Source organism: Mycobacterium sp., assembly GCF_002863225.1.
Lineage (GTDB): Bacteria > Actinomycetota > Actinomycetes > Mycobacteriales > Mycobacteriaceae > Mycobacterium.
On record NZ_PKEK01000036.1, the window covers coordinates 1 to 57671 of the forward strand.

A 57671-nucleotide genomic window follows, 5' to 3' on the forward strand; every position below is an offset into this window, starting at 1 on the left:
TAGGTCTAGGCAGATTCATGGCCGCCAGCGGGCACTTTCGTGCCCGCCAGTGGGCAGAACTTATTGACCGCTAATGGGCACTTTCGTGTCCGCCAGTGGGCATTTTTTCATGTCCGCCGACACACCGCGGCAATGTCTCTTCCAAAGCCTAGCCATGGGTGCTCCGCAACTAACCGCCACACAGGCTTCATTCCAGAGAACTGCCGCTCCATCTCGTCCAGCTTCGACAACTCCTTAAAACTATCGAGGGCCTCATGGAACATCGATTGGCCCTCAATACCTTTCTTCAGCCCGTCCGCACCAAGCAAGCCCTCCAGAGTCAGGATCCACTCATCTAGTGACGGAGGTTTGTGCCTGGCTTCATCGACGTCCTCGACAGAACTAGCCAAGGGCCAAAACCACAGTGCACACCAGGCATCCATTACGAGACGCAGACGCATGTAAGGGCCCTCGGGATCGAACAACTCTGACTCGACGGCTTCACGGCTGACCGCCTCAGCGACTGGCTCGATTCCAGCGCCCCACACGTCGATCTGCCGCGCGATTTCGCGCTCGCTAATCGTTAGCCGTCGAAGACTAAGTTCCCACAATCGCTCCACTCGGCGGGCGAGAGCACGAAGTCGGTCGATCTGCTTCGAGGAGGGCTTCTTAACTATCTCGGATCGCCACTTTTTCATCGCCGCAGCGGACTCGGGGGCAAGCTCTTTTGCCTGCTTCGCATCGGCAACCGCGCCCCAGCCGCCGGCTGGTAGTAGGAAATGGTGAATCTCGCCGTCACCGACCGCTCCATGGGACAACGGGCGATCCGTTGGTGGCGTCTTAAGCCAACTTTTTTTGGCTCGTCCGAGTGACGTAAAGTCGTACGTCGATCGTCGTGCGCCAACAAGAGAGTTGCCGCGTCGTAAGTGTAAACCGAACCACGGCGCCTGCAGGCCCCGATGCATGACGTTGAGCCACAGACTAACCTCCGCCAATTCGACAGCCGTCGAATTAAGGTCTACACCGTAGGCGCGGTGCAGGGCGATGTAAGCCTTCACCTTCTGAAGCTCAGTCGCGTACTTCTCGGGATCGATCCGGTGACCCAACTCGTCCTGTCGGCGCGTCAAGTATTCCGCCGCAAGTTGGTTGATCGCCTCGTTGAGGAACGCCCCACTCCCGAGCGCCGGCTCACAGATGCGATATTCCAAAATATCCTGCGCCGTAGTGTCTCTCGTGATCAGCTCTGCCAACGCGTGCTTGACGACTGTCTTCGTGAGCACCTCAGGCGTGTAGTAAGAGGCGCTGCGTTGACGATCGCGACCGCTTAGGCGAAAAACGAAGTTACCCTTGGCATGCCGGACAATGTCTTTACGCCCAGTGAGGCGATCTTCCCGCCAAACCAGGTCTTTCTCGTCGTAGTCGCCAGACTTGGTTGACGGCACGAGCCATGAGCCCTTATCCGCATTTCCATCCTTCGCGACCTCAATCACGTCGTCTTGGGCTATCAGCCCGGAATACGACATCAAGCCCTCGTAGACTGCTCCCAGCTGATTAATGCCTAGCTGCGCGTACGAGATGTAGCCACGCTGCTTGTTCTTGTTCTTTGACGGCTTCGACAGCAGGAGCAGCGTGAGTACCTCTTGCAGGACGTGGTTGCTGAGCTTCGAGTCGTCGATCAACGGGGTCCGCTCAGGGTCGAACAGATCGGACCGTAGGGGTTCGAACACGAGTCCATCGCTGTCCGAAACGTGAAAGTTGTGACCCTCGTTGACGAGTCGAAACAGCAAGTTGAGGGAGTCGTGGAGGTGGTGGCCGTTCGCCGACGCGCCGGTGAGCGATCCTTGGATGATTTCGCGCAGTCGGTCCAGACCGTAGCCCGAGCCGTACTCCGGCGCGCCCACGGGAAGGATTCCGAGCTCAGGTCTGGCTTCCGCGAAGAGCAGGAAGAGAATTCGATAGAGGAAACGCAACGATTGGGTGGTGAGGTCGCGAGGCAGTTCTGGAATGCCTTCCACGGGTGAGCCGTGCGCCCTTCGCTGATCCAGAACCTCGTTCGCAATCTTCTCGATCGAAATGCGCAAGCCTTCGCGCAGATCCTCGCTGACGCCTACGGCGTGTTTTTCGGAATCCTCAGTGAAGGCGTCGAGAGTCGCCTTGCCGTCGTCGTTTGGGAGCAGAACATCAGCCGACCAAAGGCCAGCGTGGAACGCGAGCTCGCCAATCGCCCTATCGTCTCGGCGGTCGAGCGCGGTAGCAACGTCGAACCCGAGGTATCGACCCTCGGACCACCGCGCGGCATCGGTGACCAAGACGGCTGAACCCGCGACGACCAATAAATAGCGGGGTGGGTCGTCACTCACGAAGATCTGAGTGATCGCTTTCGACACCGCTGTCAGCGTCTCCGCCTTCTCGCTTGAGACGGCCAGGGTAATGGGAGTCAAAAGGTGCGCATCGTCGCCGAGCATTGCGTCTACCGAGTCGACTGGCAACACCTGCAGAATATGGAGTGCGTCGGCCGACGTGGGGCTCGAGAACCTCCCCAGGAGAGGAACATCCATCGGTGTCTCGGCCTGAGTGGTTTCGAGAATTACGGGACTGGCATCGAAACCGACTGCGCGCAGAAGCGTTTGATGTGTTTGCGTGACGAGCTCGATGAACTCCGGGTCCGAGCGTTCTGGCAGAGACGCGAGCTCTGTCAGATAGGCGCCGTTGAGGGCCGCCAGACCGCGAACAGGCGTCTCTTTGCCCTTGGCAGCGAGTTCCTTCCACGAAACGGATAGGTCCTTCAGCTTCGATGGGAACACCTCCGCCAGCCAATGCTCGGATAGATAATCGTTCACATTCGCAATCGAGTCGAACATGGTCATGCACTCACTCTCGGAACAATGACGGCGACGACGCGTACGAAGGGATCTGCGACTGCCGCCTGCGAATCGATAAGGGCTGTCGATTGATCCGTGGTCTCGGCGATGGTGAGCTTCGTTCCGGTTCGCCGTTTCGAATCGTCGACGATGGTCAAAGCGGCCTGTTCCCATCGCTTCAAGCTCTGCCGATAGTTATCGACCCGTCGTGATAGGTCAGCCTCGAACTCGTCGCGCTTGTCGCGTAGGTGCTCCGCGGCCGCATCAACCGCTGCCGCGACGTGGTACTGCGCGTCTGAGTAATCATTCGCATCGAGTCCAGGGTTGGTCGCTCCTTCGGTGATCCCTGCCGCGTCGAGCGCCCCGTCGAAGTCACCGACTTCCGGATGTTCCGGTATGCCACGGACTGCGCCCCAATGGGCGATCGCCGGCTTGCCGAGTTCGTTCGCCCACACTGCCTGAGTCAAGTAGACGGGCGAGTCGACATGGCCGCTCAGTACGGGGATCGCGTTGCGGCCGAAGCGTGCCACGGCCCGCTCGCCCGCCCAGTCGAGAACAGGATGAATGGGCGCGAGGAAGTGAACGTCGGGCCAAGCTTTATCTTCCACGGCCTGCGCTCGGTCGAGCCTGGACTGCGCGTACTTCGAACTGCCGGTAAGCCTGAGCCGCTTGTCGATGCCTTGCTCGGATATGTACTCGCTTGGAAGGTCTCTGAAGCGGGTGACCAAGTCGGGAGGCGGATCGAAGGCAATCAGATCCGTGTCGGCGTCACGGTGAACGTCCAGCTTCTGCTCGCCGATCTCTCCTGCGACATCGGCCAATTCGTCGATGAGGAAGTTGTCGTCGTCTTCGAAAAGTGAATGTTGATCCACTGTTTCCGGAGTGGAGTCCGCTTCGTGCTGACCGCCGACCGCCATGATCGCGGCGAAGGGGTTGATGGCCTTCGGGGTTGGATCGGGAACGACGTCGTCCAGGTCTTTGCCGTCACGGATCGCCTTCAAGACCGCCTCTTCTTCTAGCTCCGCGTCGTGGAGATCGAGCAAGACGCCGGCATCGCCGAGAGCGCGGTTGGCCTCGTACTCCTTCTCGAGCAGTTTCGTCACGACCTTCAGGTCACTGGTGACGTCGTCCTTACCGGCGAGCGCAAGCGCGCTGATCTCGGGCGCGTGCAGTTGCCCATATCTGTCGATGCGTCCGTTGCGTTGTTGGATCCGAATGAAGGACCACGGCAGGTCGTAGTGGACGAGGTGATGGCACTCATGATGAAGGTTGAGGCCTTCTGACGCCATGTCGGACGCCAGCAGGACCCGGATTTCAGAAGATGCTTGACCGAAACCGTTCACGACGTCTTGAACCGTGTCGTCGGGCAACGTCGCATATAGGGTGCGGACGGCGGCTGCCGGTAGCTTCAGTCTTCGCGGTAGCTCCTGCTGTAGCCACGTCAGGGTATCGATGCGTTCGGAAAATACCACGACTCTCGTCACGGAGTCCTTCGAGATCCCGATGCCCTTCAGACCTTCGACCAGTTTCGCGAGCTTGGACGGCGTGCTCACGTCCGCGGCCTCCGCGAGTTCGTCTAGCCGCTGCAAAGCCCTGGTCTCGGGCATTGACGACTCTCCGACTGTGGTAAGTCGGCGAGCGATACTCGAGCGCAACGCTTTCGGTGAAGACAGGAACGCCTTGAAGAGCGTCCACGGAAACAGTTGCCTGCCTTGGCCCGTCACCACTGATGCGCCTTTGGGATGCAGCCAGTTGTCTTCGAGCTCGCGGAGGACGTCGGCCTCGGCGGAGGACGGAACGACTTCGATCACTTTCGGCTGAAGTCGCTCTTTCCACTTGTGGGCGACGTCGATCTTCACGTCCGGAGAGTTGCGATGCCGGCGCACATACAAGTGCTCGATGTCTTTGGCTGAGTAGTCCATGCGGTCGACGATCGCGGTCGGGTCCAGTAGGTGCACCAACTCGGCGAAAGACTCTGGCTTGCCGTTGTGCGGCGTGGCGCTGGCAAGGATGAGCGCATCCGTTTGCGCTGCAAGAAGTTTGGCGAGCTCGTTGTTTTGGGTTCCGCGGTTGATCAGGTTGTGGCACTCGTCGATGACGACGGCGTCCCACTTTTGGTTCTTCAGATGGTGCTTGTACCGGGCGGGGTTCTTCAGGGTGTCGATCGAGACGATGACCCGCCTGTAATAGCTAAGGGGGTTGCGCGAACTCGGCAGAGTCTGGCGGACCTTCTGAATGCCACTGGAGTCGAGGCGGATCAGGGGGATCGCGAACCTCGTCCAAAGTTCACGCTGAAATTGTTCGAGGACCGCACGCGGAGTGACGACGAGAATGCGTTCTCCGCGCCCGCGGCGGATCAACTCGGAGAGCAGGATTCCGATCTCCAAAGTCTTGCCAAGCCCGACTGCGTCGCCAATAAGGATCCGCGGCCTAAGGTTCTGCAACGCCTGGGACGCCGGCCGCAATTGATAGTCCATGCGATCGAGCAAGCCGCGGTGCCCAACCGTGATCCGCGTTTCGCTCGAAGGTACGGGGCTGCCACGCCGGATCGATTCAAGCCACAGTCGTGAGCTTCTGAAGCCCGCGGAGTCGTCGGCAACGAGCTTGCCTTCGCGTGGATCGAGACGGTCGATTTTGTCGAGCTCCCCGAAGAACACCGCGTCTTGATCGCGTACAAGGGGCGTTACACCGGTGACCTCTACCCGGACGCCGTCGTACTCGGTATTGCGTACGGCGCGAACGAGCCACTCTTCATCCCTGACGACGATCCGTTCGCCGGCAGCTACTTCAGCCATTTAGCAACACTTTCCGATCTCGAGTCACCGGGCATCATCTACCTGCTGGCAAGAAGAGTTCATGGAAGAGCCCTTGATCCTCGTCACCCTCGTCGTGAGTTCCGAACAGCAACGCCCGGTCGAGGAATGAGTTGTTCATCTCGCACGATGTCTCGGGGGCAAGCACGCACGCGTGGCAGGCTGCAAGGTTCAATCCATCGGACCCCGTACCACTAGCCTCGATGCACACCGGATCTGACGAGCACCATGACATCCGCTGCAGTCCGTCAGTGAGAGCAGCATGCAGATGTTCGCTCTCCGCCATCGCAGCGACACCGCCCAAGCTGCCCGCGGAGTCCGAACTCGCGGTATAGACGAGGAGCCCCGCAACCTTGTCGTCAACGAATAGCCTTTCGCGAAGCGCCGCTTCGGGATAACCCGCGTCGAGGGACAACTGATCGATGATTACGTGCGCCAGTGTGTGGATGGCTACCTTGATAATGTCGACCTTTGCCGGTTCTCGGCCGTACTCGGCGGCGGCACGGTCCGCCGCCTTCTGCAACACCCGCTGCCGCTTACGCGCGAATTCTCGGGTTGCCCATTCGTCGAGGACAGGCTTGCGGAATGCCAAGAATATGCCTTCACCGATCACCTGGATGGCCGGGAGCCAGTACATGTGAGTGGGAGCGAGAGGGCAGAGCTTCTGAACGGGACCCGACGGGTCGGGTGCGCCGTCTAACCGCGTAAAGCCCTGCAAAGCCCGAACTTCGCGGAGTCGCGTTACCTTGCGCACTTCGGTGATCAGCGACTCGAATCCAGCGGGCACGTCACGACGCAGGCACACGAAATCAGAGTCCAAGCCCTCCTCTTGCCGTCCCTCGACGAGCGCCTTGTACTCGTCGGCGCGGAGCTTGGCCTCGGTGACTGCCTCGTCGTCCTCCTCTTCGCCGCGACGCCGATCGATCTCCTGCTTGATCTGTTCCGCGCTGTAACGCCCTTTGGACATCGCAGACAATCCAGCGAGCACCGGAGGAATGGCCGCCGCCGGATCTTTGACCATCTCCCAGTTCTTGTCGATGAACTTCGCCAACGCCTCAGAGTAGGGCGGGATGGATATCGTCGAGCGGACTGCTGGAAACCACACGTTCGACGCGCCACGTTGAACCGCCCGCGGATAGAGATCGCAGTCTTCATGGGTGTCAAGGCCGAGCCAGGGGCGCAGACCACGGCACTTACCGAATTCGGCGAGCGATCCCGCTCCGATCGCACCCTCCAGGCTTCTGTGGTCAACGCCGCAGGTGCATGTCAGCGTGAGGTCTCCGAGAGACGAGGTACGTCCTAGGACATTCAGCTTCATCTCGTGTTCGTCGCTCCGGATCTTGCTCTGCTGGTCTTTGTGCAGCCACGAGTAAACCGGGAACTCGCTCATGTGGCCCCTGCTGCACGCTCCGATAAGCCGGAATGGGCTCAGATCGACACCGTCGTCTTTGCAGACTGCGTTCTGCTTGTCCCTGGACAGGTCCGAGAGCGCACCGATGCGTCGGCACTTCGGACAGACCTGCGTGTACGGGTAGCGGATGACCGGGACATCTCGCTTCCCACCTGCGGGCGGGGCCATCAATCTCTTCACACCCAACGCACGTGCCAAGCGCGGTTCTGAAATCGGTTCGGCGCGTTCAACATCCCATTCATGGAGGCCCGCGATCATGAAACTTGTTGACTCAGAGGGAAACAAGCTTCCCACTCCGTAGGTGCTCAGCAATTGGCTGCGACGAGCTTTCGCGGCGTTCACCGGGGAACCTTTCGTGCAGGTATCTGGTAGAGAGTGCTCTCTGCGTCGACGTCACGCATGCTTCGGAGCGTCGGCCAGGGTGTCTCACTGGTCGAGTACTCGACCAGGTCGTGCGTCATTGCCACGTCGGGTGGAACCAAGAGAGAGTCTTCGTAGTTACTGCTGTCTTGGTAGCGCATGTCTGGATGTGAATCCGCGCCTTCGGTCCAGACTTTCACTAGCTCATCGAGCTGCCTGACGGTATCGGCCGCGTCTTCCTGGTTTGCCACTTCTTTTGCCCTGCGAGCCAAGAGATCCGCCATCAGAACGACGTTGTCGTACTCACTGTTGATCCTGTGCGCGGCACGCTCGTCGGACATCTCGTCAACCAGCAACCGTATCAAGGAGACGAGTACGCCATGAAGGGCTCGATCGCGGGCGCGTGCCGCGAAGGGTGTTGCACTCGTCGCCTCCACGGCGCGGTAGAGCGCCTGATGGAACGGAATGAAGTTCTCGTAGTGCGACCGGTCGCGCGACCGTGCGGAGTTAAAAATCGTCACGACAAGGCCGGGGTGCTTACGGCCCACGCGGCTGGTGGCTTGAATATATTCGGCACTCGACTGTGGCTGGCCCATCACCGCCATCAAACCCAGCCGGTCGATGTCGACACCCACCGAAATCATGTTCGTCGCCAACACCACGTCGTTGGCGTAGCCCGACGTTACTTTGTTCTCAAGGCTTTTCAGCGTGCGAGGGATATCGGCGGAAGGTACGCGGCTGGTGAGCTCGACCGGTGGTCGGATGTCGCGCGGAGAGGACGCCTTTCGCCTGGCCACCAGTTGCAGGCGGTCCCGGACGTCGCCCTCGACCTGGAGGTTGGCGCTGCCCAGTACACGAAGGCTGTTGAAGTAGCCAAGCAAGGTCCAATAGGGGTCTCGCGTCTCTGGTGCGCCCGAGATGTCATGCGCCGCTTGAAGCAAGGCGGCATAAACCCGCACCATTAGCGTCGCGTGGCTTGCCCCTGCCGCCATCACCCCGATGTACTCGCGGGTTCCATACCCCTCTCGCGGCGCCGGTTCGGCGAAGAAAGACTGGTCCGGGTCAACACCAGGTGGCGGGAACTGCGCAGCACGCCGGTTGAAGACCGCCTTGATCTGATTGTCGGCACGGCGGATGGTCGCCGTGGACGCGATGACCTTCGGCTTCCCGCGGGTCGGGCCCTCGGGTCCCATTTCGATTCCGCAGGCAGCATCGATTGCGGTCTCGTATAGTCCGACCACCGAACCCAACGGCCCTGAGATCAGGTGCAGCTCGTCCTGGATGATCAACGACGGCGGCGATCCGGTTCCGTCTCGCGCGAACAGCTTTCGCACATGCTCACGCCAAGCCATTTGCGCGAACTTGTCGACGGTACCGAGGATCAGTTCGGGGCGGAATTGATAGATATCCTGGTCAACGACGTAGGCAGGGAGCCCGTCGCAGAAGTCGCACTCGTGATTTCCGCATGCAATTTTCAAACGCTCGACGGGCGACTTCACGATTGAGTAATGCGCCTCGTTCAGAGACTGCCCGCACCAAGGACACTGGGTCAGTTGGATCGGATTTCTTTCTTGGAGCTCCTTGCCATCGGCTATGGCGTTCAGAGACTTGTTTGCCTCCGCCAAAGTATTCGGTGTCGCGGCCTGACCCACCCACAGACCGATCGAGAAGGCACGATCGCCTAGGTCGTTTTCTCGCTTCCGAAGACGTTCGAGCGAGCAAAGCAACATAGTCGCACGCTCGAATTGCTGAATTGTCAACAGGCGCAGGGTGTATCGCATGATGACCGCAACGCCCATCGCATCGGAGTCTTTGAGCCTGCGGTGAAGTATCGAGAATGCGACCAGACCGAGGTAAGCCTCGGTCTTTCCGCCGCCAGTCGGGAACCACAAAAGGTCGGCAATGTCTCGATCTTCGTGATCGGGAATGGCCAACCCCGGAAGATTCAACAATATGTACGCGATCTGGAATGGATACCAGCGCTGCTCGGCTCCGTCTCCGACAGCCCCGGATGCTCCCGCCCGAACCCAGTCCTGACGGACTCGTTGCAACTGCATGGCTGTGTTCGCCAAGCGAAATGCTCTGCCGACATCGGGATCGCTGAACACGAGATTGATGCCGCGTTGTATTCGATCCGCTGCGTTGAGTGCTCTCGCGACGTGCGCGTCCGCGACCTCCCGAAGTCCGTTCTCGATATCCGCGTCTCCGTTATGGATGGCCTCGCTCAGCTTTCCGATCCACTCGCGGTACTCGGCGACCAAGCCACCGAGGTTCGCCGCCAGCGATTCATCGGAAGCAGCGCTGAGAGTGGACATCCGCAGATCAACCTTCGAGCTCGCGCCGCCGGGCCGAGCGCGCGAAACCTCCTGCCTAGGAACAAAAGTTGTTGCAACCCTTCCTATCGTCGGCGACGTTGCAGCTCGGTCCCAGGTCGCGGCACAGCCATGACCCACAGCGAACACGCGCGCGTTGCGATAAAGCAGTGCCGCGGAACGGAGGTCTTCGTCCTTTTCGCTGAGCACTCCATAGGACGAGCGGTCCGCAATTGCTTGCTTGTCGGAGATGATCTCGAGCCCGACCTGGAACCACGCGTAGGCATCTCGCAGCTCACCTTTGGTAGGTGCTTGTGTGTTTCGCAGGGCAGCCGATACCGCGACCCTGCCGTTACGTGGCACACGAGAAAACACGTAAAGCTGCAATCCCTGTGCGACGTCGACCTTCTTCACACCCGGTGTCGATACGTCCCATTCGATGGGATCGATGGACTGCGGAGTGCGCAACCACGAGTCCGGTTTGGCGATTTTCTGCCGCCACGACGGCCTCTCGTTGCGAGCGCCGTCCCCGCTCGCTCCGTCGGCTGACGGAAGATACCTTGCCGCTTCGATCGCGATCTTCACGGACTTCGCGTGGGCGAGATCGACAGAGAAGGTGATGCCCATTGACGTCGGGTACCTCATCAAGGCCTGTGAGATTGGACTGTCATCGACTCCGTTCTCCTCTGCCTCTCCACTATCCGGCTCAGTCTCTGCCTCCTCCTGCAACCGATCTTCAGCCGGCCATAGGACGCCGGCGATGTAGCGGTCCAGCGGGAGGTCGGTGATCAGCTCGTTCGGGCCTTCCGCTGGCCCGACGAGGTCCTTGATCAACTCATCGACGACGTCATCTCGAAACGCGTATTGCTCTGCGATTTCAGCCATTTGGGAACTTTCTAGGTGGTTGAGAGGTCAGGTCTTGCCAAACCGGTCACGCGAGGAACAAGCCAAAATCCGGAGCTTCCTAAACCAGCCTTCTCAGATTCGTTGGGTTCCCCGGCGACGGTCTCGACAGACACGAGAGACAAGCCATCCACAATTCCCGGCCAACTTCCCAACCATCCGAACGCCTTGGCGAAGGTGTCATCAAAGGTCCCGCTCGTTCGCCCCACGATGTGCCCGGTTTCAGTAACCAAGAGGTAGGAGGGCGAATCTTCCGTGGATTCTTCCTCGTCTAGCTCCGCCTGAATTGCCATGCCCACAAGGTCATCGGAAGCCAGCGTTTTCTGCACCATCTCTGCGGTTACTTGTGTTGAAGCTGTCGGATAAGCGGATTCCACGTCGTTGTAGTTGAATTCGAATGCCTTGGTCCACTTGACGCCGCGCCTCTTTTTGCTCCACGCCTCTTCTTTGAATCGTCCCCACAGCCTGGGATCGGCTTTGATGAACGACTTGGGCTGCGGGAGCCGACAGACGAAGATGTCGTCGCGCGCTCGACTCAACGCCACGTATTGGCGGCGGACTCTTGTCCAGCTGTTTTCGTGGTCAGGAACCCACGTCGGTTCGACTACGAAGACAGAGTCGAATTCGAGCCCCTTCGCACGGTGGATCGTGGACACGATCACCGAACTGTGATCAGGCTCGGTCAGTGTTAGTGGCAGAGCTCGGGCTTTCACAAGCCGCGCAACCGTGAGGAGATTCAATGAATCGAATTCGCTTCTTCGGCCTTCGGCAGCCTTGAGCTCTGTCCAGCGTTGCGCGACTTCTTTCTTCTCCAGCAGCCGCTCGAGGGCAGCCTCGACCTCCGATCTGCGTTCCTTCGGACCTGGTAAGGGTCCCAAAGCACTCGCGATCCACTTAGCAGCACCGAAATCCTGTGCTTGGCGGCGGACGGCGTGCGCTACACCCTGTTCGTTGAGGTATCTCGAAACTCGAAGTACATCGGCGTTAGTCGTGCATAGAACAGCCGTCGTCTTGCCGCTGCGCGGCGTCAACAGGTCGTACCACGCGTCGATATCGCCACGATCCGGTAGATCGAGTACGAGATCGTCGAGTAGTTCCTCTGCGGTGTCACCGTCATCTGAGTCGCGGATCGCGTCGCCGAGACGGACCACCTCTTTGGGGAATTTGCCCCTGGCTCTGTAGTTTTGGCCTAAACCTACCGCCTCGCAGCCGAAACGTTTGGTGAGCGAACCGAAGACGTCAACTGAAGAAGTCGTGCTCAGAGAGTCTTCTAGTTGGAAGTCATACACCCCCTGCAAAGGGTCGCCGAGTGCAGTGATGCCAGCCTCCTTATCGAGCAACTCAAGGATTCCGATCACGAAGTCCGCACGGTCTCCAACGAGATCCTGAACTTCGTCAATCACGACGTGCCGAATTGACGAGATAACCTGCGGGGCTTTCTCGGCTTCCCTGAGGGAGCGGGTCGCACGCCGTATGCGGGCCTCGAAGTTGCCGTCTAACTGGATACCGGCTTCGAAAAGAAGAAAGCTCGCAAAGGAATCGAACGTACGCACGTTTGCCGCGGCCACATCTCGTAGATCCAGGCGAGTCCTTACAGCCGATACGGCCGCACGGGAAAAACTCAGAACGAGAATCTCTTCCGCGTCAAGGCCCTCATCCTGCACGAGATTGTCGATACGGCTTACGACGACCTCTGTCTTGCCTTGACCCGCACCGGCAATCACGAGCAGACGTGCGACGGCCGGCGCTTTCACGACCTCGAGCTGCTCGTCGTTTAGATTAACGTTTTCAGCTGACATCTCGGGTTCCTGCAAACCGAGCGCTTGCGAGATGAACGAGAGAATATCCCGAACCGAATACATCTAATTCACCCCAGATCTCTCCTACGAAGCATTTCGCCGGGCCCAACTCACCGGCGATGATTACTCGTCGGAGCACGTCAACCAACATTGGCAATTTCCTCCGGTTCGTTACCGTGCTCATCCATATCTTTGGTCGGCTGGAAAACGATACTGTCACCGAATTCGATGATGTTATCGAGCATGTTGACGATCAAAACTTCTTCAGTGCCACCGTTTTTCGGTCCTCGCAGTCCGCGTCCAACCATCTGCTGATAGCGGACTTCGCTGCTGGTTGGACGAGTTATGTAGACGGCATCAGTTTTAGGTGCGTCAAAACCTTGCGACAGCACCGCGTAGTTCGTCAGAACTTTCAACTCTCCCGATTTGAACCGCTCGATCGCAGCGCGCCGATCTTCGGGGCTTGTGTCCTGGTCAATCGAGGAGGCGGGGCGTCCCTGAATCGTGAGCAACGTAGCAAGTGTCTGAGCGCTCTCAACTGAGGCGGCGAAGACCACGATTTGCCAATCTGCAGGCTTGCTCATCACAGAGCGCACGATCGTGCGGGTCCGGTCTCCATCGCGACCGAGTCGCGCTTCGGCGGCCTTGGAAAGCCATCCCTTGGACGTGAACTCTTCGAGCTCGCTCTCCGACAGATCGATCGAGATGCCACCAAGGATCTCCAGACGAGCATGAGCCAGAACGCGATCACGCTGCAGTCTCAGTTGCGGTAGCTCATCACCGAAAACTCCTTCGTCCAAACGGTTGTCGTCGAACCGACGAAGGAGGCGTTCAGTCTCAGCGCTGTCGCGACGCCCGCGAAAGGGCGTAGCGGTTAATCCGATCAGCGGCTTCTCTCGTTCGTGTGTTCCACGACCGAGCCACTCGAGAATCGTTGTGTAGGAGGGGGTGTATGCGCCATGGGCCTCGTCGATGATCACGATGGGCGCCTCTGCCAACCACGCGAACGATTCTTTACCGACTGCACGTGCCAAGATCTTCTGCCAGGTAGCCACTACGACTTGTACGCCGGCGGCTTCTTCTTCCATTTCGTAGCTCGACCAGAAACGGCTGAGAATCAGTTGGGTGTCTTGCCGACCTACAGCTCGCCATAGATAGGACCAAGCATCTATTGCTTGCTCACACAATTCTTCGCCATCTGCCAACCACAAGATCGGTCCGGATAACGTTCTCTCACTTGCATCCAGTCGGTCGTCTCGAATCGCTTCAATGACCGTCTGCACGGCAACACGGGTTTTCCCCGCGCCCGTCGGTAGCGAGATGATTCCTCGTCGATGACCATGGCCGCTCAAGAGCTTGAGAAGGCGCGCCGACACGACCTGCTGGTAGTCATGCAAGTCGTCGAGCTGGGTAGGACCGTCAACATATTCTGTCGGTTTGTTGCGCCGTCGTGCCTTCTCGCCTGCCCATTCTTCACCGAAACCCAGGCTTTTAACCCACTTTCGGGTATTGAACGAACCCGCCCAGGTCGACGGGGCCGAATCCGGCAGCCCCTGCGGATCAACCTTGCAGGCGCGTTCGAGCGCGCGGACACCCAGCATCGTCACGCAAAGCTCCGCCAAATCCAGCCCGTGTGGCTCCCCCGATCCGTCTTTCGCCAGGTAAGTGAGAGCGTCCCTTGGGATCAGGGTTTTTAGCCGCTCTTCGCCGGCGAGCATGAGGAGCCGGTCCGCGTCGGACGACGCACTTCTGATCTCCCGTACTCGCTTGGAGTTCCTACGCCTCTCCATATCATTGAGAAGTAAATTGACCTGCCGGTCGGAGTCGTCAAGCAATAGACATCCAAGCACCTGCTTCAGTACATGACTGTCCGTAGATCCTGTCACGAGGATTCGGTTGGCCTCGCGCGCAGCTGTGCATTCGACTCGCACTTCAGGCTGCCCTGGTACCGCAGCCACCTTGCTGATCGAAAGGCACTTCTGAAGAACGAGGTCCTCCAGTTCATCAGCGCCGGGAAGTGCGTCCAGGATCGGAAAGACGTCGGAGACCAACTCCGGTTCCGCGCTCGTCTCGTAAGAGTAGGTGACCGGAAGGTCTCGGCCCTCAAGGCAATCCCAGAGCTCGCTGAGCGTGTGTACATCGTCGATGCTGTCGACCACCACACAGGGAATTCCGAAGTCATCCAGCACGGCAAATGCTTCTTCACCGTGGACAACGGCGACGCTCGTGCGGTCCTCCTCCGACCACTGGCCGTTGTGGCGCACCCAGAGTCGTTCGGGCGGGTCAATCTCTTTGTGCGTCCAGCACCACCATGCGTAGCTCTGACCGACGCGCAGCAGGTCATCGCGCTCGACGTGTGTATGTACGAGCCAGTTGAAATCGGAGGGGCCGAGTTCGCCGATCTGTCTTTTCAGGCGAAGGACGCGTTCGGTGTCTGAGCTCAGCGCCACGTTGGTGAGGCACGGAAGTAATCCCTCAGGGGCACCGTCGACTTCAGCGACGAAAGCTTCCGTGACGGGGACCGGGCCCAAAGTTGTTGGCAGGAGGCCTTCCTCCCGTACCCACCAGAGTTCGGGCGCAATGTAGCGAGCTGTCTTGGTGACGTTCGGATGGCTCACTCGGACGCGCGGAATGTCGATGTCGGTGACCACGGCGACACTCAAGGCCAATCTGTTTGTCAGACTGAGATCAGGCAGGCATTCGAGAGGTCCCAGCACCGCGTCGAGGGTTTCAATATCGATCGCTTGGCGTGCCTGGACGCCCAACCCCAGCTCATCGCCGATGGTGTCTCGGACTGCCTTCCGATACCGCGACACCCACACTTCGCTGGAATGCGCAGCGGAGCGGGATGGCCTGGCTCTGATTCCGAGCAGGTACAAAATTTCGTGGTCTGCGGCGTGGTAATTCCCATCGACTAAATGTGATCCGTCCTCTCGCAGCTGCTTGAGGCAGTCGCCGGGAAAATACAGCCCTTGCGGAATAACCCAACGCTCGTCACCGTTCCGCACTTGAATCAGCTTCGCTGCATGGCCACCCAATACTTCTTCAAACGCCTCGCGGACCAGCTGAACCCCCGAGCCGCGCATGGCAATCCACAGCTCCTCCCAGTCAACCCGGCCTGTGGCCCTGAGCTGCGTGAGCAGCTCAAGCATCTCACCGCCGTCTTCGAACGGAGTTATTCCGAGGTGTTTCAATGCCTCCGCGGTTGACGGCCGACATGAGACGGCTTCGGCAACGAACGAAGTGCCAGTTTGGCCAGCACCTGTCCGGATGAAACAACGTCCCCTTACCGGCTGTGCCAAATTGCCATTCTCCAACAACACGATTCGTGCATCTCGCACGTCCGCCTCAGTGTTGCTGCCCTTACCGACCAATTTAGCAGCGAGATCGATCGCAGCAGCCGATTTCTCCGGCAGCAGATCGGCGACAATGGACTGGAGCCAGTGGAGCACGCGCCCAGCGGGTTTCGGCCGTTCGCCGTCCTGCATCAGACGGTCAACTTTGGAGCGCCGTTCGACGGTTTTGGTGCAGTCAGGGTGAACCCAGCTGCCGCGGTTGCCAGCTACCGCCAACCACTCGGAGGCAAATTCAGCCACATCGTCGGGTATGCGTTGGAGGGAACTGGGTGCACGCAACTGACCATCAAGATCTGGCAGGCATCGGGCGTCTCTGAGGGCTTCGAAAACCGGCTCGTTCAAGACCGCGTCAGCCCAGCTGCGAGCTTCTTTACCGCGGGCAGGCAGTACATCGATGTATCTGCCATACGCGCCGTCTGAGGTCAGGTCTCTGCGCGCCGATACAATAAGTTGTGGCAGCACATCCGCGAGGATCTCCCGGTTGAACTCGCAAGCAATCACGTTGATGCGATCGTCGGAGAGCTTCCATGGAGCGTTGACTCGACCACTGAGGGTTAGATCCGATTTCACTGGGAAGAATGCCGACAGCTGTCCGAGCCCCACCCCGCCGGTCAGCGGCACGGCCCAACTGACGGTGATCGACTCCCGCTTTGCGGCATATCCAGCCGAATCAAGGGCCTTGATTGATGGCTCGTGGCCAGTTGAAACCACAAGCCAGTCCTTGTTTCCGTCATCTGTTGTCAACGTGACGAAATTGGCCTTCTTTGCAGCTTTAAAATGAGGCTCGCGATCGGCCAACTCGTCGACCAGTTCGAGGGACCGGACGTGTGGAGCGAACAAATTGAACGACTCGTCGAACTCGCTGATTTCCTCCGACAGCTGCTCGGCTGCACCGCTTTTGAGCGGCACCTTGACGACGGTGGTGGCCCACGCTGCAAGCTTCGCCAATGTAGGGTCCGCACGAAATTCGCTCAAGGGCTCAAGCGTCCACGCAAGCCGCAGCGCTGGAACCTCTACTGGTGCGTAGAGCGTGCCGACTTCGGCGGAAAGCTGATCGGCCGTCTGCTGACGGTTGAATTCAAATGATACTGAGCGACTGAAAATCTGTGGGCGGTCAGAGATGCCGCTGATTGATTTGAACCCAAGTCCAAACCGACCAATTTCGGCACCCGTCTTGTTAGACAGGTGCGTGTAAAGCAGCGCTCTGACACCCAACTTTTCAAACGGGATGCCTTCGTTGGCAACGTACAAAGCCTCAGACGTCAGACTGACATGGATGCGGCCGGGCGAGCGGTGCAGGGCGTCCGCGGCATTTTGAATGAGTTCCTGGATTTGCTTGCGTCCATAACCACCCTCGGCGATCCCGCGCTCCTTGCCGGCATCTTCCTCGACCCGGTTGGGATCTTGCTTGTACACCCCGATGCAATTGTCGCGGCATTCGTCTACGAAACCGCCCAATGCGAGGTCTGGGTCAGACCAGCCTCTGATCGTCACTTCACACCCTCCCTTCCGCCACTGATACCACGAAGAAGCTCCTGGCAGGAGCGCTTTCAAGTCGCCGGAGTTCTACCACTGCGCGCCGACAGAAGCGGGAAATCTTGCCTGCTGCCGTGCGAATCGGTCGCACCGGAGTCGCCTGCGACATGCCCGGAGGAGAAAAAAGTCTCGGGGATTCGTCGGCTTCGCAACCACCGTCGTCCGAAGAGCCGGCTAACATCACTGCCATGCCGCGCACAGTTCCGCTGCCGGTCCGCCAGCAGCGGATCATCGATCTTTTTGCCGGCCCTGGGGGCCTCGACGTCGGCGCGACCTGGTTGGGCATTCCGGTCAGAGGAATCGAACTGGACCCGGACGCGTGCGCAACGCGCGCCGCTGCTGAGCTCGATACTGTCCAGGGGGACGTGCGTGCCTACGCTCCGAGTGACTTCCCGGACGCGACGATCCTCACGGGCGGGCCGCCATGTCAGACGTTCACCGTCGCTGGTAAGGGCGCTGGCAGGCGAGCTCTGGACCAGGTTACGGAACGTCTGATGGACATGGTCGACAGTCCAGAAGCCGACTCGGCCCGTGGTTGGTCGACGGACGAACGGACTGAACTCATCCTCGAACCGATGCGTTGGGCGCTGCTTGCACTTAGAGCGGGTTCCCCATTCGAGGCCATTGTCTTGGAGCAGGTTCCCGCCGTTATCCCGGTTTGGGACGCCTTTCGCGAGGTGCTGCAAGACTGCGGTTACAACTGCGCCATCGGAATACTTCGTTCCGAAGAATTCGGTGTCCCGCAGACGCGTCGCCGCGCGATTCTGATCGCCCAGCTCGGAGACGCCGGCGTAGCTCTCCCAGCTCCCACCCACGAAGCGTTTCGAAAGGGAGCTCCGAGCCAAGGTGCGCTCGGGCGTGATCCATGGGTTTCCATGGCTCAGGCCCTTACGAGAAACCTGGAGTTCACGGTGATCTCCAACTATGGGAGCGGGGGAGACCCGCGCAACAGGGGACAGCGTCACTCTGGCGAGCCAGCTGCCACGGTCACAGGAAAAGTGATGCGCAACCGACTGCGCCTCAGTAACGGCGACTCGAGTCGCCTGTCCCATCATGAAGCAGGTCTCCTTCAAACTTTCCCGCATGACTTTCCCTGGTCTGGGTCCGACATAGGCCAGCAAATCGGCAATGCGATCCCCCCGCGTTTGGCCGCACATGTTCTGGCGTCAGCGCTCGACATCCAGTTGCCTAAGGCGGAGCTCGACCGCGTTGTCAGGTCATCGTGGGGTGAAGCTCGGCTTGCGCCAATCCGGCAGGAGGGAACAGGAATTGAACGCCCACCACTTGTGGCTGCGGCCGAATGACTCATTTCGAGTCCCTTGCCTCGCGGAGCTCTCTGAGCTGAGAACAGATGGCATCCGCGACCGTCGCGGGCTCTTCGTGTTCCCAGAACCTCAACACGGTCCATCCGCGAGTCGCGAGGACGGTATCGACCCGTCGATCCCTTTCGATGTTTGTATCAAGCTTTTGCGCCCACCATTCGCCGTTCGCCCGCGGCCGTGTCGCGTGGTCAGGGCAGCCGTGCCAAAAACACCCGTCGATGAAAACCGCTAGATGCAATGTCTTCCAAACGATGTCAGCCTTACACCGGAAATCGGGTTCCGGCCGGGCGTCGACGCGGAATCGGATGCCGCGAGCGTGAAGGAGGCCGCGGACGAGTAGCTCGGCCTGAGTATCACGCCGGCGCTGCCTACTCATCCGGGAACGGACTGAGTCTGACGAGGCGGCAGGCCTCCCGCTAGTCGACGTCGAGTTCGCACTAACGGTCATTGCTGCAACCTCAGTCCCAACCCCGTCGCCCGAACCGCCCGTCGTTCGATCGCCGCCCGCACAGAATCCTCCAACCCAACTACTAATACTTTCTTCTTCGCCCGAGTCACCGCCGTATAGAACAACTCCCGCGTCAACAGCCGCGAATCCTCGCCTGGCATCAGCACTGTCACTTCGTCGGCCTGGCTGCCCTGCGACTTGTGAATCGTCATCGCATGCGTGGTCTCGACATCGGACAGCCGGCTGGTCGCGAAGTCCAACGGCCCACTGGCACCTGCGATCACAGCCCGAAGACCGTCGGCGCGGACGACGACCACGCCGGTATCGCCGTTGTAGATGTGTAGCCCGTGGTCGTTGGCTGTCACGAGTAGCGGTCGCCCCGGATACCACTCCGTCCACGGCGGCTGGCCCGTCGACTCGGAAAGCCATTGCTCGACTAGCCGATTCCAGTGCCGCACTCCATACGGACCTTCCCGGTGCGCACACAGAAGCCGGTGCTCATCGAGCGTCGTCAGCGCGACAGCGTCCGCACCGAACTGCGCCGCCTCGCGCAGGCGCAACGCATGCGGCAACAACACTGGGCGCAAAGCGTCCGACGCATCGTCGGTCTCGACGAACTCGATGTGCTCGCCGCCGGCATGCAGCAGCTTTAACGCACGGTCGGCGTCTCCGACCCGGATCGCCTTGGCAAGAAGCCCGATCGACTCGCCGTAGCGGTGCGAGGTCTTCAGTGTCGCCACCCGCATATCGCTGCGAGCCGAAATGCCCTCGACCAAATCGGCCAGCACGGCACCGGCTTCCACCGAAGCGAGCTGATCGGCGTCGCCGACCAGAATCAGCCGGGAGTCCGGGCGCACCGCCTCTAGCAGCCGAGCCATCATGGTCAGTGACACCATCGACGTCTCGTCGACGACAATTACGTCGTGCGGCAACCGGTTTCCGCGGTTGTGCCGGAACCGCGATGACGTGTCCGGACGGCTGCCGAGTAACCGATGCAGCGTCATAGCCTGGAGCGAGCCGAGCCGCACGCGGTCGGACTCGTCCAGCTGGGCGACTTCGAGTTGTACGGCTTCGGCCAGACGAGCCGCCGCCTTCCCGGTGGGCGCCGCCAAAGCGATTCTCAGTCGGGACGCACCAGCCTGCTCGGTCAGCAACGCCAGCAGCCGCGCGACTGTCGTGGTCTTTCCGGTCCCCGGTCCACCCGTCAGCACCGTGACCGCCTGCGCCAGAGCGATTTCCGCGGCCTCACGCTGCTCCTCGAAACCGGCCGGGAAAAGTCGCTTCGAGGCGGGCACATCGGCGGTCGGCTTGGAGACTTGCAGCGCCAGCAAGTCATCGCAGACCTGCTTCTCCTCGCGCCAATACCGGTCGAGGTACAGCAACCGGTCGTCGTAGAGGTGCAACACTTGATCGAGTAGCGGACTGTCCCGCACCGCCGCTGACCAGGTCCCAGCCGAGGGCCACGGCACGTCTTCGACATCGATGTCAGCAGCGATGGTCGCTAGTTCGATGCAGACTGATCCGCCGCGAAGCCCACGCACCAGCAGCGCGACCGCCAACGCCACGCGTTCGTCGGACTCTTTGCCGAGGACGCAGATTCGATCGGCAACCCGAATGTCCGAAATATCAAGCACACCAGCCTCATTGAATGCCGCCAACAAGCCGGACGTGCCGACGGCAAGCTCGACAGATGTCACGCCGCCTGCCTCCCCTCGTCGAGCAGGTCCGAGAGCGCAATCACTAGGCCGGCGGGTGGCTGCCAGCTGAACACGCCGCAAGGCTCCCCGTCGATCACTGGCGTGTCCGCCCCGCACATGCCCCGCACGAACAGATACAAGACCCCGCCGAGATGCAACGAAGGGTCGTAATCAGGCACCCGCCAACGCAGAAAACGATGCAGCACAACGGTGTACAGCAGCGCCTGCAGGGGATAATCGGAGTGCAGCATGGCTTCGGTCATCCGCGCGGACCCATAGTCAGCAGCGTTGTCGCCGAGGTAGTTGGTCTTGTAGTCGACTACCAGGTAGCGCTGATCCGGCAGTCGCAGCACCACGTCGATCGAGCCGGACAAGTAGCCCCGCAGCGATTGGTTCCCTAACGCGGCCGACGTCAGGCGATCGACATATGGAGCGAAAGGATCGTCGTCCGGCAAGTAAGCGCCTAGCAGCTCGCCGACATCGGACACCGACACGTTCGGCGCGGCGCCACGCAGATCACCGCCGGCAAGCGGGATCTCGAAGTCCAACTCCCGCAACCGGTCTGGGAAGCCAATCTGCCGCAACGTCAGACCGCCGGCCAGCGGACCAAGCGACGTGTCATGCAGAGGCACCAGTGCCGCGGCCAAGTCCGCAGGCGTCACATCCACCGGATACCAGTTCAACTCTCGTCGCGCGTGCGTCTCGAGCTCCACAGCCAAGTCCGCCGCAAACGGGTCGGCCTTCTCGAGCACCGCGTGCACCAACGAACCGAACGTCGCACCGCGAGGCAGCGCAGCCATCGGCGAGGCCACCACAGGCCCGGATGCGTTCTCGATCAACGCAATATCACCGGTCTCGTCATCTAGCTCGGTGACCTCCGGCTCGCTGGTCACTCCGACCGTCTCGGCTACCCGAACCAGACCCGAGTACGAGGTGCGTCGCCATCCGGTGTCGATCGAGCGGTGGAAGTGCCGCATCTCCAGGTCCGAGGGCTCCGGCTTGGCAGGCACCGGGGGAGCGGCCGCGATCACCGACGTTTCGATCACCGGGCCGCCCGCGGCCTCCCACTCCCGGAACCGCGCCATCACGTCGTCGTCGGAAATCTTTGGCGGATCGCACCGGTCAGGCACCTGAGCCTCACCCGGCCGGCGGCCACGCAACAGCCGTGAGAGACCTCCGTTGGGTTCGTCGTAGGCGGGCGCCCACCACACGACCACCTGCGATTGAGCGCGTGTCATTGCCACATAGCTCAGCCGGCTGACGTCGCTGGCCTCCTCCCGGCGGCCCCGCTGCTTGGCGGCCGCGACGCCGGGGCCGTTCTTGCCGCCGACATACAGGCAGCGCACCTCGTCGTCGTGGAAGACCACCATGTCGTAGTCCTGGACGTTGCGGTTGAATGCGAACGGCACGTAGACGACGGGGAATTGCAAACCCTTCGCCGCATATACGGTCATCACCTGCACCGCGGTGGCGTCGCTATCCAGTCGACGGTTGCGTTCGGTTGCGCCGCTGCGCTCTTCGCGTTGCTTGCGCAGCCAATCGCGTAGCCCCGGCAAGCCCAGCTGCTCGTTGTGGGCGACGTCCTGCAGCAACTGGGTGACGTGCGCAAGATCGGTCATCCGTCGCTCACCGTCCTGCCACGACAGCACCCGCGCACCCATCCCGCGCAACTGCGCGGCTTCGAACACCGCGGCGACTCCGCGATCCCTCGCATGCGCGGACCATTCGCGCAGCGCGTCGGCAATACGATCGGTGAGCGAGTCACCGCCGGACACAAGGGTTTCCGCGGTCTCCCCGAAGAACACCGTCGCGGCGGCGGCGCGCACCATCCCTGGGCGGTGTGGTTGGTCGAATGCCTCCAACAGGCAGAGCCAGTCCGCCGCGGCCTCCGAGGTGAACACGTCGGTGTTGCCGGGGTAGACGACGGGAATGCCGTCGTCACTCAGCGCCTGAAAGCAGACCTCCGCGTCCCTGTGCCTCTCGACGATCACTGCGATGTCGCGGGCCCTCAGCGGCTCACCGTCGAAAGTCGCACCGCTGGCCAGCAGCGCACGGATGTCGGCTGCGAGGTCGGCACCGATGTGCTCTCGCGTGTTGCTAATGGGTGGACTCTGAACACCGCTGCGGCCCAGTGTTTCTCGCGCGACCACCCGCAGCCGAAACGGATCGTTGTGTGGCGCGCCCACGAGCCGGTGACCCTGATGGTGTGCCTTGACATCCTCCACGACGATGGCGGCGTCACCGAGTTGAGCGCCGCTCAGCACCACCTGAAGGTGATCCAGCAGCGCAGAGTCGCTGCGCCAGTTGGTGTCCAGTGTCTTCTTGTCACCTGCTGTCTCCGCGGCCTCCAGATACGTCACGATGTCGCCGCCGCGAAACGCGTAGATCGCCTGCTTCGGGTCGCCGATCAGGATCACCGTCGAGTGCCCGCTGAACGCGCGGTCGATCACCTCCCATTGCACCCGGTCGGTGTCCTGGAACTCGTCCACCATGACGATCGGCCAACGGTGACGCATCCGCGCTTGGGCAGGGGAGTGGTCGGTATCCAGCGCGGCGGCCAGTCGGCTCAGCAGGTCGTCGTAGCCCAGCACGCCGAGGCGACGCTTGCGGGTGTCTAGCTCGGCCAGAACGGCTTTCGCGAAATCGACACGGGCAGCGGCCTCCGAGCCTGGGTCCGCATCGACCGGCCGCAGCTCGGCGGCCGGATTGTTGACGGCCTCGCGCCCCAGCTGTAAAGCGTCACCGTACTGCAACACCGGATTGTCACGTTCCGCGCCGAAATGAGCCAGATACAGATCGGCGACGATCTCGGCGGTCAGGTCGTCGAGGCTTTCCAACAGCGTGACGGTGGACGACGTGTCACCGGCCACCCCAAGCGATTTCAGCACCAGTTGGCAGAACTGGTGCGTGGTGGCGATCGTCGCTGCGTCGAAACCGGCCAGCGCATCACGCAGCCGTTGCTTACGCGCCTCACGTTCGTCGTCAGGGGCAGTTATCAGATGCGCCACCAGTTGGTTCTCGCCGACCGTCGAGGGATCATCGAAAGCGGCTACGGCATCGACGATTTGACGGCGTACCCGTTCACGAAGCTCTTGGCTGGCCGATCGACTGAAGGTGATGAGCAGCATCTGATCCAGCGTGGCTTTGCCCTCGGCGAGATAGCGCGTCACCAGCCCGGCCAACGCGAACGTCTTGCCGGTGCCCGCGCTGGCCTGCAGCACGGTGGTGGACTTTTCGGCCGGCAACGAGCCGAGCAGGTCGAAGGGCTCCATCACGTCGGGATCCTCTCGGCCCGAAGCATCGGCAGCCAGAGTCGGCAGGCGTAGGCGCCGAGCCGGTTCTTCTCGCCGTCGAACTCCTCACCCGACCGCAACGGCGTCATCAAATCGGACAGCGGGGCACCCTTACCCCAGGCCCGCTCGTGCGCCGGCGACTGATCCTCTCCTGGGAATCGATTGGTCTTCCACCGGTATCCCGCCGCATTTTCAGGATCGTCGCCTTCATACCGCGCGACCGCCCACGCGTACGACGTCTTGACCGGCAGCGGAAGCGGCTCACGTCGACCGGCGTCGTAAATCGCCACCAGCTCGCGCAGCACCTCCACGGCGTCACCGTCGGGCCGGCCGATCTCCTCGACCCGCGGGTTGGTGCCGCGCTTCGGTCGTCCGATGCACGCGGCTGACCAGTCCCGGCGGGCATCGCGAGCGAACAACGCCAGCAACGGAATCCACGATGCCAGCAGATGCTTACCGTCCAGCTTGGAATACGTCACCGACACCAGGCGCGTGCCGTACACCGCCGGCACGGTTCCGCTCAGGCGTCGACCGCCGCCGAGTTCGATGTCGACGTCATACGGTTCGGCGTCCGCCGTCCGGTACTGCGTGGCTTCGATGGCCAACAGGTTCGCTTGGTCGCGAATCTCAGTTGCCTTGCGCCACCCCAGGTGTCCCGGCGGCAACGTGCCGCGGCGCCACTCCGCGTCGCGTGCCTGCTCGGCGGTCATGCCCCGGAGAATGTCGTGGAGTATCCGGTCGCCGACCGTCCACTCCTCGAGGTTGTCGAGGTCGACGGGCATGGCGTCTTCGATGCCGTCGACGTCGCGCGGCAGGGTGAATTCCAGCGCCCGGAAGAAGCCTTTCACCGGGTCGCTGAAGAAGCCGATCAGGTCGGCCAGGATGACGTCGTCGGCGGGTGGGTAGGGCAGCGGCTTGGAGATGAACGCGGGACGCTCGCTGCGCTCGCCGGCGCTGACCTTCGCGGCGCGCAGCGCGATCGGGTCGAAGCTGAACGGCACACTCGGCACCAGTTCGCCGGGAATGACGTTGCGAATGTCGAACGGCTGCAACGGATGTTCGACGACGATGCGCGTGCGGATCTTCTCCGGTGTGGTCAAGTCGAGGGTGTCCAGCAGTTCGTCCAGCGGCACCGCCGGCGGTCGGGGGAGACCCGAGTATTGGTTGGCGCCAGTGTAAGTGATGACCAGCTTCTCGGTGGCCGCGCCGATAGCGTCGAGCAGCAATTGTCGATCCTCAGAACGGATGTCGCGCTCACCGGTCATCGGATCGCGGGCCAGCGTGTCGTCACCGTCGACCACGCCGAGGCGCGGGAAGACGCCGTCGTCGAGACCCACCAGGCAGACCACCCGGTGCGGCACCGACCGCATCGGCACCATCGTGCACACCGTCAGCGTTCCAGTGCGGAAGTTGGCCCGAGTCGGGCGACCGGCCAGGTGCTGGTCGAGCAATGCCCGGATGTCGGGTAGCCGCAGTGTCGTGTCGCCGCGAGAACCGGCTTGCTCCAACACTTCTGCGAACTCGCGCTCGACCTGACGGGTCTGCCAGGCATCAGCGTCGCTGGTGCGCGTCAAAGAGCTGATGCCCTCGGCCAAGCCGGTGAGCCAATCGCGGAGCGGTCGTGCACCGGACAACGCGTTGGCTGTCCTTTCGAGTCGGCAAACGAATTCGGCCAGCTGGCCAGCCAACTCGACCTTATTGCTGCCGACGTCGTCGAGCGGCAGCGTGTTGTCGATCCAGGCGTGTGCGTCGTCGGACATCGCGACGCCCGCAAGAATTCGATCGATACCGAAACGCCATGTGTTGTGGACGAAGTCGACGTGGTAGGGCTTGCGATGTTCGCGGTCGAAGCCCCACCGAATGTTCGCCTGCCGCACCCATCGGGTGATCGACTCCAAGTCGTCATCGGCAAAGCCGAACCGGGCTCGTACCGGTGCGGCTTCCGCGATGTTGAGCACCTCGCTGGCCGTCACCCGGCCGTCGGCCAACGCGAGCAATTGTGCGGCCAGGGACAGCAGCGGATTGGTCTGAATTAGTGACCGGTCGGCGAGCTTGACCCGCAGCCGGTGAGCCGGGTGGGCGCCGTGCACCACGTCGCCGAGTCCGAAGTCAGCGACGATCAGCGGTGCATACGTCTCGATGTCCGGGCACATCACCAAGATGTCACGCGGCTGCAAGGTGGGATCGTCTTGCAGCAGACCGAGCAGGACTTCGCGCAGCACATCGACCTGACGGGCCGGGCCGTGGCAGCTGTGCACCTGCACTGAGCGATCATCCGCGACGTGCGTACGTCCTTGTGGCCGAACAGCATTGGCGGCAATGTCGGACTGCAGCCAACCCAGAAGTGTCTCCGAATGGTTCCCGCTGGGCAGGTATTCGTCGGTGTGTACCTCGGAGGGCAGGCTGCGTTGTAGTTCCCGGAGGTCACGGCCGAGCGTGGCTAGCAGCGGATGGTCGACCTCGCGGTGGCTGGCGTCGTCGCGCCGCGGGATGGAACCCCGATGAATGGCGAGCTTCTGCCACAGCGCGTCGCTGGGGTGAGGGAGCCACAGATGCAGGTCGTGGTGGGTCGACACCGCCTGCAACAGCTCGATGTCGGTCGAGGCGAGCCGGGTGTGCCCGAACAGCGATAGCCGCGCAGGCAGGTCGCTCGGTCCCTCTTGTAGCCGCGACACGGTCTTCTGCTGGCGGATGTGTGGGGGATCGGCGTCGATACGTTCGACGAGCGCGCGCCACAGCTCGGGCTGCCAATGCAGGTCGTCGTCGACGCCTTTTGCGCTGCCTTCGAACCAGTCGATCAGCAGTTGCGGCCGTTGTCGAGCGTAGGAGGCGAACAGTCCGGCGAGTCGCCGCGCGACCGAATACCGTCGGCCCCTTCGCAACTCGGCTTCATCGCCTGCATCGAATTGGCCGAGGTGCCTGGCCAGGATCGCGCACCACGGCTGGTCGAGCGAGCCGTCGATCGTCTCGATCAGCGGCCACGTCATTGCGTCCGGTGACCAGGGATCGTCGTCGACCGTGCCAGTGATCTCCGCGATCAGCGAGCCCGGGCTCCGGAACGCTATTCCCGCACACACCCCGTCGCCGTTACCGCCGGCGCCCAGGATGTGTGACAGCCGCTGACTCAGCCAGCGTTCGACACCGCGGGCCGGCACCAGGACGAGTTCCTCGGCGAACGGATCCGGCAGCGGACTCGCCAGCAACGCGCCCAGACCGTTCGCTAGCTGGTCAGGGCGCTCGGCACGGTGGACGTGGAGTGCCATCAGTGGCCACCCTAGGGCCGAGCGTGAGGTGAGGTGGCGGGATTAGGCAAATTGTCGTACCAACGTACTAAACGACAAATAGGAGCTCGGCTCACTCATCTGCCGAGGTTCTACGCTGCATGTCGGTGAACTCAGGCATGGCGGCGGCTGGGTTGATCAGGCGGGCGTCGCGGTAGCCGCGGACGTTGCCTGACGCCGCCATCATCGCTTCACGGGACTTGCCCTTCGCGTAGGTCATAGCGTTCGACTCTTTGACGCCCAAGCCCTTGCCGACTTCGACAGCGTCCTGATCGGCACCCATGTAGAGAAATTCCCATCCATGGTCGTTCGTTTGTTGCTCCACAAGGGCTTTGATGTCTGGTTGCCGCCATTCGCGGCTGGCGTTCTCCAAACCGTCGGTCATGATTGCCACGACGACCGTGCCGGGCTTGTTCTCCTCGGGCAGAGCGTTGATTTCGGCGGCAGTGTCTGTGATGAGCTTGCCCATCGAGTCGTGTAGCGCTGTCATGCCGCGCGGAAACAACGCCAGCGGGGGCACCTGTCCGATGGCGATGCCGCGGTAGACCACTTCGTACTCGTTGTCGAACTGCGCCAGCGTCGCGGTGCACAGCCCTTCGCCAGCGCGCTGCTCGTTGACGAAGGCCTCGAAGCCGCCGATGACATCGGACGCGATGGATTGCATCGACCCGGAGCGGTCAAGTAGGAACACCAGGTGGGTGAGGTTCGGGTTTGACATGAGTGATCCTTTCCAGATCGCTAGGAGGGATTGGCTTTTCGGCGCGGTTTGAATCGCATCGGCTCAGGAGGTGCTGCTGCCGGCGGCGGTTGGCGGGAGTACTTGTCTTGGCGGGCGCGTTTGACATCGTCGGCCTTCACGCGACCTGGCGACGTCGAGTACGGGCCCAGTCTGGCCGTGTTGGCCAGCCGTGGCCCGACCGCATTTTCAGTGAGGCCGGCGTGCTTGCCGGCTGCCGCGATCGACAACTCGTCGTCGACAACAGCGCTGGCAAGCCGCTCGTCGAGTAGTCGGCCGACCTCGTCGAGGATCGACCGAAGGTGTTGCAGTACTTGGGCAGTGGACCCGGCAGATTCCGCTTGGTCGAGAAGCGAACGGATGAGCTTGTATTGGTCGGACATATGCCACTGTACCGCACAATGTGCGGAGTCCGCAATAACTGCGGATAGGGAATCTGACGACGCCCCGTGCGCGGCTCAGTTGTGCCAGGTGCCCGGGATGAAAAGTCTCTAACCATTAACGGCCAAGCCTTTCCTGATGGACCTGTTGTACTCGCCGGCGAACGCCTCCGCGAGATTGAAGGCACGCTGTTCGTACTCGTCAGGCGTCAGATCGTTCGGATGCGCGGCTCGACGCCGGGCGAGGCGAGCCAGCGCGTCGGCACCCTCGTTCAACGGCTCACCTTGGTGGCCACGCGCCCACACCAGCGTCAACCGCTCTCGTTCCGCGTACATCATCTGCTGACCGATCACCAAATCGGTAAGCACACCCTTCGCGTGAAACCGTTGGCAGCGGTGGGGAATACCGTCGCAGCCTCTCATCCAATTCGTGGCCATCTCGATCGCTGACTTGCTGTCGCTCCGGAGCGTCAGCGGCCGGTCCCGCAAACTGCTGACCGCGTCGACGATCGCCCGCAATTCGGACACGAGTACGGGTTCAGAACCGTGCATGTAAGTTCTGTGCCGGCGCCCCTTAAGCCCGTATTGACCGTCGGCCGCCAGCCACCCGCTGCCGGTGTAACTTTGACGAACCGAGCCATCGGTGGCGACGGTCAGCGGTGACGTGTCGGGCGGTCCTGACGCGACTTCTTCACTGAGATCTGTCAATGCATTTTGGGCGGCCTCCATCAACGCCAGGTTGCTAATCCCGGGCCACTCGATCGACGCGCCCGGCAGTAGGCCGGCGATCTCATCCTGATAGCGCCATAACGAACTCGTCGCCCGGACCGATACCAGAAAGCGGATCCGGGCCGTGCCGGCCAACTCGGCGCGAATGGCGGCAATTGCGTCCAGAATTGCCGATTCCTTGCTCGACGTCGCGACCGTGCCGGACCAGCTTCGATTAGTGCCGACCGCTCGGTACTGGAATGCGTTGCCTCTGCGGTGGCAGGAGGTGGCGATCGCGATCGCTGCGATTGGCGTTGGGGGCGGGGTGGCGACATCGATGCGGCGCGGGCGTGCCTGCGGCTTCGGCATGTTCGCTCTCCCTCCTGCTTCGCCAAGTACGTTGATAGTGGGCATATCTCGTAGTTTTCTTAATCCATTTCAGTGGTCGGCGCGTGGTGCACCGACGCGCGTGCTGCTTTGTTGCCGGTGACGATAGAACTGCGCACCGACAACAGCTGGCCACGTCGTACCCCTGTGTCAGAGTGAGACCGAAAGGAGTCGATGATGACCAGCCAGACAAAGTCACCGCGTCTCACGCAGCGATTTGATGCCGCCCTTACTTACGCGGCAGAAAAGCATCGCGAACAGTCGCGAAAGGGTGGGGATATCCCGTATCTGGGTCACCTGCTGTCGGTCGCGGGTTACGTGATCGAAGCGGACGGAACAGAAGACCAGGCCATTGCCGCATTGCTGCACGACACTGCCGAAGATCAAGGCGGCGAGCCGACGCTAGCGGAGATCCGGAAAAGGTTCGGCGACGAGGTTGCGTCGATCGTCAAGGAGTGCAGCGACACCGTTCTTACACCCAAGCCGCCTTGGCGTGAGCGTAAGGAGAGCTATATCAACCACCTCGCCGGGGCGTCCGACAGTGCGGTTCTCGTATCGCTGGCCGACAAGCTGAACAATGCGCACGCGATCTTGCGGGACTTTCGAATGCGCGGCAGTGATCTGTGGCAGCGGTTCAGCGTCAAGGATCCGTCGGAGCACCTTTGGTACTACACGTCGCTGCTGGCGGTTTATCGCGAGCGCTTCCCGAACAGCTGGTTGGCTGATGAGCTTGGCGAGGTGATCGGCTCGCTGGAATACGAGCTGAGTCAGTCGGCTTAGCTTTGGGTAAGTAGCGGCAGTGACGAGGGAGGGAATGCGATGGAGACCTGGGATGCGATCACAGCCCGACGCAATGTCCGCGAGTACACGGAGCAGCTCGTTTCAGAGTCGGACCTGAACCGCATCGCCGAGGCCGGCTGGCGGGCGCCGTCGGCGAAGAACCGCCAAGCCTGGGATTTCGTCGTCGTCACCAACAAAGAACACTTGCAGGAGCTGTCCACGGTCTGGCGCGGCGCCGGCCACATCGCGGGGGCGGCGGCCGCGATCGCCCTCGTCATCCCGGAACCGCCGGACGAGCGACGCAGAGTCACCGACCAGTACGACGTCGGGCAGGCGACCATGGCGATGATGATCGCGGCCACCGACCTCGGCATCGGGACCGGCCACTCGTCGGTGGGGGAGCAGGACAAAGCCCGCGCCATTCTGGGTGTGCCCGAGGGCTACGAAGTGGCCTATCTACTCGGCGTCGGGTATCCGGCGGACCGGCCGCTCAAGCCGATCCGTAAACCGAATCGTCGACCGTTCGAAGAGGTTGTGCACCAGGAACATTGGTGATCGTCTGACTCGGTTCATCCGATGGGTGCAACCGTTCACGGTGCTGTAATTAATTCTCGTATAGCTGTGTGTATGCGTCTTGAGCGACTGCGCGCAGCTGGTCGTCATCCAAGCCGCCCACCTTTTCGCGCAACTCGGGGTCAGCAACGTAGTCGTCGATAGCGAAGAACAGGTTTTCAAGCACCTGAAATTCTCGGCGTGGAGCTCGGTCCGTGTCATTCTTGAAGACCCGCAGATATTGCGACTCGAAGCTATGGGCAGGCAACCGCCCACTGACGAAATCCGAAATGAGGTCCCGGTACTTATCGATCTTCCCGGCCTCACCTACGCCGTCGGACGACATCAGCCACTGATCCTTAGCTACGAGTTGCACCGACGGCGGTCAAGTCTTCAGCGGCGCCAATTGTCGGCGATCGTCTGCATCGACGCATCGATATGCCCGTGGCTGACCAGTCGAACATCCAGTCCCGCGTGCTCCACGATGCCAAGTGACCGGACGATGGCGTCGTCGATCCAGGCGTCGTCGTTGCCGAAGACGCCACCGCCTAATCTGGTGAGGAGCAAGGTGTTGGATCCGCCCGCGGTTGCCTGCTCGACCGCCGCCAACATGGTTGCTTCGTAGGCTGCTTCCAGAATTATTCGGGCGAACGTCTCCCAGCTCGAGCGCGGACCGCCGCCGTAGGTGACGGGCAGAGCCGAGCAGAATGCCTGCGAAACATGTTGGCCGCGAGGCGCCCCGACCGCGGTTACTTCCACGTTGCGATGCAAACCGACAGCGAGCTTGCTGCGCAACCTGTCGCGAAAAGCCTCGTCGTCGTTCGCAATGAGGTCGTCAATCGCTTGCAAGCCGGTCGGGGTACATAGCGCGTAGCCATTGCGCATCGTCCACAGCTCGGTCACTGGCCGGTCGAGTTGAGTGGCCAACGCCGTGCCGATATCGGCGAGCCCGTCGAGCTGGCGATCGTGTGTCTGACCCGTCTGTCCGTCGACGGGGACGAGGTAATTTCGGTAAATGGTGGCGGCGCCTGCCGCGATCGCACAAGTGGGTCCCTGCGTGTGGTCGAAGGCGTAGCGCGCAACCCCTTCTTCGGGCGTGATGTTCGGCCCCGTCATCTCCAACAGGTTGAACTGCGATGCGACCTGAAACAGCGCCCGACTGTATTCCGGGAGTATGTGAAGTTCCCCAACATCGGCGGCGATGCACTGGACGGTTGTGCGTTCGCCGTCAGGCAGGTTGACCCGTTCCCGCAACTCGCTTAACGGCGTCAGGGTCAAAGTGCCAATGCCGTAACGCTTGTCGCTGGCGGTCGATACCAGCTGGTCGCCATCGACGGTGAGTCGTTCCTGAGTGGTCCGGTAATCGCGCTCTTGGAACCCGGTGAGGTTCTCGAACCAGTCGGATGATGCCATGCGACGAATCCTCCCAGCAGTCATAGCAGATTGCGGATCAGCCGATGAGGCTGTCCAGCAACCAGATTCGGGTGCGGCGCGCGCTCATCAGGATGTCGGCCACACCTCGAAGTAAGTGGTCACGGCGCGTTCCACCGCCAACCCATGCTCGTCAGGCATCCAATCTTCGCCCATGCTCGCGACTATGGCGGTTGCCAGCAGAGCGTTAACTGCGGAGCTCTGCTCCACGCTAGGAATTCGTGCCGCGCGAAGCTCGGCTAGTAGGCCAGGATCGCGACGATTCAACTCGTCCACAATCACGGCGTGTGCCTCTGCCGGAAGAGCGTCCAGGACGTTGATCTCGACCTGCCGCGGATCGTCGCCGGCGTGGCCATTGTCTGTCGGCATGAATTCACGCCGTCACAGCTGCGACGGGGACGTCGACACTCAGCCAGCGTTCATGAATCTCCTCCAGACGATCAAGGGGGGCTGAGAGCAGCAGGCCGAAGGCTGCCGGCGGGCTAGCCTCGTCGCGGTAGTAATCACGGTAGAACGGCATGCATTTCGCGAACCAGGAGAAAGCGTCGGGCTGGTCAATCAGGATCAAGTGCGCGTCGGTGATACGAGTGAAATAGCCCGGCGCAGGCGGCTTTCCGCTCGCGGTATTGATCATGTTGTCGAGGTCGCGCATGAAGTCATCAAAGGCGTGCGAATTGCGGCCAAACCATGGTGGGAAGTGCCAAGCCTCGGCGAAGGCGTCGTAAAGCGCATCGAGCGTCCTAATTTGCGCGCCATCGATCGTTCGTAGCTCGAAACCAACTGGAAGCGTGGTCATCGGGTGTACCTGGGGGCTGGTGCCAACGCAGGGGCCGTGTCTACCGGCTTGCTCAATGAATGATTTCAGGTTCATTCTTCTGTGCTATCGGATCCGGTGAAGCGTTGCATAGTGGTCGGTGGTGTACCAAGCGGAACCATCACTTCCTGTGACAATGCGTTCGGTGTCTCGGTTCTGTCCACCGACTTTTGGATTTGCATCCCATTCCTGGTAGGTAATTGGCTGGCCAGCTGCATCCGTGGTCGGCAATGGGTGTTGTCCGCTTGGCGTGATGTTCTCAAATTTGCCTCCGCCCTTCGTACCTGGTGCGTTCGCTGACCCCGGCCACTTCCCCGCGTCGATCTGGTTCAGCGTGTCTTGCACATTCTGCGGAAGGGGCTCGCTGCCCGGTCTCCCGCCCGGCGGGGCGGGCCCTCCTTCTACCGGAATCCCGAGCTGGTCCAGTCGCGCCTTAATCAACGCCCGTCGGTCGGTTATCGAACGCTGGGAGACAAGACAGGCCTCGTACTGGGCCTGCGGCAACAGTCCGACGTTTTCGATGCCGCATCGAGCGTTCCACGCTCGCTGCTCAGCGTTGAGCCCTTCCCATTCGGCTAACGCCTCCTTCGCTGTCATGTCCTTCGGATCGACCGGAAACGAAGGGTCCTGCTTGAACGTCCGGTTGTCAACCGCCCGCACCTGCCCGTTGGTCGCCGGCACCTGTGGGAACGTCGACCCGACGCCGGCCACCGCCGCCGTAACCCGGCTCGCCACCTGAGCATCCGCGCTGACCAGTTGCGCCGCCCTGCCACCAATATTCGCGGCATGCGCTTCAGCGGCCGCCTGTCGCGCCGCCCGCTGTGCCGCCGACCCGCCAGACATCCGATCGGCGACCGAAAGGTCCTCGCCCACTTCGAATCCCGCGGCGCGGGCGTCCTCGACGGCGTAGCGAACACCCGAGCGGGCCGCTTCGAGTTCCGAGGCCCCGCTGCGCGCGACGGTCGCGGCGTCGTGGAGTTGGTCCACTACCCCGCTGGTGGTCATCAGGTCGGCGTGGGTGTCGGTGCGCAGCGCATCAGCGGCCTGGCCGCTCCAGTCGACGCCCATCGCGTCGCTCCACACCCCGTGCGCGGCCCCATAGCTACGCTCGCCGACGGCCTCCCAATGACTGGCAGCCTCAGTAAGGTGATCGGTCGGCCAATTCACCAACGCCGACAGACCAGGGCCTCCTGCGACGGCTGCCATGGCTAGAGACTCACCACCTGCTTGAAAATGGCGGCAAGCGCGGCTGCCGACACACCTTCCTGTGCGACGTAGCTGTTGTCGGCTTTCACCACGTGCGCGGCGCGCCGATCCACGAGTGCTGCCAAGCCGGCGGTGAACGCCGCAACCTCGCCGTGAGCAGCATCGACGGCTGCCGCACTGGCCTGGCAGGCCAACCCGAGCCCGGTGGGTGCCGCGACTTCGTGCAAGTCGCCCGCCGTAGCACCCCAGCGCGTGGCCATGGCATGCACGCCTTCGGTGTCTACGTGCACTTTCTGCTCCATGGCCGGGAGTGTAGGCACATCTGTCACTTCCAAACCAGTCACCGCATAGGCTGGAAGAGCAGCGAGGCTAGGCAAGCATAGAGAGAAGCGGCAATGGCGCACCAGATGCCACGAGACCACAAGGGCGACTATGGAATTGACGGCTCATTCCACATCATCTCGGCTCGCGGCCAGGCGGTCGGCATCGGTGTCGGTGCCACCGCCCTCGCCACCGCCGCCGGCCTCAACCTGAAACGCGGCAACCGCCTGATCGCTGCACTCACCGGCGCCTCGTCGCTCGGCATCGCCGCAAGCACGGCGCTCTACATCTACGTCACCAGGGCCGGCAAGTTCGCGGTCTGGCAGCGAATCCTCGACGAACTCGTACTCCAGGGCGACGAAACCGTGCTCGACATGGGCTGCGGGCGCGGTGCGGTGCTGCTTGCCGTCGCCAAGCGGCTGCCGAAGGGTAAGGCCGTCGGCGTCGACCTGTGGCAGGCCGACCAAACCAACAACTCGCCGTCAGCCACCCTCGCCAACGCGGAAATCGAAGGCGTCAAAGACCGTATCGAACTGCACACCGGCAACATGACTGCACTTCCGTTCGCCCACAACACCTTTGACGTGATCGTCAGCAGCCTTGCCATCCACAACATCCCGGGCCATGACGGGCGTCGCGAAGCGCTGAACGAGGCCATCCGCGTCATGAAGCCCGGCGGACGACTCGCGATCGCCGATCTGATGGAGACGAGACAGCACGCCGAGCACCTGCAAGCCCAAGGTTGGCAAGAGGTCGAACACAGAAGCATCGGATGGCGCATGTGGTGGGGCGGACCCTGGATGACGACGCACCTTGTCACCGCGACAAAGCCGCGATGAATCGGGCGGGAACTCCTGCGTAACACTGCGAACATCGGCTGTTTAGCCCCCTAGTCTCGAGGCGATCGGTCCCTAGTCTCGAAGTCGATGGACAACCCACTGCGGCATCCTCCCGGAGTGCCACGCGTCGAAAAGCCACGCGCCGAAGGCCAATTCCATCTCGCCGACGGCCGCCGGCTCGGCTATGCCGAATTCGGCGACCCGAACGGTCCGGTGGTGCTCTGGTTCCACGGAACCCTCGGCGCGCGACGCCAATTCCTCGCCAAGGGCAGGCGCGCCGCGGAGCGACTCGGGCTGCGCGTCATCGTGATCGAACGACCAGGCACCGGGCTGTCCGACTCGCATCGCTACACCTCGGTCAGCGAATGGGTCGCCGACATGGCCCAGGTGGCCGACGCCCTCGAAGCCGAAAAGTTGGCCGTCGTCGGCATGTCCGGCGGCGGACCCTATGCGCTGGCCTGCGGTGCCCTGCCTCCGATGGTCGACCGCGTTGCCGCCGTCGGCGTGCTCGACGGCACCGTCCCCGCTGTCGGCCCCGAAGCCACTCGCGCCGGCGCCACCAACATCGCCCGCCGCTTCGGCCCCGTCCTCACTCAGCTACGCCGACCGCTGGCGGTGATCGCCACCATCCTGCTCGCACCGCTGATTCCGTTCGCGCACTACGCCTATCGCGTCTACATGCGGATGTGGCCCGAGGTCGATCGGCAGGTGCTCAACGATCCCGAGGTCGAGGCGATCTTCGTCGACGACATGGTGAACGCCTTCCGCGGCCGATGCCTGGCCATGGTCGACGACGCTCGACTCCTAGGGCGCGACTGGGGTTTTCGCCTCGTCGACGTCAAAGTGCCGGTGCGGTGGTGGCATGGCGAGACCGACCACGTGGTCCCGATCGACGGCGTGCACACGGCCATCGCGCGCCTGCAGGATGCCGAACTCACCGTCCGCTCCGAAAGCCACCTCGGCGGCTTCGCGATGACCGAAGACGTGCTCGCCCACATGCGCGAGAAGCTCATCGGCGGCGTGGGGGACCTCCCCGCAGTTGCGCGGTAACTCACACGTCACAGCAACACCGTCAGCTGGTTGGCACCCATTTTTGAAATCGTGACTACATGCGATATCAACCGAGCCGTGATATCGGATGCGGTCACAAAACGAAAAAAGAGAATTGCCTCGGAGAGGTGAATCCCCGCGTGCCGATCGTGCGCGGCAGTGCCCCTCCGATAGCGTCGACAGACATGACCGGCGCCGTGACCCGCATCGCGCTAGCCGGCATCATGTCCATCGCCCTGGCAACGCCGGCCGCCGAGGCGGTGCCCGCGACCAAGAGCGCTTATGTCTCGGTCTCAGTGGCCACGGTGTGGACCACGCCGCAGAGCCCGCGCCCGGTCGACCACCTAGCCCTGACCAATCCGGTCGATATTCGCGACTGGGTGGCCGCGATGACGCAGGACCAGCAGGAAGCGCTTACCTCGGACGAGCTCGACCAGACGCAGGTCCTCTTCGGCGACCGCGTGGTTGTCGTGCGGGAACAGGGCGACTGGGACGAGGTACGGGTCCCGGGCCAGGCCACCCCGAAGGACTCTCAGGGCTACCCCGGTTGGATTCTCAAGTCCCAGTTGGCAATCGACGCGGGCTACGGCGCACTGAAGGAATACGGCCCCTTTGCGCTTGCAGATCGCGGTACTACCACTTGGCTGTACGGCGACTCCGCGCTTTCGGCCAAGGCCCTCGAGATCAGTGCCAACACCCGGCTTCCCGTCCTGAATCGCACCGCGACGGCCGTGCAGGTGGCAACGCCCGATCGCGGCACGAAGTGGCTGGATGCCCGAACGGTGTCCGTCTACGAAAAGCCCACGGAAATAAAGCGTCCCACCGGAGCGGACCTAATCAAATACGCAGCCACGTTCGTCGGCATCCCCTACGTGTGGGGCGGCGTGTCCGGGTTCGGGATCGATTGCTCCGGCTTCACCGCCGCCGTCTACCAGGTGCACGGGATCACTCTGCCGCGCGACGCCGGCCCGCAAGCCGCCGATAACCGCGGCCGCGCAGTGGACAAATCTGCCCTGCAACCCGGCGATCTGCTCTTCTACTCGCACGAGGGTAAGGACCCCGTCAATCCCGACGCGATCCACCACGTGGCGATGTACTACGGGAACGGCACCATGATCGAGGCATTCGACAAGTCGGAACCGGTGCGCATCACGCCCGTTCGACTCGACGGCGATTATTGGGGCGCGCGCCGCTACCTCGACCCGCCCCGATGATCCTTGCCGTCGACCTCGGCAAGACCTCCTGCCGCGCCGCCGCGGCCGGCCGCAGGGCCGCGGGCGCTGGTGCACCCGGGCTTGCGACGCCCGGCGGCGTACGGGCTGCCGAAGCGGCGATCCTAGCTGTCGCAACGGAACTCGGTCCGGTCGACGAGGTGATCGTGGGCGCCGCCGGAGCGTTCGCGGCGCCGGACGCGGCCCGCGCCCTGGGGCACGCGCTGCTGACGTCGCTGCGGGCGGAGCGGGTCGCGGTGACGAGTGACGCCGTCATTGCGCACGCGGGTGCGTTGAACGGGCAACCGGGCGTCGTGCTGATCATCGGCACCGGCGTCGTCGCGCTCGCGATCAATGCGCAGGGTGCGCTGCGGACCGTCGACGGCTGGGGCCCGTGGTTGGGCGACGAAGGCGGCGGCGCATGGATCGGCGCCAAAGGGCTGCGCGCGGCACTGCGCGCCCACGACGGCCGCGGCCCCGCCACCGTGCTACTCGACGCCGCCCGCGCCCGCTTAGGAGCGCCGGAAACCTGGCCCGCCCAACTCACCGATGCCGCCGCCCACGCGGCTTTCGCGCCCGACGTGCTCGCCGCTGAAGACGACCCAGTGGCCGTCGAGATCGTCCATGCCGCCGCCGACGCCATCGACACGACGGCCCGCGCGGCCGGGGACGGCCCGATTGCAATAGTCGGCGGTCTCGCGGAGCACCCAGCGCTGCGCGGCACGCTCAACGCAGTCCCGCCCGCCGGCGATGCGCTGGACGGCGCACTGCGGCTGACCCGAATTCACGAGCCCCACGTCATCCGCGCGCAAGCCAAACCCGTTGTCGTACAGGGCCTCGATGCCCTCGCCACCGAAGCTGCCCGTCCGGACCTGCATGACCTTGATGCGCGGCCGATAAAAGACGTCGTCGCACTGCTGGTCGCCGCCGAAGGCGAGGCGCACGCCGCGATAGAAGTGGCGGTCCCGCGTATCGCCCAAGCTGCCGAGGCGATCGTCACGCGCCTCCAACACGGAGGCCGCCTGATCTACGCCGGCGCCGGAACACCCGGACGCCTCGGTGTGCTCGACGCGGCCGAATGCGGCCCCACCTTCGGCACCGATCTGGTCCGCGGCGTGATCGCCGGCGGGCCAACGGCTTTGACCGAGGCGATCGAGGGCGCTGAAGACACGTTCGACCCTGCCGACCTGGATGACCTGACCGCCGCCGACGCGGTCGTCGGGATCACGGCGTCAGGACGCACGCCGTATGTGCTCGGCGCGCTCGACTACGCGCACACACGAGGCGCGCTGACTGTCGCGATCGTCAACAACGCCGGCAGCGAAGCGTCGGCCGATATCATCGTCGAATTGCTGACGGGCGCAGAGATTCTCGCCGGATCCACCCGGTTGACCGCAGGGACAGCGCAGAAGGTCGCGCTCAACGCGCTCTCGACCAGCGTGATGATCGCGCTCGGCAAGGCCTACGGACCGCGGATGGTCGACGTCCGCCTGACCAACGCGAAGGTGCGCCGACGGGCGGTGCGCATAGTCCGCGATGCCGCCGGGGTCGACGAGCAGACCGCGGCCGCCGCGCTCGCCGCCGCCGGCGGTCACGCCAAGACCGCGATCGTCGCGCTGCTCGCGGGCATCGACGCGGCGGAGGCCACTGTCCGGCTCGAACGGACACGAGGCCACGTACGGGCCGCACTCGGTGAGCGTTAGCCGGGCGGGACGACGCGGACCCCGCGGCGGTACCGGGTGGGACCGCAGCCGAACCAGCGCCGACATGACCGGCTGAGCACACTTTGTTCGGCGTACCCGAGTTCTCGGGTCAGGTGGGTGAGGCTGATGTCGGTGTCACGCAGGTAGTGCTCGGCGGTCTCACGGCGCACGCTGTCGATGAGTTCGCCGAACGTGGTTCGCTCCGCCTGCAATCGACGGTGCAAGGCCTTCGGATGCAGGTCGAACTGCGCGGCGATCAATTCCAGGCTGGCCGCGCCGGTCGGCAACAACTGCCGGACCATCCTGCGCACCGACTCGGTCATGGCGGGCTGATGCGGGGCGATGCCACGCAGGTACCGCACGACCGCTTGATGGGTCAGCGCGTCCTGTTCGAGTGGGCGCGCGAGATCGGCTGTGCGAAAGGTGAATCCAGCGATGGGCTGGGCGAAGTGCGGACGGCAGCCGAAGTAGCTCGCATAGTCGGCCTTTGCGGTGAGCGGCCGGTGCGGGAGGTGCACCGTCAGCGGTCTGTACTCGGCGCCGAGCATGAACCGCAACATGCCCAGCGACACTCCCAACGACAATTCGGTGGTCTGCGGATGCGGTGGCGGTCGCTCGATCAACACCTCGAACGCGTAGAACGAGTGCTCGGGATTGGCGCACGGGTCGATATGGGCGGCAATCGCCGGGCTGTAGGCCGCCAGAAACGTCTCGACGATCACGAAGGCGTCGCCGACGGTGGCAGCGGTGCGCGCCGCGACACCGAGCGGACCGAGGATCTCGATGCCCTGCCGCAGCGCCAAGCGCCGCCCGAAATCCGGAGTCGAGGTGGCTGCCGCCGCCGTCTCGACTGCCTCGATGAGACTCAGGTACGGCAGAAAAACCTCGTGGTCACCGACATCGCCGGCCGAGACGCCGGCGGCCTCCAGTAGCGCGACCGGATCGCTGCCCAACTCTGTCACCAACTGCGGATATCCCGACAGCGATGTGCCACGGACCACAGACATGTCAACAAATGTCAAATACTTGTCCGCAACTGTCAAGACGTCGACGCGATCCGGCCCGCATTCTGATTATGGAGAGGACCACCATGAGCTTTGACACCGTGATTCGCAATGGGCGCTGGTTCGACGGCACCGGCGCACCGTCGGCGATCCGCAACATCGGCATCCTCGGCGGCCGCATTGCGGCGATCAGCGAACAGCCGCTCGACGAGACCGGATGCGGCCACGTGATCGACGCCGACGGCAAGTGGGTGATGCCCGGCATGGTCGACATCCACACCCACTACGACGTCGAGGTGCTCGGCGGACCGGAACTGTCGGAGTCGCTGCGCCACGGCGTGACGACGGTCCTGCTGGGTTCGTGTTCGCTGTCGACCGTCCATGTCGACAGCCAGGACGCCGGTGATCTGTTCGGCCGGGTGGAAGCCATTCCGCGCGACCACGTCATCGGCACGATCGACCAGCACAAGACGTGGAGCAACTGCGAGGAGTACATCACCGCGTTGGAGTCGCGGACGCTGGGCCCGAATCTCGCTGCGTTCATCGGCCATTCGGACATGCGCGCTGCGACCATGGGTTTGGATCGCGCCACCCGGAAAGAGGTGACCCCGACCGCGTCCGAGCAGGCGCAGATGGAGCGGATGCTCACCGAGGCGCTGGACGCCGGATTCGTCGGAATGTCCTCCCAGCAACTGCTGTTCGACAAGCTCGACGGGGAGACCTGCCGCTCGCGCACCTTGCCTTCGACCTACGCCAAACCGCGCGAGCTGCGCCGGCTGAAGTCGTTGTTGCGGCGCAGAGGACGAGTCCTGCAGGCGGGTCCCGACATTCAGAATCCGTTCAACATCGCATCCCAGGTGGCCCAGTCGCTGGGTGTGCTGCGCAAGTCGCTGAAAACCAGCCTTCTCTCGGCCGCCGACATCAAGGCGAATCCGTGGCTGATCGCGATGCTGGGCCCCGGAGCGCGTCTGGTCAACCGGCTCGGCGGCAACTTCCGCTGGCAGCATCTGCCGGTGCCCTTCGAGGTGTATGCCGACGGCATCGACCTGGTGATCTTCGAGGAGTTTGGCTCCGGTGCGGCCGCCATGCACTTGAAAGAGCAAGTGGCGCAACGTCTGGAGCTGCTGCGCGACGAGGACTACCGGCGTCGGTTCCGCAAGGATTACGACAGCAAGTTCGGTCTGCGGGTGTGGCACCGCGACTTCTTCGACGCCGAAATCGTCGACTGCCCAGATCATTCGGTGATCGGGAAGTCGTTCGGACAGGTAGGAGTCGATCGCGGCGGACTGCATCCCGTCGACGCGTTCCTCGACCTCGTCGTCGAGCACGGCACCGCACTGCGCTGGCGCACCACGATCTCCAATCACCGGCCCGACATGCTCAAGAAGCTGGCCAGCGATGCCGGCGTCCAGATGGGCTTCTCCGATGCCGGCGCGCACCTGCGCAACATGGCCTTCTACAACTTCGGCCTACGCCTGCTACGCCACGTCCACGATGCCCAGCAGGCCGGCCGGCCGTTCATGACCGTCGAGCGGGCGGTGCACCGACTCACCGGCGAACTGGCCGACTGGTACGGCATCGACGCCGGGCACCTCCGGCCGGGCGACCGCGCCGACCTGGTGATCGTCGACCCCGCACACCTCGACGAATCGCTGGACGACTACGCCGAGCAGACCGTCGAGCAATACGGCGGACTCTCCCGGATGGTCAACCGCAACGACGACACCGTCAGCGCCGTGCTGGTCGCCGGCCAAGCGGTGTTCCTCGACGGCAAACCGACCGAGGTGCTGGGCACCCAGCGCACCGGCAGCTTCCTGCGCGCGTACGCCACCGCGATGACGAACCACGTCGAGTTGGCCTCCGCTGCAACGGCGGTCAGCACGTCCTAAGCGACGAACTGGGCCGGACCGCGTGTAATTCGCCGCGGGGCCCAGCGGCATGAGTAGGTTGATCCCCATGCGGATCCCGGTCGTCGACACGGTGCTGGGCCGGCTCGGCCGCCGCGACGCCGGGCTCGAGCTCATCGAGGAGCTCGAGGACGAGGCCGTTCAGCCCGTAGACCCTGACGACCTGCTCTCCGCTGAACCGAACCTGCTGCTGCAGCGGATGGAAAACCGGCTGATCCGTCACCATCTCGCCGCTCCCGACGTGCTCAGCGCCGAGGACCTGCGCCAGCTGCGTTACATCCTCAACTTCGCCCGCCTGGCCGACTTCGAGCCCGGCGCGGCGGGCCCGGACGGCACCCGCGGGCGCGGCGACGTCTCGGTCGGCGCCGAAGTCGCACCGTGGCGGTCACGGGTCGCCGACGCGCTCTACGGCCCACTGCGCGAGGAGCGGGATCCCGTGACCGCGCTGCGGACCGCACGCGGCGCACTGGAGAACTTGGCCGCCGACCAGGACGACCAGCGTCGTGTACTGATCGAGCGACATGGAAACGACTTCTCCGCAACGGAATTGGATGCCGAGGTTGGCTACAAGAAACTCGTCACCGTGCTCGGCGGCGGTGGGGGAGCGGGTTTCGTCTACATCGGTGGCATGCGGCGGCTGCTGGAGGCCGGCCAGACGCCCGACTACATGATCAGCGCGTCGATCGGGTCGATCCTGGGCAGCCTGGTCAGCCGCGAGTTGCCGGTCCCGATCGAGGAATACGTCGCCTGGGCGAAGACGGTGTCCTACCGCGCCATCCTCGGGCCCGAACGGTTGCGCCGCCGCCACGGGCTGGCCGGCATGTTCGCGCTGCGCTTCGACGAGTTCGCCGGCGCGATGCTCAGCCGCGAAGACGGGCAGCGAATGCGCATGTCGGACTTGGCGATTCCGTTCGACGTCGTGGTCGCCGGAGTCCGCCGGCAGCCCTATACGGCGTTGCCTTCCCGGTTCCGCCGTCCCGCGTTGGCGGCGCTGCAGATGCGGTCGGTGCCGTTCCGTCCGATCGGCATCGGCCCGGTGGTGGGCACCCGGATGTGGCAGGTGGCCGCGTTCATCGACCTGCGGGTGGTCAAGCCGATCATCATCGGCGACGACAGCCCGGCCCGCGACTTCGACGTCGTCGACGCCGCGTCGTTCTCGGCCGCGATTCCCGGTGTGCTGCACCATGAAACGACCGATCCGCGAATGATCCCGCTCCTCGACGACCTCTTCGCGGAAGAAGGCATCGCGGCCCTGGTCGACGGCGGCACGGCCAGCAACGTCCCGATCGAACTGGCCTGGAAGCGCGTGCGCGACGGCCGGCTCGGCACCCGCAATGCCTGTTATCTGGCGTTCGATTGCTTTCACCCGCAGTGGGATCCGCGCAACCTGTGGCTGGTGCCGATCACCCAGGCCGTCCAGCTGCAGATGGTCCGCAACGCGCCCTACGCCGACCACCTCGTCAGGTTCGGGCCGACGCTGTCGCCGGTGAACCTGGCCCCGTCGTCGGCGTCCATCGACCGCGCCAGCCGATGGGGCCACGACAGTGTCGACAAGGCCATCCCGCTGACGACAGCACTGCTGACGCCCACGTGGTGGGAGGGCGACAGCCCGCCGGTCGCCAAGCCGAAGACCCTGCCGAAGTCGGTGGCGTCACCGATGAGCGCGGTGATGGCCGCGATTCAGGCGCCGACGAACCGGCTGTCCCGGTGGCGGGACCGCTACCTGACGTGAAGCGGTCAGCCATCGCCGTGGGACTCGCCGTGCTGATGCTCGTGACGGCGTCATCGGCCAGGAATGCGGTGATCCGCGCAGGAATACGGCCTGCCGCAACCGAATTCGCGTCGATCTCCACGCTGATGAACGACGCGATCGCGGCGGAGAAGCTGCCGGGCGGTGTGGTGGTTGTCGGACACGGCGGGAAAACCGTCTTCCACCGGGCGTACGGCTCGCGCAAACTCGCTGGGGAACAGGGGTTGGACGGCTCGCCCGCGCCCGCTGAACCGATGACCGAGGACACCATCTTCGACATCGCCTCGCTGACGAAACCACTCGCCACCGCGACCGCCGTCATGCAGCTCTACGAAGACGGCAAGGTGTCGCTCGACGAGCCCGTGCAAACCTACTTGCCCGACTTCAACGCCGCCAACGACGCAGAGCGGCAACGGGTCACCGTTCGTATGTTGCTGACGCACACCTCCGGCGAACCGATCGACGTCGACCTCGCAGACCCGTGGGGTCTGGGTCGCGCCGACAAAGCCGAAGGCATTCGCCGCGCGCTGGTCATGCCGCTGCAGTCAGCGCCCGGTGCGGTTTTTCGGTATGCCGACATCAACTACATCCTGCTCGGTGCGTTGATCGAAAAGCTGTCCGGCCAAACGGAAGACGCGTACGCCCAGCGGAACATCTTCGAGCCCCTGGAGATGACCGACACCCGCTACCTGCCGCCGGCCGGCCTGGTGCCGCGCACCGCGCCGACCGCCGTCGACGACCAGAGCAGCGCGGATCCGGCTCAGAATCCCGATTTCGGTCGCTTGCTGCGGGGCGTCGTGCACGATCCGACGGCACGGCGTATGGGAGGAGTGGCCGGGCACGCCGGCGTGTTCGCGACAGCGCACGACGTCGGCCTCTTTGCACAGGCCCTGCTCGATCGGCTCGCGAACCGGCCCAGCGGTTTTCCGCTGCGGCAGGCGACTCTGGCGGTGATGACGAGCCCTCAGCAACCCGGACATCACGCCGGTCAAGTCGAAGCCGCCAACGAGGCCATCCGGAAAGCCGTCGCAACGACGCCCAACGCCGCTGATCCGCTGCTCGCTCCGCACTATCCGGCAATCGAGGGGCAGGAGTTGTTCGGCTTCGGCTGGGATATCGACACGGCGTTCTCCAAGCCGCGCGGTCTGATCTTTCCGGTCGGCAGCTTCGGCGCCACCGGCTTCACCGGAACCTCGCTCTGGCTTGACCCGGGCTCGGACAGCTACGTCATTCTGCTTGCGAACGCGATTCATCTGCGCGGCAGCCCACCCATCTCAGGGCTGCGGGGTGACGTGGCAACCGCGGCGGCCGAGGCCCTGCGACTTTGATCCCGCGGAAATAATTCGGACCATAGTCCGGTTAGCCCTCGGTGTTGTGCGAAAGTCCAAGCCAAAGGGAGAACCACCATGACCGCAGCCGTTGACACCCACCAGCTCACCGCCGGGACCTGGGCGATCGACGCAGTCCACTCGTCAGTCAACTTCGCCGTCCGCCACCTGGTAGTCGGCAAGACCTACGGCCGATTCGACCAGTTCAGCGGTGCCATCACGATCGGCGAAGACGGCACCCCAGCCGTTCGCGCCGAGGTCGACGTCACCTCGATCGACACCGGCAACGAACAACGCGATGCGCACATCAAGGCGCCCGACTTCTTCGATGCCACGCAGTTTCCGTCCGCGACGTTCGTATCCACCGCGGTGCGGGCCGACGGGGACAACTACCTGCTCGACGGCGACTTCACGCTCCGAGGCGTGACCAAGCCGGTCACCCTGTCGCTGGCGTTCAACGGTGTCAGCCCCGGCATGGGGCACGGCGAAGTCGCCGGATTCGACGCCTCGGTGGTGCTGAGCCGCAAGGACTTCGGCGTCGGTGGCGAGCTCCTGCTGGACGGCGGCGGCGCGATCGTCGGCGACAAGGTCACCATCACGCTCGCGATCGAAGCCCTGAAGCAGAGCTGATTCGCTCGGAGGCGGGCAATTCGGTTACTGGGTAGACGGGGTGACGGGTGGGACTTCGGTGGCGTCCTGCCCGTCACCTCCGCGCCACTTCCGAAACCCCTGCCGCGCCGCGAAAGCCCCCGCCACCGCGGTCACACACCACACCCCGATCGCCGTGTACGCCAGCGCCGGTGACTTGTTGCCGATCGACGCGCCCAATGCGGTGTAGACGAACGCCCGCGGTACCGAGCCGATGAACGCGCCAACAGCCATCTGCCACAACGGAACTCCGAACGCACCGAACGCATAGGAGGCCAGCGCGTCCGACAGGCCGGGGATGAACCGCTGACCGACCACCGCCCACAACCCGCGCCGCTGAATCAGCCCGTCCAGCCGATCCGCCCGCGAAGCGCCCAGCAGGGCTCGCGCGCTGTCCCGTCCGGCCCGGCGGCCGAGGAAGGCCGCGACGACCGCCGTCCCCACCGTGGCGCCCAGCGTGACGAAAACCCCCAGCAGTGGACCGAACAGCAGCCCGCTGCTGGCCGCCAGAATCGGGCCCGGCACGAAGATCGCGCCCAGTACCGCCGACAACACCACGTAGGTGAACGGCGCCAGCGGCCCGGTCGATTTCACCCAGCCTCGGACGTCCTCGATGTTCACCACGTGCTTGACCGCCAGCAGGTAGAACATCACCACCAGGAAGAGCGCGAACACCGCGAGCCGGATGATGTGCGGGCGCCGCGAGGTCGAGGTCATGGTGACCGTGATTCTTCCGTATGCCCGGCTCCGTTAGGGTCAGGTCGTGGCGAGAACCGACGACGACAGCTGGGAAATCACCGAGAGCGTGGGCGCGACGGCGCTGGGTGTGGCGGCGGCCCGCGCGGCCGACACCGAGAGCAGCGATCCGCTGATCAACGACCCGTTCGCGCGGGTCTTCCTCGACCGGGTCGGCTCCGGGGTCTGGGACTGGTACGGCGCTCCCGAACTGCCCGCCGAGCTGGTCGAAGCCGAGCCGGACATGCCGCAACGGATGCAGGCGCTGGTGAGCTACTTCGCCACCCGGACCAGATTCTTCGACACCGCGTTCATCGACGCGACCGACGCGGGTGTCCGCCAAGCGGTGATCCTCGCCGCCGGCCTGGACGCCCGGTCGTGGCGGCTGCCATGGCCCGACGGCACCACGGTCTACGAGCTCGACCAGGACCGCGTGCTGGACTTCAAGCTCGAAACCCTGCACGAGCACGGCGCCGAGCCGAAAGCCAACCGGGTCGCCGTCGCGGTGGATCTGCGCCAGGGCTGGCCAACGGCGTTGCAGCAGGCCGGTTTTGACCCCTCCGCCCCGAGCGTCTGGTCGATCGAGGGTCTGCTGATGTATCTGCCGGCGGCAGCGCAGGACCTGCTGTTCGAGCGCATCCAGGAACTCGCCGCACCCGGCAGCCGCGTCGCCGTCGAAGGGCTCGGACCCGAATTCGCCGTCCCCGAGCTGCGCGACCAGCGACGCGAGCGGATGGATCGGGTGCGGGAACTGATGGAGCAATCGGGATCGCAGCTCGAGGTGCCCAAGACCGACGAACTGTGGTACTTCGAAGAACGTGAAGACGTCGCAGAGTGGCTCACCCGCCACGGCTGGGACGTCACCGCCACCCCATCCGACGAACTGATGGCGAGCTACGGGCGGCCGTCCCCCGAAGGACTGGAAGAGGCCTCGCCCACGCACTGGTTCATCTCCGCGCGCAAAACGTGACTTGCGGGCCGCCGCGCCGCACTTAGGCTGGCGGACATGGACATCGGTGCACTGCCGCCCGGCGTGCCGCAGAACTGGGCCGACGTGCGCCCGCTGCTGCGGTCGATCCTGCGGCCGGCCACCTACCGCAGTTTCGCCAAACCCGGTGACCCACTGGCGTGGCGGATCCCGCTGACCGCGTTCCTGCACGAACTCGTCGCGATCGATCTGCCCGAGATGCGTCTGATCGTCACCATGGACATCACCGACCAATGGGGTGTCAGCGGCACCGACTTGTTCATTGCCGGCCGGGAGAACATCGCCGGCCTGCACCCACCCGGCAGCTTCGAGCCCGGCACCGAGGGGGTGCTGGTCGACGCCGATCAAAGCAGCTACATTACCTCGGCCATCCTGACGCCGGGCTGGCTGGCCGCACTGGCCCGGCCTGACGGTCCGCGGCCCGTGGCGTTCGTGCCGACCGAAGACACGTTGATCCTGGGCAACGACGGAAACGCGCAACTGTTCGACACCGCCGAGCAGATGTACTACCAATCCGATCGCGGCGTCTCGCCCGAGGCGTTCACCGTCGGGGCCGACCGGAACCTCGCACCGTTTCTCGATTCGGGACCGCACTCATTGCGGCGCAGAGCAATTCAGGCTCGTACGACTGGCGCGGTTCGGCAGTACGGGGAGCAGGCGCAATTCCTCACAGAGCTCTACGACGAGCAGACGATCGAGGGCTACGTCGCCGCGACGGACGTTGTCGACACCGGGCACGGCATGCGTTCGGCGGCGGTGTGGGGCGAAGGGGTTCTCCACGAACTGCCCGAAGTCGACTACCTGTTCTTCATCAACGACGACGGACACTTCGCCGTCCCGTTCTCGGTGGTGGTTGATCTCGTCGGCATCAGGCCGACACCGGGCTACTTCCCGCCGCGCTATCGGGTGACGGATTGGCCGGAGCCGTCGGTGATCTCGGCGTTACGCGCGCACGCGGTGACCCTGCCGACGGGTTAACGCAGCCGCACCAGCCGCGTCGTCGAACTCTCGTCCAGCTCGACGACATCGGAACGGGACCGCAGAAAGTCGCTGAAAGACTTGAAGCCGAGCGACTTCTCGCTGAACGACGGGTCCATCCGCTTCATCTGTGCCTTGACCGCGGAGTTGTGCAGCCAGTCGACGTCGTCCTTCTCGGTGCCGATCCGCAGCGCGCGGACGAGCAGCGCGGTGGCCGCTTGCGGATCGGGTCCGGTCGGCGGTTCGTCGTCGTCGGCCTTGGTGCGGTTGGCCTTGGGCTCGGCCACCGGAACTCCGGGCAGTGCGTCGTAGATGACGAAGTCGTCGCATGCCGCGGCCAACGCCTTGCTCGACGAACCGGCCACCCCGACGCCCACCACGTAGCGGCCCAACCGCTTGCAGCGCTGCGCCAGCGCGATGTAGTCGGAGTCGCCCGCGACGATCACCACATGCGTCAGGTCCGGCAGGCGGAACATGTCCTCGACCGCGTCGACGGCCAGCCGGATGTCGGCGCCGTTTTTGCCGTACGCCGCGGCAGGAAACAGCTGCACCAAATCGACTGCACGCCCGACCAATTGCTCGCGGTAGCCGTTGTTGACCTCCGACGACCAGTCGGCGTAGGCGCGGGTCAGCACCAGCGTGCCGAACGACGAGGCGAAGTCGATGATGGCGCCGACATCGACGGTGGCCCGCTGAAGTCGATCCTCCTTCAGGCCTTTGGCCTTGTCCTTCTGGAACGAGCTGCGTCCGTTGACCTGGTCATACCGCGAAATCACGATGTTGTCGAAGTCGAGGTACACCGCAACCCGGTCCGCGTCGGCATCTGTCATCGGTCCAGTCTCGACCATCGTCGGCCCAGCGAGCCCGATTTGCGCATAGTTGGTTTCACGAGTGTCGAGGACATGCTGAAGACCGGAATCTTCACCCTCGACGAGCTCGACCAGGCCAACCAGCGGCCGGCCGGCTGAATAGCGCAGCGGCAGTGAGCAACTGCCATACGGTGATGGTGTAGACGCTGCCGCGCTCCCAGACTCCGCGCGGCCCGACGCCGGAGTTCTCCAGCCCGTAGACGAATACCGAGAAGCTGAGCAGGCCAACGACGCCGAGGCCGATCGACACCCGGCGGTGCCATCCGCCGATGAGCGACGAACCCGCGATGATTGCCGCGTTTCCGCCCACGATCGCGAGCACCGCGCCGGCGGCATGGGTGGCCGATCCGCTATGGAATAACGCGATCAAGACATTGCCGGCTGCGTTCGCGCCGACCAGAGCAACCAGCGGTCGCGCCCCGCCGGCCAGCACGGCGCCGACCAGAAACAGCGCGCCCTGCACGCAGAACGCCGCATTCATCACCCATGCGTCGGCCGACCATGCCGGGACCCCGAGATCGCTGATCATGTTGTGGGCATAGCTGTACGAGGGCCGGAATACCGCTGCCGCAACAGCTTCCAGACCCAGATAGACTACAGCGGCCGACAACCAGGCCAGCGCAGCGCGACTCGAATGTGTCATCACTGAAGAACGCTAGCGGAATCGGTACTCAGAGACCCGGTCAGCCGTTACCGTGACGAGACGCCCAAGAAAAGAGGTGCCTCATGAGTAACTACCAGGTCAAGCTCATCATCCTGTCCACCGACGATCTCGACGATTCGATCAGGTTCTACAGCGACACCCTCGGCATGGCGCTGAAGTTCCGCGACGGTGCCCACTTCGCCGCGCTCGACGGCGGGCCGGTCACCCTCGGTCTCGCGACCGAAGTCGACCATCCCATCCCGGGTCAGGTCGTCGTCGGCATCAAGACCGACGACGTCGACGCCGCGGCCAAGGCCATCGAGGCCAACGGCGGCGGAATCGTGCGGGGCCCGTACGACGACGCCCATGAGCGACGCGCCGTGGTCTTCGACAACAAGGGCAACGGCATCGTCTTCTACAAACCCTTGGGCCGTTGAACTCGCGCTAACCGCCGAGATGCGCGCTGCTGTCGTCTAACTCGTTGCGAGGCAGCGCCATCGGTGTCATCGCGGGCACGTCACCGGCCTCGACCACGATCCGGGTGATCGGCGTCAGCACCTGAAACACCGTCTCGACCTCGTCGTCGCTCAGCGCGTCGAGCACCGACAGGGAAAGTTCGTCGGTCTGCGTTTCGATGCGATCTTTCAGCTCCTGCCCGGCGGTGGTCAGGGAGCCGTCGTCGTTCAAAAAACCCCGCGCCGCCAGTTGCTGTTCGCAGGCCTGCCATTCCTCGTCGTCGTAGTCCCGGGTGCGGGCTATGTACTCCTTGGGGATCGCGCCCGACGCGGAATGCAGGACATTGCATTCCCGGCCGGTGACACCGGCGGCGCTCAGCACCGCGATGTGGGTGTCACCCCGATGCTCGCGCAGCAGCGTGGTCGCGTGCCACAGCGCGGCCAATGGCTCGTCGGGCCAGGGCAGTGCGCGGTTCGCGGCGAACAGCGGTCGTCCGCTCAACGGCGCCTCACGCGCCACCTTCCCGAGCAGTTCCGCTGCGGTGGAGACATTTTCGTTTGATTCGAGGCCGTAGCGGCGCAGCACCCCGACCGCGGTATCCAGCCGGACGCGCAACGCCTCGTCCGGACCGGCGATGTCCCATGCCGCCGGCAGCGCCTTGGCGACCCGGGAGGGGGCGAAGTTGTAGAAGATCGCCGTCACCACTTCGGGCGGCACCGTGCCCAGCGGCGCCGAGCGGGCCGCGAAATAACCCATCCAGTAGCCCTTGTAGCCCAGCCCGTCCAACGCCTCGCGCACCTCCGGCGCGAAGTAGGTCACGCCGTGGATGGGCTCGAACCGGTCCAGGAAGCGCCGGGCAAGGTGTGGTTCCCTCTGCATGAAAACCGAGCCTAGGGGTTGTCGAGGACGCCGACAATGCCCGCTCCCCGACGTCGTGCTTCGACCGGGTGACCAGCCTGCGTGTTCACCCGCGAGAGGCGTAGGGCCACGGCCGGTTTCGTTCGGGAATCGACCTGAATCGCGCGTGCTTCAGCTGGGCCCGGAGCTCTTGGCGCAGCTCGTGCAGGTCCGGGTCGGTCCACCGGTTGCGGGCCTCGACCGGATCTCCGGTGAGGTCGTAGAGTTCCCACTGATCGTCGAGCGGACTCATCCGATACGCCTCACCGCCAAGCCCGTTGGCCGCGAGGTGTCGCACTCCCGGCTCGGTCCACGTCGCCGGATCGTCGAATGTGCGCACCAGCTTCCACAGCCGACCGTCGACCCGCGTCACGAGACCTTCGAAGTTGGACCCGACGTGTGCGGGCACCCGAATGCGAATCGGGGCAGGGGGATTGGCGGTGCGTCGCAGTCGGCGCGCCACCGCGGAGGCCCCGGTGTCACCTTCGAGGATGTTGTCACGGGTCATGATGTAGACGGCCCGATCGTCGTCCGCCGGTCCGCCGTCGACCACCGGCATCAGGTTCGCGCCCGGCAGCCGGTGCACCTCGGAGAACGAATCGGCCAGTTCGTCGGCCGCCAAGTCGATGTCCAGTCCGGCGGCGGCCAGCAGCGTCGGCAGTAGGTCGACATGCGACGTCGGCGCCGTTACCTCTCGCGCCGCGGTGGCCTGCGAGCCGATCCGTGCGATCACCAACGGCACCCGGGTCGCCTCGTCGTAGAGGTTGAACCACTTCTGGTGCAAACCGCCATGCGCGCCAAGCAGTTCCCCGTGATCAGACGTCCGGACCAGCACCGCGTTGTCCGAGCCGCCCTCGGTGACAGCGCGACGGACCCGGTCGATCGGCCCGTCGACCTCCGCGTGCAGCCGGTAGTACAGGTCGCGGTAGCGCTGCGCGTTGGCCTTGTAGGCCCGCTCGATCAATGGCGCCGGACCGTAGCCGGTGGCATAGGCCTCCCGGAACGCAATCTGCGCGGCCGGTTTGGTGGACAGGTCCTCCTCGGCGGTGGGTGCAGCCGGCACGGGCGGCGGATCCAGCGGAGAGGCGTTGATCGGGCTGCGCCGCAGCCAGCCCGGGAACAACACGATGTCGTGCGGGTTGACGAAGCTGGCCACCAGCAGGAACGGGCGGCACGCCGCCTCGTCTCCGGCGCGGCGCCGGGTGTAGCGGTCGATCAACCACGTCACGACGCGGTCGGCGACCAGTGGGTCACGTCGCACCCCGGCGTTGCCCGGCAGCGCGCCGTGCGGCTCCGGGCCGACCCAACCTGAAAACCCGTACGGCCCAAGCGGATCAGCGTCCAGGTATTGCTGCACCGCGTCGTGGTCGACGGTCCCACCGGCGTCGTTGGTCTGCACCACCGCCCCGTCGGCGCCGTGCAGATCCGCGTGCGAGATGTGCCACTTGCCGTCGTAGTGGGTGTCATACCCCGCGGCGCGGAACCAGTTGCCCATCGTCGGTACTTCACCGGGCCGCAGCCAGCGCATCCGCGAATCGTCCGGCATCTTGCCCAGTCCGTCGGTCTGGGTAACGCCGTGCAGATCGGGGTAGTGCCCGGTGAAAATCGTGGGCCGGCTGGGCGCGCATGCCAGCGAACCGGTGTAGTGCCGGGTGAAGCTGACGCCGTGGTCATCGAACCACTTGCGCCCCAACAGGGTTCGATCCCGCCAGGCCAGCACCGCGGGCGACTCGTAGGGTGGCACCGCGCGTTCCTCGTCGGTCATCAGGATGATCACATCGGGGCGGCTAGTCATGACGTTGCTCCCATCGGCGCGCGAGACCGTCGAGCATGATGTCGGACTGCCGGGTTTGAACCAGGCAGACCGCCCGCTCGACAAGCTTGTGTACTGGGCCAGAACCGATTTCGACGGTGCTCGTCAGGGTCACCGCCGTGTGGTTTCCGGACGCTCGCACGCTCCAGCGGTTGTTGAACCGGCGGATGTGACGGGGCAGTCCGTCGACGTCATAGGCGATTGCCCGCTGCGCATCGAACTCGGTGATCGTCTCCACCAGCGCGTTGCGGCCGATCTGCACCCGCCGCGTGGTGCCGAGCGGCTCACTGCCCTGGATCAGGATGCACGAGTGGTCGATGTTGTCGGCCCACGAACTGATCGAGCCGAAATCGGCGAGCACGTCCCAGACGGCTCCCGGATCGGCGGCGATGGTCCTGCTGCGGTGGACGTGGGCCACCGCATCAAGCTATACGATCAGCACCCCGAGATTGCCGGGTTGGGTCGCTTCTTCATTGCCGAGAACGTCGAGACAACCCTGCATGGCCGTGTCGCCTTCGCTGATGTACCCCGCCGCGCGTTGCAGGCCTTCGCCGTCCGCGGCCTTGGTGGCGATGACGCAGTAGGGAAGCCCGGTCGTATAACTGCTGATCGCTTGCTGCAGAAGACTATTCACCACCGGTTCAGGACTCGGCAGCTTCACCCTCAGATCGGCAACCGCCGTCGTGGCGCTCTGGCAGGCCGCGCCGGTGCCGGCGATGTCCTGATGAGCCGCGGCAGCGGCGATGGTGTTGCGGGCGGCGACCAGACCATTGATGGACGGCTCGGATTCGTCGAGCCACATCCGCATCGACGGGGGCGCGCTGCCGGCCTGTTCGATGGCGCCGGTGTCCTGCGAGTCTGATCTCGCAGACGCCCAGTAGTGGTATGCCCCGGCCAATGGGCCGATGACGATGATGACGACCCAGCTGACCACCGTGAACCGCTGGTCGCGCTGGTATCTGCTGGGAGATAGATGTGATGATCTGGCCATGGCGGCGGCCTCATTCGCACTCGGAAACCGTAACGCCCTCCATCGGGCGACTGGGTGTTGCATCTTTTCCGGCAACCGGCGGGCTCACATGCCCAACAGGTCAAATACCCATAGCCCAGAGCGGGTAATCCTGGTCGGTCGGAGCAGGCCGGCGCATTTCTCCGGAAACGGCAGGCCACGATCGGCAGGGGCGATAACGTCTGCGTATGACGACTTACCACACCGTGCTGGTCGGCACCGACGGCTCTGACTCGTCACTGCGCGCCGTCGATCGCGCCGGCGCGATCGCTGCCGACTCCGACGCAAAGCTGATCATCGCCACCGGTTACCTCCCGGAAAAGGACGACACCCGCGCGGCTGACGCCTTGGGCTCGGAGGCTTACAAGGTCACCGGAACTGCACCCGTGTACGCGACGCTGCACGACGCCCGTGACCGCGCCAAAGCGGCGGGGGCGACCAAGATCGAGGACCGCCCGGTCCAGGGGAGTCCGGTTCGTGCGCTGGTCGACCTCGCCGAGAAGGAGGGTGCCGATCTGCTGGTGGTCGGCAACGTCGGCCTCGACACCGGGGCGGCGATCATCGGGCGGGTGTTCTCGATACCGGGTGCGGTGGCCAATCGAGCCAAGATCGACGTCCTGATCGCCCACACCAGCGACTGACCCGATTCGGTTGTGCGGCCAGCTGATTCACGGCCGTATTCGCTACCGGTGGGCGGGCGAGATCCAACTTCGTGCGAAGTGCCCGCGGCTAGTAGGTTTCGGATCGCCAACAGGCGTGTATCCCACCCGCACAACGTCAAATCACGTTGCGTTGGAACAGCAAATTTTGCGTAGCCCGCATCTGCCCGGGCTTAATTCTGCGCATTTTGAGGAAGGTTTTCCATGTCTAATCGAAATACTGTCGTCCGGTCCCTGCACGACCTCGGAGCGGCCGCGTGGTTCGGCGGTGCACTGATGGGCGCCGTCGGTGTCAACGGCGCCGCTGCCGCAGTCCGCGAACCGCGCGACCGTGCGCGTGTTGCCTCAGTCGGATGGGCGAAGTGGAGCCCGGTCAATGCCGCTGCGATCGCCGCGCACCTAGTTGGCGGCGGGGCGATCCTGTACGCGAACCGCCGCCGGGCCAAGAACCAGGCCGGTGTCACGGCCAACACCGTCACCAAGCTGATCGCCACCGGTGCCGCGCTCGGCGCCACCGCCTACAGCGGAGCGCTCGGTGCCAAGACCGCTCAGGGTGACGGCCACGCCGCCCACGGAGCAACCGAACCGTCGTCGGAAACACCCGACGACGTCGCGAGTGCGCAGCGTCAACTGCGCTATCTCCAGTGGGTGCTTCCCGTGTTGACCGGGACCGTTGTGGTCCTCGGCGCGCAACAGGGTGAGCAGCAACGGCCTGCGGAGATCCTCAGCGGCCTCGGCAGCAAGCTTGCCGCCCGCACCCGGTCGAAGGCGCTGCCCTCACTGTCGGCAGCCTGATCTACCTCGCTGCGGCAGAGCCTCGTGAACGGGGTTCTGCCGCAGCATTTTTCACAGGCGATAGCCCGCGGTGCGTGCCGTCGAAGGCGAGGGGCCGAGACAGCGCGTCACAGGCATGGTTCATGCTGGTACTCATGACCCGCAACGAGATCACCGAACAGATCGTCGTCGCCCGCTTGGCCAAGGGCCTGACGTGGCAGCAACTGGCCGACGCCATCGACCGGCCGGTCGTCTGGACCACCGCCGCCCTCCTCGGCCAGCACCCGATTCCCGCCGAACTCGGCAAAGTGCTGGTCGACACACTCGGCCTCGACGAATCCGCCGTCCCGATCCTGGCCGCGGTGCCGTATCGCGGTGGCCTGCCCACCGCAGTGCCGACCGACCCGACCATCTACCGCTTCTACGAGGCCCTGCAGGTGTACGGGCCGGCGCTCAAGGAACTCATTCACGAGAACTTCGGTGACGGCATCATGAGCGCAATCAATTTCAGCATCGACATGCAGAAGAAACCGCACCCGTCCGGCGACCGCGTCGTAGTGACCTTTGACGGCAAATTCCTTCCCTACGACTGGGTTTCGGCGCAGCCGTAAATAATCCGTCAAGACGCGGGCACCCGAGGTGGAGCGCGCCTAGATTCACCAGATGCACGGTCCGTACTTCGAGGCCGATTGGCGGCGTGAGGCGCTGCGGACCAATCTGTGGGTGGTCCCGTTCGTCGAAACGGTCGCCGCGGCCGTGCTGTTCGGAATCACCTACAGCGTCGATCGAGCCGCCTACAACGGTTCGATCGCCCTGCCGTCGTGGGTGATCAGCGGCACCGCGGATGTTGCGCGGGTGCTGCTGGCCACCGTCGCGGCGGCCATCATCACCGTGGTGGGCATCGTCTTCTCGATCACGATCGTGGCGTTGACGCTGGCCTCGACTCAGTTCGGGCCGCGGATGCTGCGCAACTTCGTCCGCGACCCCGGAACTCAGTTGGCTCTCGGCACGTTCGTTGCGAGCTTCTGTTACGCGATGATCGCGCTGGTGTCGGTCGGCGGGGGACCGCACGGTGACTTCGTGCCACATCTTTCGATCACCACGACCCTGGTCTTCGCGCTGCTCGATGTGGCCGTGCTGATCTACTTTCTCAACCACGTCGCGACGATGATCCAGCTTCCGGTCGTGATTGCGAACATCGCCACAACCCTGGTCAATGAAGTCACCGCGATGGAGCGCGCCGACGCATGCCCGGCCGGCGTCGCGCGAGGCCCGTCTCACGATGAACTGCTGCGGCGACTGGTGGACGACGGAGCTTTGATCCGCACTCCGCGCAGCGGTTACCTCCAGGTGATCCGGCACGACGTGTTGGTGAAAATCGCCGCAAAGGCCGACGCTGTCGTTCAATTACCCTACCGCCCAGGTCATTTCATGGTGGCAGGACAGGTTATCGCCAGAGTATGGCCACCGGAGGCGGCCGCATCGGTGGCTGAAAATCTGGCGCTGGGCCATGTCGCGGGGGCGTATCGCACGCTTCCGCAAGATGTCTCGTTCGGCTTCGATCAACTGGTCGAGATCGCTCTGCGGGCCTTGTCGCCAGCGGTCAACGACACCTTCACCGGCATGACGTGCGTCGACTGGATTGCCGACTGTCTGTGCCGGATCGCGCCGGTCTGGCATCCGCAGCGGGTGCGGCGCGACGCCGAAGGCCTCATCCGCGTCAT

The 57671-nt window shown here is 63.7% G+C and carries 45 protein-coding genes (1 of these 45 running past the window's edge); 18 read left to right on the forward strand and 27 right to left on the reverse strand.

Going from position 1 to position 57671, the window contains the following annotated elements; translation table 11 throughout:
- Nucleotides 1-107: 107 nt before the first annotated feature.
- The 6 genes from CYU59_RS08555 to CYU59_RS08580 all read right to left on the reverse strand — a co-directional run bounded on the left by CYU59_RS08555 (nt 108) and on the right by CYU59_RS08580 (nt 17210).
- Nucleotides 108-2846 carry a hypothetical protein gene (locus tag CYU59_RS08555; protein ID WP_292981694.1) on the reverse strand — a complete coding sequence of 913 codons (2739 nt, stop codon included), beginning with the start codon at nt 2844-2846 and terminating at the stop codon, nt 108-110.
- On the reverse strand, nt 2843-5635 hold the full coding sequence (locus tag CYU59_RS08560; RefSeq protein WP_292981696.1) for a DEAD/DEAH box helicase: 2793 nt from the start codon (nt 5633-5635) through the stop codon (nt 2843-2845). Before CYU59_RS08560 ends, CYU59_RS08555 begins: the two co-directional genes overlap by 4 nt.
- Nucleotides 5636-5669: 34 nt before the next feature.
- Nucleotides 5670-7406 carry a DUF1998 domain-containing protein gene (locus tag CYU59_RS08565; RefSeq protein WP_292981698.1) on the reverse strand — a complete coding sequence of 579 codons (1737 nt, stop codon included), beginning with the start codon at nt 7404-7406 and terminating at the stop codon, nt 5670-5672.
- Entirely contained in the window at nt 7403-10621 is a 3219-nt protein-coding gene (locus CYU59_RS08570) for a helicase-related protein (protein WP_292981700.1), read from the reverse strand. Before CYU59_RS08570 ends, CYU59_RS08565 begins: the two co-directional genes overlap by 4 nt.
- 11 nt (nt 10622-10632) lie before the next feature.
- Entirely contained in the window at nt 10633-12501 is a 1869-nt protein-coding gene (locus CYU59_RS08575; protein ID WP_292981701.1) for a UvrD-helicase domain-containing protein, read from the reverse strand.
- A 77-nt stretch (nt 12502-12578) separates the two neighbouring features.
- Entirely contained in the window at nt 12579-17210 is a 4632-nt protein-coding gene (locus tag CYU59_RS08580; RefSeq protein ID WP_292981703.1) for a DEAD/DEAH box helicase family protein, read from the reverse strand.
- Between the two features lie 308 nt (nt 17211-17518).
- Here CYU59_RS08580 and CYU59_RS08585 point away from each other — a divergent pair, with 308 nt between their 5' ends.
- Nucleotides 17519-18634: a DNA cytosine methyltransferase gene (locus CYU59_RS08585; protein ID WP_292981705.1), complete on the forward strand. Its 1116-nt coding sequence runs from the start codon at nt 17519-17521 to the stop codon at nt 18632-18634.
- A 1-nt stretch (nt 18635) separates the two neighbouring features.
- On the opposite strand, the gene vsr is transcribed toward CYU59_RS08585, so the two are convergent.
- The 7 genes from vsr to CYU59_RS08620 form a co-directional block, all read right to left on the reverse strand.
- Nucleotides 18636-19100: a DNA mismatch endonuclease Vsr gene (gene vsr / locus CYU59_RS08590; RefSeq protein WP_363114184.1), complete on the reverse strand. Its 465-nt coding sequence runs from the start codon at nt 19098-19100 to the stop codon at nt 18636-18638.
- Nucleotides 19097-20797 carry an exodeoxyribonuclease V subunit alpha gene (recD, locus tag CYU59_RS08595; RefSeq protein ID WP_292981709.1) on the reverse strand — a complete coding sequence of 567 codons (1701 nt, stop codon included), beginning with the start codon at nt 20795-20797 and terminating at the stop codon, nt 19097-19099. Before recD ends, vsr begins: the two co-directional genes overlap by 4 nt.
- Nucleotides 20794-24069 carry an exodeoxyribonuclease V subunit beta gene (recB, locus tag CYU59_RS08600; protein ID WP_292988349.1) on the reverse strand — a complete coding sequence of 1092 codons (3276 nt, stop codon included), beginning with the start codon at nt 24067-24069 and terminating at the stop codon, nt 20794-20796. The genes recD and recB overlap by 4 nt, the downstream gene beginning before the upstream one ends.
- Nucleotides 24069-27353: an exodeoxyribonuclease V subunit gamma gene (gene recC, locus CYU59_RS08605; RefSeq protein WP_292981711.1), complete on the reverse strand. Its 3285-nt coding sequence runs from the start codon at nt 27351-27353 to the stop codon at nt 24069-24071. Before recC ends, recB begins: the two co-directional genes overlap by 1 nt.
- Before the next feature lie 91 nt (nt 27354-27444).
- On the reverse strand, nt 27445-28089 hold the full coding sequence (locus CYU59_RS08610; protein ID WP_292981713.1) for a VWA domain-containing protein: 645 nt from the start codon (nt 28087-28089) through the stop codon (nt 27445-27447).
- Between the two features lie 20 nt (nt 28090-28109).
- Nucleotides 28110-28490: a hypothetical protein gene (locus tag CYU59_RS08615; protein WP_292981714.1), complete on the reverse strand. Its 381-nt coding sequence runs from the start codon at nt 28488-28490 to the stop codon at nt 28110-28112.
- 108 nt (nt 28491-28598) lie between these two features.
- The gene (locus tag CYU59_RS08620) at nt 28599-29564 is read right to left on the reverse strand and encodes an RNase H family protein (protein WP_292981716.1); all 966 of its coding nucleotides are present in this window, start codon (nt 29562-29564) and stop codon (nt 28599-28601) included.
- Nucleotides 29565-29759: 195 nt separating this feature from the next.
- Here CYU59_RS08620 and CYU59_RS08625 point away from each other — a divergent pair, with 195 nt between their 5' ends.
- Nucleotides 29760-30362, forward strand: coding sequence for an HD domain-containing protein (locus CYU59_RS08625; RefSeq protein ID WP_292981719.1), 603 nt, complete (start codon nt 29760-29762; stop codon nt 30360-30362).
- A gap of 39 nt (nt 30363-30401) precedes the next feature.
- On the forward strand, nt 30402-30917 hold the full coding sequence (locus CYU59_RS08630; RefSeq protein ID WP_292981721.1) for a nitroreductase family protein: 516 nt from the start codon (nt 30402-30404) through the stop codon (nt 30915-30917).
- Between the two features lie 49 nt (nt 30918-30966).
- On the opposite strand, the gene CYU59_RS08635 is transcribed toward CYU59_RS08630, so the two are convergent.
- The 6 genes from CYU59_RS08635 to CYU59_RS08660 all read right to left on the reverse strand — a co-directional run bounded on the left by CYU59_RS08635 (nt 30967) and on the right by CYU59_RS08660 (nt 34667).
- The gene (locus CYU59_RS08635) at nt 30967-31260 is read right to left on the reverse strand and encodes a colicin immunity domain-containing protein (protein WP_292981723.1); all 294 of its coding nucleotides are present in this window, start codon (nt 31258-31260) and stop codon (nt 30967-30969) included.
- 47 nt (nt 31261-31307) lie between these two features.
- Nucleotides 31308-32327, reverse strand: coding sequence for a hypothetical protein (locus CYU59_RS08640; RefSeq protein ID WP_292981725.1), 1020 nt, complete (start codon nt 32325-32327; stop codon nt 31308-31310).
- Nucleotides 32328-32414: 87 nt separating this feature from the next.
- Entirely contained in the window at nt 32415-32714 is a 300-nt protein-coding gene (locus CYU59_RS08645) for a hypothetical protein (RefSeq protein ID WP_292981727.1), read from the reverse strand.
- 4 nt (nt 32715-32718) lie between these two features.
- Nucleotides 32719-33141, reverse strand: a complete 423-nt coding sequence (locus tag CYU59_RS08650; protein WP_292981730.1) for a barstar family protein — start codon at nt 33139-33141, stop codon at nt 32719-32721.
- Nucleotides 33142-33225: 84 nt separating this feature from the next.
- Nucleotides 33226-34365 (reverse strand): ribonuclease domain-containing protein, encoded by a 1140-nt coding sequence (locus CYU59_RS28980; RefSeq protein WP_363114189.1) that lies wholly within the window; start codon nt 34363-34365, stop codon nt 33226-33228.
- Nucleotides 34366-34367: 2 nt separating this feature from the next.
- On the reverse strand, nt 34368-34667 hold the full coding sequence (locus tag CYU59_RS08660; RefSeq protein WP_292981733.1) for a hypothetical protein: 300 nt from the start codon (nt 34665-34667) through the stop codon (nt 34368-34370).
- A gap of 93 nt (nt 34668-34760) precedes the next feature.
- On the opposite strand from CYU59_RS08660, the gene CYU59_RS08665 reads away from it, so the two are divergent.
- From CYU59_RS08665 to CYU59_RS08680, 4 genes are all read left to right on the forward strand, one after another.
- Nucleotides 34761-35525, forward strand: coding sequence for a class I SAM-dependent methyltransferase (locus tag CYU59_RS08665; RefSeq protein ID WP_292981736.1), 765 nt, complete (start codon nt 34761-34763; stop codon nt 35523-35525).
- A gap of 87 nt (nt 35526-35612) precedes the next feature.
- On the forward strand, nt 35613-36575 hold the full coding sequence (locus tag CYU59_RS08670) for an alpha/beta hydrolase (protein WP_292981739.1): 963 nt from the start codon (nt 35613-35615) through the stop codon (nt 36573-36575).
- A 185-nt stretch (nt 36576-36760) separates the two neighbouring features.
- Nucleotides 36761-37789 (forward strand): NlpC/P60 family protein, encoded by a 1029-nt coding sequence (locus CYU59_RS08675; protein ID WP_292981742.1) that lies wholly within the window; start codon nt 36761-36763, stop codon nt 37787-37789.
- Nucleotides 37786-39489, forward strand: coding sequence for an N-acetylmuramic acid 6-phosphate etherase (locus CYU59_RS08680; protein WP_292981745.1), 1704 nt, complete (start codon nt 37786-37788; stop codon nt 39487-39489). The genes CYU59_RS08675 and CYU59_RS08680 overlap by 4 nt, the downstream gene beginning before the upstream one ends.
- Here the strand turns inward: CYU59_RS08680 and CYU59_RS08685 are convergent.
- The gene (locus tag CYU59_RS08685) at nt 39486-40496 is read right to left on the reverse strand and encodes an AraC family transcriptional regulator (protein WP_292981748.1); all 1011 of its coding nucleotides are present in this window, start codon (nt 40494-40496) and stop codon (nt 39486-39488) included. The two genes, CYU59_RS08680 and CYU59_RS08685, sit on opposite strands and share 4 nt — an antisense overlap.
- Nucleotides 40497-40579: 83 nt before the next feature.
- Between CYU59_RS08685 and CYU59_RS08690 the strand changes: the two genes are divergently transcribed.
- The 4 genes from CYU59_RS08690 (at nt 40580) to CYU59_RS08705 (ending at nt 46108) form a co-directional block, all read left to right on the forward strand.
- Nucleotides 40580-42382: an amidohydrolase family protein gene (locus CYU59_RS08690; protein WP_292981751.1), complete on the forward strand. Its 1803-nt coding sequence runs from the start codon at nt 40580-40582 to the stop codon at nt 42380-42382.
- A 67-nt stretch (nt 42383-42449) separates the two neighbouring features.
- Entirely contained in the window at nt 42450-44132 is a 1683-nt protein-coding gene (locus CYU59_RS08695) for a patatin-like phospholipase family protein (RefSeq protein ID WP_292981754.1), read from the forward strand.
- Between the two features lie 125 nt (nt 44133-44257).
- A complete protein-coding gene (locus CYU59_RS08700; RefSeq protein WP_292988351.1) occupies nt 44258-45478 on the forward strand; it encodes a serine hydrolase domain-containing protein in 1221 nt (406 codons plus the stop codon).
- Nucleotides 45479-45556: 78 nt separating this feature from the next.
- Entirely contained in the window at nt 45557-46108 is a 552-nt protein-coding gene (locus tag CYU59_RS08705) for a YceI family protein (RefSeq protein WP_292981757.1), read from the forward strand.
- Between the two features lie 24 nt (nt 46109-46132).
- Here the strand turns inward: CYU59_RS08705 and CYU59_RS08710 are convergent, their stop codons facing one another.
- Nucleotides 46133-46843 (reverse strand): TVP38/TMEM64 family protein, encoded by a 711-nt coding sequence (locus tag CYU59_RS08710; protein ID WP_292981759.1) that lies wholly within the window; start codon nt 46841-46843, stop codon nt 46133-46135.
- Between the two features lie 46 nt (nt 46844-46889).
- On the opposite strand from CYU59_RS08710, the gene CYU59_RS08715 reads away from it, so the two are divergent.
- Together CYU59_RS08715 and CYU59_RS08720 are read left to right on the forward strand one after the other, a co-directional pair.
- Complete coding sequence (locus CYU59_RS08715) at nt 46890-47831, forward strand: class I SAM-dependent methyltransferase (RefSeq protein WP_292981762.1); 942 nt, start codon at nt 46890-46892, stop codon at nt 47829-47831.
- Nucleotides 47832-47867: 36 nt separating this feature from the next.
- A complete protein-coding gene (locus tag CYU59_RS08720; protein WP_292981764.1) occupies nt 47868-48827 on the forward strand; it encodes a hypothetical protein in 960 nt (319 codons plus the stop codon).
- Here the strand turns inward: CYU59_RS08720 and CYU59_RS08725 are convergent.
- Both CYU59_RS08725 and CYU59_RS08730 read right to left on the reverse strand, forming a co-directional pair.
- Nucleotides 48824-49657, reverse strand: coding sequence for an NYN domain-containing protein (locus CYU59_RS08725; RefSeq protein WP_292981768.1), 834 nt, complete (start codon nt 49655-49657; stop codon nt 48824-48826). The genes CYU59_RS08720 and CYU59_RS08725 overlap by 4 nt on opposite strands.
- Before the next feature lie 91 nt (nt 49658-49748).
- Nucleotides 49749-50339 (reverse strand): DUF998 domain-containing protein, encoded by a 591-nt coding sequence (locus CYU59_RS08730; RefSeq protein WP_292981770.1) that lies wholly within the window; start codon nt 50337-50339, stop codon nt 49749-49751.
- 83 nt (nt 50340-50422) lie between these two features.
- Here CYU59_RS08730 and CYU59_RS08735 point away from each other — a divergent pair, with 83 nt between their 5' ends.
- Nucleotides 50423-50776 carry a VOC family protein gene (locus CYU59_RS08735; protein WP_292981772.1) on the forward strand — a complete coding sequence of 118 codons (354 nt, stop codon included), beginning with the start codon at nt 50423-50425 and terminating at the stop codon, nt 50774-50776.
- A 7-nt stretch (nt 50777-50783) separates the two neighbouring features.
- Here CYU59_RS08735 and CYU59_RS08740 read toward each other — a convergent pair whose 3' ends face one another.
- The 4 genes from CYU59_RS08740 to CYU59_RS08755 form a co-directional block, all read right to left on the reverse strand.
- On the reverse strand, nt 50784-51674 hold the full coding sequence (locus CYU59_RS08740) for a hypothetical protein (protein WP_292981776.1): 891 nt from the start codon (nt 51672-51674) through the stop codon (nt 50784-50786).
- 85 nt (nt 51675-51759) lie between these two features.
- A complete protein-coding gene (locus CYU59_RS08745) occupies nt 51760-53487 on the reverse strand; it encodes a sulfatase-like hydrolase/transferase (protein ID WP_292981778.1) in 1728 nt (575 codons plus the stop codon).
- Nucleotides 53480-53923 carry an SRPBCC family protein gene (locus tag CYU59_RS08750; protein WP_292981780.1) on the reverse strand — a complete coding sequence of 148 codons (444 nt, stop codon included), beginning with the start codon at nt 53921-53923 and terminating at the stop codon, nt 53480-53482. Before CYU59_RS08750 ends, CYU59_RS08745 begins: the two co-directional genes overlap by 8 nt.
- 9 nt (nt 53924-53932) lie before the next feature.
- Nucleotides 53933-54496, reverse strand: coding sequence for a hypothetical protein (locus CYU59_RS08755; protein WP_292981782.1), 564 nt, complete (start codon nt 54494-54496; stop codon nt 53933-53935).
- 206 nt (nt 54497-54702) lie between these two features.
- Here CYU59_RS08755 and CYU59_RS08760 point away from each other — a divergent pair, with 206 nt between their 5' ends.
- From CYU59_RS08760 to CYU59_RS08775, 4 genes are all read left to right on the forward strand, one after another.
- The gene (locus CYU59_RS08760; RefSeq protein WP_292981784.1) at nt 54703-55155 is read left to right on the forward strand and encodes a universal stress protein; all 453 of its coding nucleotides are present in this window, start codon (nt 54703-54705) and stop codon (nt 55153-55155) included.
- Between the two features lie 222 nt (nt 55156-55377).
- A complete protein-coding gene (locus CYU59_RS08765) occupies nt 55378-55968 on the forward strand; it encodes a hypothetical protein (RefSeq protein WP_292981786.1) in 591 nt (196 codons plus the stop codon).
- Nucleotides 55969-56090: 122 nt separating this feature from the next.
- On the forward strand, nt 56091-56558 hold the full coding sequence (gene cynS / locus CYU59_RS08770; RefSeq protein ID WP_292981789.1) for a cyanase: 468 nt from the start codon (nt 56091-56093) through the stop codon (nt 56556-56558).
- 52 nt (nt 56559-56610) lie between these two features.
- Nucleotides 56611-57671: the 5' portion of a DUF2254 domain-containing protein gene (locus CYU59_RS08775; protein WP_292981792.1), read on the forward strand. 286 nt of this gene lie beyond the right edge of the window; 1061 of the gene's 1347 nt are visible here — the first part of the coding sequence; the start codon lies at nt 56611-56613; the stop codon falls past the right edge of the window.

What these genes read in the sequence shown, in the direction of transcription:
- vsr (WP_363114184.1), bottom strand. Translation starts at nt 19,100, where the DNA reads ATGACCGTTAGTGCGAACTCGACGTCGACTAGCGGGAGGCCTGCCGCC.
- CYU59_RS08640 (WP_292981725.1), bottom strand. Translation starts at nt 32,327, where the DNA reads ATGGCATCATCCGACTGGTTCGAGAACCTCACCGGGTTCCAAGAGCGC.
- CYU59_RS08615 (WP_292981714.1), bottom strand. Translation starts at nt 28,490, where the DNA reads ATGTCCGACCAATACAAGCTCATCCGTTCGCTTCTCGACCAAGCGGAA.
- CYU59_RS28980 (WP_363114189.1), bottom strand. Translation starts at nt 34,365, where the DNA reads ATGGCAGCCGTCGCAGGAGGCCCTGGTCTGTCGGCGTTGGTGAATTGG.
- recC (WP_292981711.1), bottom strand. Translation starts at nt 27,353, where the DNA reads ATGGCACTCCACGTCCACCGTGCCGAGCGCCCTGACCAGCTAGCGAAC.
- recB (WP_292988349.1), bottom strand. Translation starts at nt 24,069, where the DNA reads ATGGAGCCCTTCGACCTGCTCGGCTCGTTGCCGGCCGAAAAGTCCACC.
- CYU59_RS08690 (WP_292981751.1), top strand. Translation starts at nt 40,580, where the DNA reads ATGAGCTTTGACACCGTGATTCGCAATGGGCGCTGGTTCGACGGCACC.
- CYU59_RS08755 (WP_292981782.1), bottom strand. Translation starts at nt 54,496, where the DNA reads ATGGCCAGATCATCACATCTATCTCCCAGCAGATACCAGCGCGACCAG.
- CYU59_RS08760 (WP_292981784.1), top strand. Translation starts at nt 54,703, where the DNA reads ATGACGACTTACCACACCGTGCTGGTCGGCACCGACGGCTCTGACTCG.
- CYU59_RS08660 (WP_292981733.1), bottom strand. Translation starts at nt 34,667, where the DNA reads ATGGAGCAGAAAGTGCACGTAGACACCGAAGGCGTGCATGCCATGGCC.
- CYU59_RS08700 (WP_292988351.1), top strand. Translation starts at nt 44,258, where the DNA reads ATGAACGACGCGATCGCGGCGGAGAAGCTGCCGGGCGGTGTGGTGGTT.
- CYU59_RS08645 (WP_292981727.1), bottom strand. Translation starts at nt 32,714, where the DNA reads ATGCCGACAGACAATGGCCACGCCGGCGACGATCCGCGGCAGGTCGAG.
- CYU59_RS08610 (WP_292981713.1), bottom strand. Translation starts at nt 28,089, where the DNA reads ATGTCAAACCCGAACCTCACCCACCTGGTGTTCCTACTTGACCGCTCC.
- CYU59_RS08635 (WP_292981723.1), bottom strand. Translation starts at nt 31,260, where the DNA reads ATGTCGTCCGACGGCGTAGGTGAGGCCGGGAAGATCGATAAGTACCGG.
- CYU59_RS08560 (WP_292981696.1), bottom strand. Translation starts at nt 5,635, where the DNA reads ATGGCTGAAGTAGCTGCCGGCGAACGGATCGTCGTCAGGGATGAAGAG.
- CYU59_RS08720 (WP_292981764.1), top strand. Translation starts at nt 47,868, where the DNA reads ATGGACATCGGTGCACTGCCGCCCGGCGTGCCGCAGAACTGGGCCGAC.
- CYU59_RS08670 (WP_292981739.1), top strand. Translation starts at nt 35,613, where the DNA reads ATGGACAACCCACTGCGGCATCCTCCCGGAGTGCCACGCGTCGAAAAG.
- CYU59_RS08680 (WP_292981745.1), top strand. Translation starts at nt 37,786, where the DNA reads ATGATCCTTGCCGTCGACCTCGGCAAGACCTCCTGCCGCGCCGCCGCG.
- CYU59_RS08650 (WP_292981730.1), bottom strand. Translation starts at nt 33,141, where the DNA reads ATGACCACGCTTCCAGTTGGTTTCGAGCTACGAACGATCGATGGCGCG.
- CYU59_RS08685 (WP_292981748.1), bottom strand. Translation starts at nt 40,496, where the DNA reads ATGTCTGTGGTCCGTGGCACATCGCTGTCGGGATATCCGCAGTTGGTG.
- CYU59_RS08675 (WP_292981742.1), top strand. Translation starts at nt 36,761, where the DNA reads ATGACCGGCGCCGTGACCCGCATCGCGCTAGCCGGCATCATGTCCATC.
- CYU59_RS08705 (WP_292981757.1), top strand. Translation starts at nt 45,557, where the DNA reads ATGACCGCAGCCGTTGACACCCACCAGCTCACCGCCGGGACCTGGGCG.
- CYU59_RS08765 (WP_292981786.1), top strand. Translation starts at nt 55,378, where the DNA reads ATGTCTAATCGAAATACTGTCGTCCGGTCCCTGCACGACCTCGGAGCG.
- CYU59_RS08745 (WP_292981778.1), bottom strand. Translation starts at nt 53,487, where the DNA reads ATGACTAGCCGCCCCGATGTGATCATCCTGATGACCGACGAGGAACGC.
- CYU59_RS08725 (WP_292981768.1), bottom strand. Translation starts at nt 49,657, where the DNA reads ATGACAGATGCCGACGCGGACCGGGTTGCGGTGTACCTCGACTTCGAC.
- CYU59_RS08630 (WP_292981721.1), top strand. Translation starts at nt 30,402, where the DNA reads ATGGAGACCTGGGATGCGATCACAGCCCGACGCAATGTCCGCGAGTAC.
- CYU59_RS08730 (WP_292981770.1), bottom strand. Translation starts at nt 50,339, where the DNA reads ATGACACATTCGAGTCGCGCTGCGCTGGCCTGGTTGTCGGCCGCTGTA.
- CYU59_RS08695 (WP_292981754.1), top strand. Translation starts at nt 42,450, where the DNA reads ATGCGGATCCCGGTCGTCGACACGGTGCTGGGCCGGCTCGGCCGCCGC.
- CYU59_RS08585 (WP_292981705.1), top strand. Translation starts at nt 17,519, where the DNA reads ATGCCGCGCACAGTTCCGCTGCCGGTCCGCCAGCAGCGGATCATCGAT.
- CYU59_RS08735 (WP_292981772.1), top strand. Translation starts at nt 50,423, where the DNA reads ATGAGTAACTACCAGGTCAAGCTCATCATCCTGTCCACCGACGATCTC.
- CYU59_RS08555 (WP_292981694.1), bottom strand. Translation starts at nt 2,846, where the DNA reads ATGACCATGTTCGACTCGATTGCGAATGTGAACGATTATCTATCCGAG.
- CYU59_RS08575 (WP_292981701.1), bottom strand. Translation starts at nt 12,501, where the DNA reads ATGTATTCGGTTCGGGATATTCTCTCGTTCATCTCGCAAGCGCTCGGT.
- CYU59_RS08620 (WP_292981716.1), bottom strand. Translation starts at nt 29,564, where the DNA reads ATGCCGAAGCCGCAGGCACGCCCGCGCCGCATCGATGTCGCCACCCCG.
- cynS (WP_292981789.1), top strand. Translation starts at nt 56,091, where the DNA reads ATGCTGGTACTCATGACCCGCAACGAGATCACCGAACAGATCGTCGTC.
- CYU59_RS08740 (WP_292981776.1), bottom strand. Translation starts at nt 51,674, where the DNA reads ATGCAGAGGGAACCACACCTTGCCCGGCGCTTCCTGGACCGGTTCGAG.
- CYU59_RS08625 (WP_292981719.1), top strand. Translation starts at nt 29,760, where the DNA reads ATGACCAGCCAGACAAAGTCACCGCGTCTCACGCAGCGATTTGATGCC.
- CYU59_RS08665 (WP_292981736.1), top strand. Translation starts at nt 34,761, where the DNA reads ATGGCGCACCAGATGCCACGAGACCACAAGGGCGACTATGGAATTGAC.
- CYU59_RS08710 (WP_292981759.1), bottom strand. Translation starts at nt 46,843, where the DNA reads ATGACCTCGACCTCGCGGCGCCCGCACATCATCCGGCTCGCGGTGTTC.
- CYU59_RS08570 (WP_292981700.1), bottom strand. Translation starts at nt 10,621, where the DNA reads ATGGCTGAAATCGCAGAGCAATACGCGTTTCGAGATGACGTCGTCGAT.